This is a genomic window from Synechococcus sp. N32 (assembly GCF_900473895.1).
Taxonomy (GTDB): domain Bacteria; phylum Cyanobacteriota; class Cyanobacteriia; order PCC-6307; family Cyanobiaceae; genus Parasynechococcus.
Map to the genome: position 1 here is coordinate 1 of NZ_UCND01000007.1, position 56,453 is coordinate 56,453.

Here is a 56,453-nt window from a genome sequence, read left to right on the forward strand (position 1 = left end):
AGTGATCAGGCTGAGGCCCGTGGTGGCCGCCTCACTGAGGTTCGAAAGCAGCTCCGGAGCAAGGCCAAGCACCAGCACACCGAGGCTGAGGGCGATGGCCGGGGCCTGCTCCCGCAGCGCCACGCGATTGAGGATACGGGGATTCACCACCTCGCCGGGGGCGATCGCCAGGCGACCGAAGAAGGCGCGATTCACCAACAGCAGGAAATACACCGCTGTCAGTCCCGATCCCACCATGGAAAGCAGCGTGGCCAGGGGGAAGGGCTGCAGGCTGCCGCGGAAGATCAGGAATTCGGAAATGAAGCCGGCCATGCCGGGAATTCCGGCACTGGCCATCACCCCGATGATCATCAGAGATCCAGTGAGCGGCAGGCCGCGCTGGGGGTTGAGCAGGCCACGCAAGACGTTGAGGTCGCGGGTGCCGGTCTGGGCGTAAACGACACCCACCACCAGGAACAGCACGCCAGAGATCAGGCCGTGGCTCACCATCTGGAACAGGGCTCCCATCAACCCGAGCGGCGTTGCGGCGGCGGCGGCAAGCAGCACGTAGCCCATGTGGCCCACCGAGCTGTAGGCCACCATGCGCTTCATGTCGGTCTGGGCAATCGCCGCAAGGGATCCGTAAAGGACCGAGATCGCAGCCCAGCCAGCCAGCCATGGAGACGCCAGCTGCCAGGCATCGGGAAACAAGCCAAGGCAGAAACGCAGCAGGCCGTAGGTGCCCAGCTTGAGCAGCACACCTGCCAGAAGAACCGACACCGGTGTGGAGGCCTCGGTGTGGGCATCCGGCAGCCAGGTGTGGAAAGGGAAGAGGGGGATCTTGATGCCGAAGCCGATCAACAGAGCACCCATCAGCAGAAGCTGGGCGGTCATGCCCAGTTCACCGGCAAGGATCGGCCGCAGGCTGAAGTCCATGGTTCCGGTGACCAGGGCAATGCCAAGGAAGGCACCCAGGATCAGCACACCTGAGACGGCGGTGACGATCAGAAACTTCGTGGCGGCGTAGGCCCGGTTGGCACCACCCCACACAGCGATCAGCATCCAGAGCGGGATGAGTTCCAGTTCGTAGAACAGGAAGAAGAGCAGCAGGTTCTGGGCCAGGAAGGCACCATTCACCGCTCCGGAAATCACCAGCAACAGGGCGAAGTAGACCCGGGGGCGGTTTTCGATCGTGCGCGACGCGATGGCCGCCACCAGGCAGAGCACCCCATTCATCAACACCAGCGGCAACGACAAACCGTCCAGCGCCAAGGCGTAATCCAGGCCGATGGCATGCACCCAGCGGGCCTGCTCCACCAACTGCAAACCTGCGTCAGCAGCATCAAAAGGCAGCAACAGGGCGAAGCTCGCCAAGCACTGCACCACCAGCAGCACGATCGATACATCGCGCAGGCGTGCACTGGACGGGGATCCCGGCCAGAGGATCAGAGCCAGAGCCCCGAGGAAGGGAATCAGCAGCAGAAGGGAAAGAAGCATCTCGGGGCGATCAGGTGAGGAACCAGCTCACCGCAGTGAGGAAAAGAACGATGGCCAGAAGCACCGTCAGCACGTACGACTGGCTCTGGCCGCTGACGCTGAGCTTGAGGCTGTCGGCACTGGCCAGAGAGAAGCGAGCCACCCCATTGAGAAGACCATCCACCACATTTCGGTCGAACCAGGAGGCCAGGCGAGAGAAGCCAGCCACCACGTTGACGATGGTGAGGCGATAGAAGCGCTCGGTGTAGAAGTCGTAGGCCAGCAGGTCCTGCCACCAGCGCAACACAGGATTCAGCGAGCGGGACCAGGCCTTGCTCAGGGGGAGAACGGCGCCAGCGAGCAGGCCCAGCAGTCCGCTTCCCACCACCAAAGCTGCTGCCCAGAGGGGGAAGGCCAACAAACCATCGAGCGATTCAAGCCGCACCAGCAACAGCGGCGTGATCAGCACGATCACGGTGAGCGCCACCATTGGGAACGCCATCTGCCAGTTCACCTCGGCAGCCCGGCGAGACTTGATCAGGGAATCCCCCATGAACACATGGCGGAACACCCGCACCAGACCCATGGCGGTGAGTGCGTTGGTGAGCAGGAACACCGCCATGAACGGCACCGAGCGAACGCTCAGCAGTTCAATCGACTGGGCCAGGGCCAGGAAGCCACCCAGGGGCAGGAATCCCACGAGACCAGCACCACCCACCAGAAACGCCGTGGTGGTAGCCGGCATGCGGGTGCCCAATCCCCCCAGCTCGGTGATGTCCTGACAGTTGGTGGAGGCAATCACGCCGCCAATGCTCATCGACAGCAGCGCCTTGGACACGGCATGGGTGAACAGCAGCAACAAGGCCAGAACAGGGATCTGCAGCGCAATGGCGATGAAGACAAGGCCCATGTGGGCCGTTGTGGAATACGACTGCGTGCGTTTGATGTCCACCTGAGCCAAGGCCACCAAAGAGCCACCGATCGCACTGATGCTGCCGATCACGAGCATCACGCCGATGGCGATGGGCGAGAGCTGAAGGATCGGCATCACCTTCAGCAGCACGATGGCGCCGCAGGTCACCACCACCGAGTTCCGCAGAATCGAAGCGGGGTTCGGGCCCTCCATGGCTTCGTCCAGCCAGAGGTGCATGGGGAACTGGGCGCATTTGCCCGTAGGGCCAGCAACCAGGCCCAAACCCAAGAGCGTTGCCGCCAATGGAGAGAGGGTATCTTGAGCAGCCCAGGCGTAAAGGTCGTTGAACCCCATCACGCCGGAATAGCTGCAGAGCGCCACCACACCCATCAGCAGCAGCACATCACCAACGCGCTTGGTGAGGAAGGCATCTCGGGCTGCTGTGACCACCAGGGGTTGGGCGTACCAGAAACCCACCAATAAATAAGTGGAGAGCGTCAGCATCTCCAGCAGGAAATAGCTCTGGAACAGGGAGTCGCTGAGCACGACACCACTCATCGCACCCTCGAAAAAACCAAGCAGGGCAAAGAAGCGGGCCAACGCCCATTCCTTATCCATGTAGCCCAGGGAATACACCTGCGACAGCAAGCTGAGGCCCGTGATCAGTTCCAGGGCCACCAGGTTGGTGAGCGACAGGCTGAAGCTGATGTTCAGCTCCAGATCAGCCACGCTGAGCCAGGGGAAGGCCAGATCCACCGGCCCTGACTGGTACACCTCCTGCAGGATCAGGCTTCCGTGGGCGAAGGCCAGCAGGGTGAGAAGAATGTTGAGGTAGGCCGCCGGTCGATGGGCATCTCGGCGGAACCAGCCACAGGCCCAAGGGAGGGAAACCAGCATCCCGATGAACCCATAGAGCGGGATCAACCAGGCGGTCTGGATGGGAAGCGAAAGCTCCAGGGTCAAAACGGCGAGCGGGATGGTGATCGAGCTGGTCGCTGGTTGGCCGGCGAATCTAGGAGCCGGTCAGGAGCAAAAGGGCTCTTTGTGAACGGCTGTGAGGAGGCTTTTGTGCTTTCAGCTGCGGCGAGCTGCACCACTGCCGGCCAACACCGGCTCAACCTCTTTATGGGGACGGGCAATGATGTGAGCAGCAACGAGGCCGTCGCCCACGCGCTCGCAGGCATCGGCACCGGCACGAACAGCGGCATTCACTGCACCGGTTTCGCCACGCACCATCACCGTGACGTAGCCACCACCCACATACTCACGGCAGATCAGGCTCACCTCTGCAGCCTTGGTCATCGCATCGGCTGCCTCAATGGCAGGAACCATGCCGCGGGTTTCGATCATGCCCAGTGCCACACCGGGGACGATGGGGGAAGGGGTGGCAGCGGGCTTGGTCACGGCCGAGCCACCGCCGGATCCGGTGTTGGAAGCGCTGCTGCGACGGGTTGTGGTGGACGCACGACGGGTGGTTGAAGCAGGAGCTGCCTTGGCGGGAGTCGACGCGGGAGCAGGAGTGCTGGCCACAGGCTTCACGTCCACAGTCTTGTTCGCCGCGGCGGTGCTGCGGGTGGTGCGACGACGGGGGGTGGGGGAAGGAGTGGCCATGGATTGGTAGGTGTGGAAGCGGAACGGAAACGGCGGAGGGAAATGAAGGATCCCTATCCGTCCGGATTCCAGAAATCGATGATGCCACCAATGGTGAGATCGGTGAGAACGGTGTTGTCAGGGCAGGCATGCCGGGCAGCCGAACCGCTGGCGGTGAACACCCAGTTGCCCTCACGGGCACCCACGGGGTCAACCGCCACCAGCTTCTTGCCCTTGTTGTTCTTGAGAATGCGCAGGTGCATGTGATCCAGACCGGCAACCCGGTAGGAGCAGACCAGCGTTCCCATCACCTGCATGATCTCCATCAGCTGGCCTTGCCTCCCGCGGGTTTGCTGGGGCTGGGGGATGGAGAGGGAGCGGAGGTCTTCGGGGGGTCGGGTTCCCAGTGGTCAATGATCCCCACGATCGTGAGGTCACTGGGATACGACTTGCTGCCGGCGGCTTCACGGGCGGCCGAGCTGCTGACGCAGATCACCCAGTCCCCAGGTTTTGCACCCACCGCATCGACGGCCACCTTCTTGGTGCTGCCATCGAGCACTACCTGGAGGTGCTTGTGCTCGAAATCGGGAATCCGGTTGGTGGAAACGAGCGGCTTGACGACCTTGACGATGAGCATGATCAGTGAGCCTCCGGAAGTTGCGGGTCGAGCGTGGAACCGACGACCTCGGCCGGAGCCGTCTGGTTGCGGTCGCGAATGGTGAGACAAGTGTGGAGCAGACCCTCATCAACGAGAGCTGCGTAGCGATCGGCGATGGCCTGGTTCACCCGTTGGCAATCAGCGATGGCCCGTTCACGAGCACCGGGCACACGGCCGGAATAGTCGAAACGCACCACAACCGGAATCGGGAGATCCCGGGACACATTCAGACCCTTGAAGATTTTCACGCCCACATCGAGATCGGGGGCGCCCTCCTCGACGGTGTCGAGGTGGGCGAAATAGGTGAGATTGCGCAGATGCACCTCTTTAAAACCAATGCCAACGCCAATGAAACGCTCGGCGTGCCCGGCATCCGGGTAGGTGCCCCCGTGCAGATCCTGCACGTAGTCGATCTGGGAGAAGTTATTGGCGAGCAAACGGGTCAGGAACGACACCATCCCGGCATCCATGGGGCCAGGAGCAGAGCTCTCAACGGCTTCAGCAATCTGTGCCATGGCTTGATCGGCACTCATCGATGTCGTGGCGGCATGCAGTTCCCTGGCGCAGAGCCAACGGTCGAGCACCATCTCGCTGTCACGGCTTGGGGGATGCACTCGGATCGCATCGGTGTCGGTGTCGAGGCCGATCAGCAGAAGATCAACGGAGGCACCGCAACAGAAGCTGTTTTCCACCGACTCACGGAAGTCGAGCAACCGTTGGTGACCCGCCGCTGCCGCCAGTTCGTCATTGCTGCCATGGGCAGCGCAGCCCTGATGGGAGGGATCGAGGGAACTGAAGTGGTATGTCACCACCTTCAGGTAACGGGTGGGTTCCGTGGAGGGATTTGGTGAACCTTCGCGGTAGCGACGGTGCTCGGTTTTGACCCAGCGGTTCACCGTGTTCTCCACGTCGAACATGGCGCCGGCGTGGGAACGGCGACGCACAGCGCTGAAGGGAATGCGCAGGGCATAGGCCACGGTGTGAGCCAACCGACCATCGGCACAGGGCGTCAGGTCGAGCAGATGGATCCCACAGTCGAGCAGGAACTGTTCGAACTCCCGGGAGGCAGCACTGCCCGTACCGGCATCCAGGGGATCGTCCTGGAAGAAGCGGTCACTGAACAGCCGGTGGCTTTCGAACACACACCATGCGAACAGGGCGCGCATGTCGAGGGGGCGAACCCAGGCCCGCTGCAGGATGTGATCCGGAAGATCAAAGCCGAGTTCGGCCCGGCACAACCGCTGGGCCTGGGGAATGAAATCGGTTTCGTGCTGAAGCGCTGAAACCTGCTGAAGCAGGGGAACGATCCGATCAAAGCGGCCCTTGATCTCCTGCTCATAGGCCTGAAGACGGGCATTTGCCGCTGCATCCGTCAACGGATGGCGCCGGTGGGTGATCGGCAGAGAGCTGCGGCTCAGATTGAAAGGAACCGCCCGGGTGGCAGCCTTCTCACGGCGGACCCAGCCTGGCTGAGCGGGTGCGGGACGTTGAACGTCCTTGCTGGAGCGAATCCGACCACCACCGACCGGGGCGCCGCCCAGTTGAGCAGCCTTGCCCGCGGTGGTGAGGGCACGGCGCCGATCCAGAGCGGCCTTGCGGGTGGAGGACTCCACGTCAGACGTGGTCTGAACGGAATCAGAGGTTGTGGCCAGCTGTTGAAGCTGACGTCGGGTGGGTGCCGAGGGGGCCTGAGGTCGCCCGCCACGGAGAGGCTTGGAGCGAACCATCAATGAATCAGCCCCGTGCGCCGCCGGAGACGGTGATAAGGGAACCCTTTTCGGTGTTGCCGCTGGAACCGGTCACGCGGCTCACAGGCCATTCGTTCTCCTCGTTGCGCTTGCGCTCGAAGGGAGACATGGCACTCATCGGGCCGGGACGGCTTGGGTTACGACGGCGGGCCGAGGCACCCTCAGTACCGGTCACGTGCTCACCACGATCCCAGTCATCACCAGTGATCTTGGTGGAGGAACCCTCGCCGGTCACCCGGGATGCAGGCTTCTCGGAAGGCTCGCTGACCACAGCCACGGTGGGCTGGAACTGGCGCTGCTGACGGTTCTGGAACTCGCGGTTGTCGAAGCGGAACTGCTCGGTACCGGTCACCTTGCCGCCAGCCATGTCAAAAGGGCCGGTGATGCGATTCCCCTGCTCATAGGAGGTACCCGTCACACCAGACGCAGCCTCACGTTGCTGCTGGGCAGCACGGGCGGGAGACACCACGCTGAAGCGGGTCCAGGCAGCACCCTCAGGAGCTTGGCCATGGGTGTCAGTGCCAGCGGGAGCGTCAGCGCCGCAGGCAGCGGCCAGCTGATCAGCACCCACATAAGGAGTGCCGGTGACTGCTTCGCATGCACCACGCTTGTCGCCGGTCATCACACCACCCACACCGGGTTGGATGCCGGTCATGGCAGCGGAGGGGGTGCCAACACGCACAGGCGTGCGCTCACGGATGGCCTGAACTGCAGGGGTGCCGCAGTGCTGGCCGGCCTGCTCAAGACCTGCATAGGGGGTGCCGGTGACGGCCTGGCAGCTGCCGGGCTCATCGCCAGTCACGTTCTCCGAACGGCCCGTACGGGTGCCGCTCACCACCTGGTTGCGGTTGGTGATGCTGAAGCCAACCTTGGCGGCCTCGGGCTCGGGCTTGCCGCCACAGAACGCATTCACTTGCTCAGCACTCACGTACTGATCACCCGTCACGCGGTGGCAGGAGCCGAACTCATCGCCGGTCACCTGAGCGGAACGGCCGACCATGGTGCCGGTCACGCCAGTGCCGGAAAGGGTTCCGGAGAGACCCACCTTGGCGGCAGGGCGACCTTCGGGCAGAGGATCTGAACCGAGGTACTGATCGCCGGTGAGGCTGCGGTTGGCGCCTGCTTCATCACCGGTAACGCTGGCGGAGCGACCCACCATCACGCCACTCACAGGGCGCCCCTGTTCGGTGAGGCTGTGGCCCACCTTGCGCGGGGAGGTCACGCCACCACCGCAGTAGGCAGCGGACTGGTTCGCGGAGATGTACTCAGTGCCGGTCACGCTCTTGCAGGTTCCGGGCTCATCGCCGGTGACCTTTTCGGAACGGCCGACTTCATTGCCGGTGACGCGGTTGCCGTGGCTGGTGGCCGTGACGCGCACCTTGGCCGGGGTGGTGGCAGCGGGAGCGGTCTGACAGAAGGTCTGGAAGACTTCGGCGCCCAGGTATTCGGTACCGGTGATCGAACGGCAGGTGCTGGCCTCGTTACCGGTGGTTTTCACCGAGCGGTTGGCCTGGGTGCCGGTCACGGTTTGGCCACCGGTCGTGGTGCTTTCACCCACCTTCCAGTGGGCATCAGCGGCAGCGGCTTGCTTGGCGCCGTGGCGGTTGGGACCGGTGGGGCGAGTCACACCAGCGCTTTGCTTGTTGCGGGCACCGGCCTTGGTGCGCAGCTCACGCACCTGTTGTGCGAGCTCACGGCTGGTGAGGTCAGGGTTGGCCTGACGGGCAACGGCTGCTGCACTGGTGGGTTGCTTGCCAGCGGTTTTGCCGTGCTTCGACATGGCTTCACGACGGGCCAGCACCAGCGCGCGGCTGGGGTTCTCGATGGCACGACGCTTGGGAGTGGCCGAACGGCGCTCAGTGCGGGCAGACAACTTGGGAGCCGGTGCACTGAGGGAAGCCTTTTCAGCGGCACGCTTGCCACCGCAACCACAGCTCTTGGTGGTTTCAGCGGGTGCAGCAGCAGGAGCGGCTGCCTTGGTTTGACGGGCAACATCAGCGCGGTTGCGATCGCGGCTGGTGTCGGCGGTCTTACCGCGGCGGGACAAGGCATCACGACGGGCGAGCACCAGCTCGCGGCTGGGATCGCGATGGGGCTTGACCTGGGAGCTGCGGTTTGCGGAAGCAGCTGTGAAGGAGGTGGTCCGCTGCGGAGCTACAGCAGCGGGGGTGGCAGGTGCAGAGGCAGGCTCAGCAGCTGCGGCCGCGTTGGTGCGGGTGGGACGGGCATCAGCAACGGTGCGAACACGGTTGGCGCCATCACCAGCCGCTACCGAGGACTTCTTACCGGAAGTGGTCAGCGCCTTGCGGCGTTCAAGTGCGAGTTCGCGACTGGAGAGTCTTGCCATGTCCGCCCGAGGATGTCGTCGTGAAGTGGAAGGGCACTTGCCCCTCCGGAAAAAGCTGGAGCCCTGATCAGGTCAGGGCTCGGAACCAAGGGTTCGAAGGATCAGCGTCCTTCGAAGACCACAAAGCAGGCACCCTGGCTCTGGGTGTAGGCGTCGTAACCGACGATGCGCACGTGGTGGTCGGGGTATGCGCGGTGGCAAGCCTCGAGCTCACTGACAACGACGTTCAGATCCTTCTCACCGAAGAAGGGGAGCTTCCAATACGACCAGTAGGTGGCCATGGAGTTGCTGGGGTGGACGTGCTCGACGAGCGGGCTCCAACCCTGGGCAATGATGTAGGCGATCTGGTCGTAGATCTCGTCCTGGGTCATCGGCGGGAGGAAGCCGAAGGTCTCCAGGGTGGCGACTGTTTGATAGTCACCCACGGTGCTCTGGAAAGGCATGGGGATCCTGGGTGTAAGAAAAAGGGGTGGCCGGTTGCATCAACCGGCCGTTGAGACGATCAGTTCTGGACGTCGAGCTTGTCGACGGTGTCGAACTCGAACTTGATCTCCTTCCAGGTCTCGAGAGCGATGGCCAGCTCGGGGCTGTGCTTCGCGGCTTCCGTGAGGATGTCGCGGCTCTCTTTCTCGAGATGACGGCCGGCGTTGCGTGCCTTGACGCAGGCCTCGAGGGCCACACGGTTGGCAGCAGCACCTGCAGCGGAGCCCCAGGGGTGACCGTGGGTACCACCACCGAACTGAAGAACGGAGTCGTCGCCGAAAATGGTGACCAGGGCGGGCATGTGCCACACGTGGATACCGCCGGAAGCAACGGCGAACACGCCAGGCATGGAACCCCAGTCCTGATCGAAGAAGTTGCCGCGGCTGCGGTCTTCGGGCACGAAGGATTCGCGCAGCTGGTCGATGTAGCCGAGGGTGGTCTGACGATCACCTTCCAGCTTGCCGACCACGGTGCCGGTGTGGAGCTGGTCACCACCGGACAGACGCAGACACTTGGCGAGAACGCGGAAGTGGATGCCGTGCTTGGGGTGACGGTCGATCACCGCGTGCATGGCGCGGTGGATATGCAGCAACATGCCGTTCTTGCGGCACCACTTCGACAGACCGGTGTTGGCCGTGAAGCCACCGGTGATGAAGTCGTGCATGATGATCGGCATGCCGAGTTCCTTGGCGAACTCAGCGCGCTCGTACATCTCCTCGGGAGTGTTGGCGGTCACGTTGAGGTAGTGACCCTTGCGCTCACCGGTCTCCTGCTCGGACAGCTTGATGGCTTCCGCAACGAATTCGAAGCGGTTCTGCCAACGCTGGAAGGGCTGGGAGTTGATGTTCTCGTCGTCCTTGGTGAAGTCCAGACCGCCACGCAGGCACTCATAGACAACACGGCCGTAGTTCTTACCGCTCAGGCCGAGCTTCGGCTTGATGGTGCAACCCAGCAGAGGACGGCCGTACTTGTTCATCCGGTCGCGCTCGACCTGGATGCCGTTCGGCGGGCCGTAGCAGCTCTTGATGAACGCCATCGGGAAGCGGATGTCTTCCAGACGGAGGTGGCGCAGAGCCTTGAAACCGAACACGTTGCCGACCAGGGAGGTCAGAACGTTGGTGATGGAACCCTCTTCGAACAGGTCGAGGGGGTAGGCGATGAAGGCATAGAAAGACTCCTTGTCACCAGGGACGTCTTCGATGCGGTAGCAACGGCCCTTGTAGAAGTCGAGATCGGTGAGGAGCTCGGACCACACAGTGGACCAGGTGCCGGTGGAGGATTCAGCAGCCACAGCAGCGGCAACTTCTTCCTTGGGCACACCTTCTTGGCCGGTGCACTTGAAGCAGGCCAGCAGGTCGGTGTCGAGGGGGACGTAATCAGGAGTCCAGTAGGTATCCCTGTACTCCTTGACCCCAGCGTCGTACTTCTTGCTCATGGGAAAACTCCGTTAGGTCGGTGAAGAGGTTGAGACGTTCGCGTGCCTCGTCAGAGGCTCAGCGGAAGATCTCAGTCCTTCTGACCAAGGAAGTTGCCGTTACCCAGAGCAGGCTCCACTTCGCGGTGGGGGCGGGCAATGATGTGAGCGGCGACCAGGCCGTCACCGACGCGCTCGCAAGCGTCAGCGCCAGCGCGCACAGCAGCGTTGACAGCGCCAGTTTCGCCGCGAACCAGAACGGTGACGTAGCCGCCGCCGACGAACTCACGACCGATCAGGCGCACTTCGGCAGCCTTGGTCATGGCATCAGCTGCCTCGATGGCGGGGACCAGACCGCGGGTCTCGATCATGCCGAGGGCGATGCCCATGGTTTCGTTAGCCATTGCCTACCGGGAGAAGGGGTGGAATGTTCGCTGGGGACATTGCTTCGCCAGAACCCTTCCCGTCAAGCGATTTGGACGACTTTCTCGATCACTGTCCATAGTGAACCAAATAAGCCGGGCTTATCACCCTGTGCCTCACTGTTCCGGTCTGCTGTGGTGGTTCGTGTGATCACATCCCCACAAGTCGTTGTCGACGCTGGTGAAGCTGCATAGGTTCACGTTGCGACACCCTCCCAAAGCCTTGCTGCGGGGTGGAATGTTCAACCCAAATGGGTGGCGCTGGGTCGAATCCAGAGATTGTTAGTCCGTAGCCCCAACCAGCCCGCACAATGGAGGCCCTCTTATGTTGGCCCTCCTTGGCGCTTCAGCTCACCATCGCCACGAGCAACCCGATCAAGGTTGCCGAAATCGAGGCCATGCTGGGACCTCTACCTCTGGACGTGCAGCGTCAACCTGCCGATCTGGACGTTGAAGAGACGGGGAGCACCTATCGCGAAAACGCTGAGCTGAAAGCCAGCGCAGCCGCCCTGCGCACCGGCTGCTGGGCCTTGGCTGACGATTCAGGGCTTGAGGTGGATGCGCTTCAAGGGGCACCGGGTCTGTATTCCGCCCGCTACGCCGAGGGAAACGACGCCAAGGTGCAGCGGATCCTGAAGGAGCTGGTGGGATCGCCTTATCGGAGTGCCTGTTTTCGCAGCACGATGGTGTTGTGTGATCCCTCTGGCAGCTGTCGTGCCGCCGCGGAAGGCATTTGCTGGGGCGAACTCCTGAGTGCCCCGACCTACGCCGGCGGCGGATTCGAATCCCTGCTTTGGGTGCGGGAAGCCCGTTGCAGCTACGGCGAACTGAATGCGGCTCAGCTCAGCCGCCTGGGCAGCCGTGGGAAAGCGGCGCGAGCTCTGGCACCACAGCTGCGCGAGCTGCTGCACCTGAGCTGATCCGAGCTGGTCTGAGCGCTCAGCGCAGCCTTGCGTTGCTGTTGATGTGGTCGATGGCGCGCATCGCCGCCGCGGCCGCCTCCTCCACGTCACCTTCCCGTCCCGCCAGGGTGAGACGTCCGAAGGCACCCACCGCTTTCACGTCCACCAAGGTGATGTTGGAGGCTTTTTCCGCTTCGTTGGCAGCGATCAACACGTACCCGGCCGGCTCCGTCTCCAGGATGAACATGCTCATCCCGGCTTCGATCATTGAGCCGCGTCGGTTCTGCCGGTTGATCAGCACGGCATGGTCGGGGGTGATCGCCCGGATCACTTCCGTCCAGCTCACATCGGCTGGAGAACGCTGATCGATGGTGCTCCCGATCGCTTCCAGCACCACATCTCCGGAATGGAGCACCGTGCTCTGGTCGCGGTGATAGAGGGCCATCGAGCCGAACGCCCGCTCCACCACCATCTGGCCGAGACGGACGTTGCTGGCCTTCAGGGCGATGTCCGTCACCCGGTGCACCGCCATGCCCGGTGACACCTCCATCCAGAGGCAGGCATCTCCGGGGATGGGCAGAAATCCCTGGCTCACCGAACCCATATAGGCCGCCAGTTGCGGCTGGAGCGAGTCGATGAAGACGTGGGTGCGCAGTTCGATCGACTGCACATGGCTGTTCTGCCGCAACAGCCGAGGCGACTCCGAATCCGTTGTCACAACACAGCTCGCCCCCCCCTGCTGGGGGGTCACCTCAGTGCCGGTGACGAGAGCACTACCGCCGCGTCGCCGCTCCCGAGCATCGAAGCTGGCAAAACGTGTCATGGCGGGGAGTGTACCGGACGAATTCAGCTGAAACGGGCCAATAAAGAGTTAGAGCCTGCGGTCTTGCGCCTTGAAAAACAGCCGATACCGTCCGGAGAACCCCTCTAGAGATCTTGCAATGACTGAGCAGTCTTCTTTGAAGCCAGTGGATCTCAACGCTGATCAAGCCCTCGGGATGGTGAGCTTCGGCCTGATGCAACGGCTTGCGCAGGACGGCCAGGTGGATCTGCCCTGGCTGGAGGCATCAGGAAATGCAGACAGTGAGCGTCTGCGCCAGCTGCGTCAACGGCTGGAACTGACGTCATTGGCCATCGAAACTGGTGCTCCACTCACCACCGCGGAGGTGAGCATGCTGCTGGGGGCCCGCCCCGGAACGGAACGGGTGGAACGCGGTGGCCTCGTTGCCCGCCGAGTCAGCCGCAACGTCTGGCGCTTGAGCAAAGCAGAGGAGAGCGATCGCTCCGATCGTTACGACGGATTCCGTCGCCGCCTTTGAGCTGCGGCAGGACCTGCCTGGCTTGGGCGATCCCAAAGAGTTTGAGCGACCTTTCCACCCCTCAGCGGATTTATTCGCAACTTGGAGAGGTTGATCATCAAGGGAGCGGCCGATGGCCGGGCCAACGCTGCTGAAGGAGTCGGGGCCGCGCGAAGTGTTCTGCGGCCTCACCTCGATTGTGTGGCTGCATCGGCGCATGCCCGATGCCTTTTTTCTTGTGGTGGGATCACGCACCTGCGCCCATCTGATCCAGAGCGCCGCGGGGGTGATGATTTTTGCCGAACCCCGTTTCGGCACAGCCATTCTCAGCGAGCGGGATCTGGCTGGCCTCGCCGATGCCCACGACGAACTCGACCGGGTCTGCAGGGAACTGCTGCAACGCCGCCCCGAAATCCGCACGCTGTTTCTGGTGGGGTCCTGCCCCAGCGAAGTGATCAAGCTGGATTTGGCCCGGGCCGCCGAACGACTCAACGAAGAACTGACAGGCCGGGTGCGGGTGGTGAACTACTCCGGCAGCGGAATTGAAACCACGTTCACCCAGGGAGAAGACGGGGCACTGGCAGCCCTCGTTCCCCTGCTCCCCGCCAGCGATGAGCGTCAGTTGCTGATGGTGGGAACCCTCGCTGATGCCGTGGAAGACCGGCAGATGCACCTGTTCCAGCGGATGGGCATCGAGACGATTCGCAGCCTGCCGCCCCGGCAATCGACTGACCTGCCCGCCGTGGGAGCGGGAACCACGGTGCTGCTGACCCAACCCTTTCTCACGGAAACTGCGCGCCTGCTCAGCGACCGCGGCGCCACGGTGCTCACGGCCCCCTTCCCGTTTGGGGCCGAGGGGAGTCGCCGCTGGATGGAGGCTGCTGCTGCTGCCTTTCATCTGCCTGATGAACGGGTTGCTGCTGTGCTCGACCCGTTGATTGAGCGAGCCCAGAGCGCCTTGGCCCGCCATCGCGCAGTGCTGGAGGGCAAGCGGATCTTCCTGCTTCCAGAATCCCAGCTGGAACTGCCCCTGGCCCGGTTTCTGCAACGGGAATGCGGCATGGAACTGGTGGAGGTGGGCACGCCTTATCTGAACCGCGAACAGATGGCTGCCGAGCTGGCCTTGCTCCCCGATGACGTCCCGGTGATGGAAGGGCAACACGTGGAGCAGCAACTGGATCGGGTTCGCGCCAGTCAGCCCGATCTGGTGGTGTGCGGGATGGGCCTTGCCAATCCGCTGGAGGCCGAAGGCATCGCCACCAAATGGTCGATCGAACTGGTGTTCAGCCCGATCCACGGCATCGACCAGGCCGGCGACCTGGCGGAACTGTTTTCGCGGCCATTGCGTCGCCGGCAACTGATTCGCCCGGGCCTCCACCCCAACAGCCCCGACCCAACCGTGCACGCCTGATCCCATGCAACTCACGCTCTGGACCTACGAAGGACCACCCCATGTGGGAGCCATGCGCATTGCCGCCTCCATGCGCGGCGTTCATTACGTGCTCCATGCCCCCCAGGGGGACACCTATGCCGATCTGCTGTTCACGATGATTGAGCGGCGCGGACAGCGTCCGCCCGTCACCTACACCACCTTTCAGGCCCGGGATCTCGGCGGGGACACCGCCGAACTGGTGAAACGGCATGTGAGTGAAGCGGTGGATCGCTTCCAACCCGATGCCCTGCTGGTGGGGGAAAGCTGCACCGCGGAGTTGATTCAGGATCAGCCCGGTGCCCTGGCCCAGGGCATGGAGCTCACCATGCCGGTGGTGAGTCTGGAGCTGCCGGCCTACAGCAAAAAGGAGAACTGGGGAGCCGCAGAAACCTTCTACCAACTGGTGCGCAACCTGCTGAAGGAGCAGGCGCCAGCCAACAGCCAGCACGACCCCAGGGCATGGCAACACCAGGGCCGCCGGCCCCGGGTGAACCTGTTAGGCCCATCCCTGCTGGGCTTCCGCTGCCGCGACGACGTACTGGAGGTACAGAAACTGCTCACCCTGCACGGCATCGATGTAGGTGTGGTGGCGCCCCTCGGGGCAGGCGTGGAGGATCTGCAGCGGATCCCCGATGCCGATCTCAACGTCTGCCTTTATCCGGAGGTGGCGGAATCCAGCTGCAGCTGGCTGGAGCGCAATTTCGGCATGCCCTTCAGCCGAACGGTGCCGATTGGCGTGGGCGCCACCCACGATTTCCTCGTCGAAGTGCACGAAATGCTGGGGATGGAGCCCCCCGCTCCCGACGAGGGCTACCGGCGCTCACGCCTGCCCTGGTATTCAGAATCCGTTGACTCCACGTACCTCACGGGCAAGCGAGTGTTCATCTTTGGCGACGGCAGTCACGCCCTCGCCGCAGCCCGGATCTGCAGCGAGGAACTGGGTTTCACGGTGGTGGGGCTGGGCACCTACAGCCGGGAGATGGCCCGGCCCGTGCGGGCCGCCGCCAAAGCCCTGGGCCTGGAGGCCCTGATCAGTGACGACTACCTGGCGGTAGAAGCGGCCATGGCCGAAGCGGCACCGGAACTGGTGCTGGGAACCCAGATGGAGCGCCACAGCGCCAAGCGGCTGGGGATTCCCTGCGCGGTGATCAGCACACCCATGCATGTGCAGGACGTTCCTGCCCGAATGAGCCCCCAGATGGGCTGGGAAGGAGCAAACGTGATCTTCGACGACTGGGTGCACCCGCTGATGATGGGCCTGGAGGAACACCTGATCGGCATGTTCCGCCACGACTTCGAATTCGTGGATGGCCACCAGAGCCACCTGGGCCATGCCGGTGGTGCCGGCGCCGCCGACAGTTCCGGCTTGAGTGACATCCCAGGGGAGGGCGATGGCGCTCTGCAGTGGACGGCCGATGGGGAAGCCGAGCTGAAGAAGATCCCCTTCTTCGTACGGGGAAAGGTGCGACGCAACACGGAGGCTTACGCGCGCGATGTGGGCTGCAGAGAGATCAGCAGCGAAACGCTGTATGACGCAAAAGCCCACTTCAAGGCATGAGCATTTGCACTCATTTCTTTTTATTTAATCGAAAGAAATTCTGCTCTTGCAACTCAATCAAGAACCAGACCTTTCATTTCTTGGTGAAAACCAACCACTGCACATCTGCTGCTGTTGAATGAAATCGACTTCTCTTGCACAGGTCGCTGCATGACCACAACCCTGACGCGACCGGCAGACGGTGAAGGCAGCGTGCAGGTCCACCAGGACCCGGCACTGAACATCCAGGAAGAAACCCTGGTGATCGCGGTCTATGGCAAAGGCGGGATCGGCAAATCCACCACCTCCTCGAACCTGTCAGCCGCCTTCTCGAAGCTGGGCAAGCGGGTGCTTCAGATCGGCTGCGACCCCAAGCACGACAGCACCTTCACCCTCACCCACAAGATGGTGCCGACGGTGATCGACATCCTTGAAGAGGTGGACTTCCACAGCGAAGAGCTGCGGCCTGAGGATTTCGTCTTCACCGGCTTCAACGGGGTGCAGTGCGTCGAGAGCGGCGGCCCGCCGGCGGGCACGGGCTGCGGCGGATACGTGACCGGGCAGACCGTGAAGCTGCTCAAGGAGCACCATCTGTTGGAAGACACCGATGTGGTGATCTTCGATGTGCTCGGCGATGTGGTGTGTGGTGGTTTCGCCGCCCCGCTGCAGCACGCCAACTATTGCCTGATTGTGACCGCCAACGATTTCGATTCGATCTTCGCGATGAATCGCATCGTTCAGGCGATTCAAGCCAAAGCCAAGAACTACAAGGTGCGGCTTGGCGGCGTTGTCGCGAACCGCTCGGCAGACACCGATCAGATCGACAAGTTCAACGATCGCACCGGCCTGCGCACCATGGCCCATTTCAGGGATGTGGATGCCATCCGGCGATCCCGACTCAAGAAATGCACCATCTTTGAAATGGATGATGCCGATGAGGCTGTGCAAGCGGTGCAGAACGAATATCTGCGGCTGGCCCAGAACATGCTCGACAAGGTGGAGCCGCTCGAGGCCACATCCCTCAAAGACCGCGAAATCTTCGACCTGCTGGGATTCGATTGAAATAGCTAAGAAGCAAGCTAAAATCCCCATCAACAAACGGGGAGAATGGAGAAACTATTTTTAAGCATTGGAGCAATGAAAGCCGGCACCACCTGGCTCTATTCACTGCTGGAACGGCATCCACAGATCCATTTCACTCCTGAAAAAGAAGTCCATTTTCTAGCCCACCATTATCTCAACACAAAATATCTCACTGAAGACCATCGACGGCATCGAGCTCAGACACGACTTAGTAACATCGGCAACCTCAGACCTGAACGCCAGGAGCTCATTCGTTCCTGGTACAACGATCAATATCTGAATGGAACTCCGTCTCTAGACTGGTATCAGAATCTCTTCCGTAGCAGTCAAGGAAGACCTGGATGGAATGCAGATTTCAGCAATCTGTCAGCCCTTATTGATGCTGAGGGCTGGAAACAGCTTCGATCAGACGTTAGCAAAGAAATTAAAGTGATATACATCCTCCGGGAACCCTGTGAACGACTCTGGAGTCAATACAAATTTTCGGGCCAATCACACGAGAAAATCAATCCATCAGAATTTGAAAAAGAGATCGAGCAATTTTTGAAAGATCCTGACGTGAATGTACACAGTCAATACTGCAGAAACCTTGACGCTGTTTGTGAAGGACTGGGTCACCAGAATGTCAAAGCATTACTTTTTGACGACATCCAAGATCAGCCCGAAGCGTTGCTGGCCAGCGTCGAGCAGTTCCTCGAGATTCCCGCTCGAGACCACTCCAGTCACAACAACCTCAACCGTAGGATCAACACAACGGCGGCCCAATCTCCTCCTGCTGTGTTCCGACAGCACTGTGCTCAGATCGTCGCGCGTGAGCTGCATGGCTTACAGATTCGCGGGATTGCTGTTCCTCGCCGGTGGAAGGAGATGCCGCACTGAGCCGATTTATCCCAGGCCCACCAATGCCATGGAGAGCTCCCACACCCGGCGGGCTGTTTCTGGATCAGTGGCCTTGTCAGACAGTTCCTGGCTGAACTGCTGTCCATCCTTCTTCTGGCGGTTGCCCCAGCTCCAGTGCACCCCGGATTCGGCGAAGTCGGGATTGGCCACCACATCAGCCACCCGTTCTCCCGCCAGGGCCTGGGTGACATAGCCGCCGGTGATGTTTTTCTGAAACCAGGGGAAGATCGTCTGGAAGGCCTTGGGGGTGTTGCGGAACAACGGTGTGTCTGCCACACAGCCCGGGTAGAGCGACGTGAAGGTGACCCCCGTGTCCCCGTGCAGACGGCGATGCAGCTCTTGAGTGGTGATCATGTTGCAGAGCTTGCTGTCTTTGTAGGCCTTGCCGGGCTTGAACGGCTTGCCACTGGCCATGGCGACGGGGTCTTTGAACCCGGCCTCAAAGCCTGAGAGGTCCCCCAGATCTGCCGGCGCAGGGATCGGAATCTTGCCCCCAAGCTCCTTGGAGTTCGCCGTCACTGTGCCCAGGATCACCACCCGCTTGGAGGGATGAGTGGAGGCCTTCAGCCGACCCAAGAGCAGCTGCACCAGCAGGAAATGGCCGAAATGGTTGGTGGCCATCGAGATTTCATAGCCCTGGGGCGAACGCTCCGGCTGCTTCAGTTTCGGCTTGTACACGGCTGCATTGCAGACCACGGCATCCACGCGCTCGGGCAAGGCATCCACCGCCCGACGCACACTGTCGAGATCACCCAGATCCATCAACACGTGCTTGAGACGCTCCTTGGGGAGGTCCATATCGTCGGCAGCTGCCGCGGCACGCTGCGGGCTGCGGTTCGCCGTGATCACCGTCCAACCCCGCTTCACCAAGGCGCAGGTGGCATTCAGGCCCACACCGGAGGTGGTGCCGGTGATCAGAACGGTGCCGGGCGTGGACATCAAGACAGGACCAGGAAGGCTGCCAGTCTGCCGGTCAGCACTCAATCCCAATGCCGCTGGTCACGAATCTCAGCGCAGCCTCTCGAGTGCAGGAAATTCGGAAAGCGATCAGCTTTCCAAAAATATTGAAGAAACATACAAAACCAAATACGACAGGATGTGTATTTGGAGCGATAAAAGGCCTAAAGGGACCTAAAAACTGAAGCCTTAGGGGAAGACATTGACATTGAACGGATGGGATAGCCCGCAAACATCTCAACACCCCTAATTCTCAAACAAAATATATACACAACTGACCTCAATGACTAACAGACGAATCATTCTTGCAACCCGAGAATAAAAGCGACGACTATTCAAGCATTACGCTGTTATTAGACACATAAATGTCAAACGATTTATCGGAGCCACTTACAATATACTCGCGATATTTTTTTAGCGGAGCCAACGAATAAAACCTTCTGCAGTTGAATTTGTCATCGCCTTGCACAAGTCGACAATCACCCAACAACCAACTAGCAGACGGCTCTCTGTGGTGGACTGAATACTCATTCCTCTTCACTTGATCTTCTTCTTTTGCCTGATCGCCAACGAATAACACTTTTTTGTAATTCGCGAGAGCTTGACAGCCTGGAATATATTCAAATTCATCATTGCATCCCTCAATTTTCTCAAGAGACCACAATGAAATCAGCTTTGTCAAAGGATCTCCATCTGATGAGTAAGTAAATTCAGAAACCTCTTCATCGAGAACTATCGAATCAAGAACAGAACACTTCCCAGAATTGAGATGTTCTATGGGGACTAGCGCATTATCAATTGGATACACCAGAATTCCCTTTTTATCCGGAGAAGAATATCTAAATTGAGTTTTCGATGTTATGGCCTCACAATCATCTTGACTAATCTGATTACTTCTGCCGCCCCCTTTTTTAACCGCCTTAATAAATTCATCCTTAATCGAAGCAGCTTCCTGTTCTTTCGAATTTTGATTTGCGTCTTTATTTCTTAAAAGAACACTGTCAGGAGCCCGAGTTGTCGCCGTAGATTCGCCATCTAACTGCTTGGATAAATGGCAACCGGCCAATACAAAATTCACGGCAATGGCCACAACACAAAAAGCAGAACGAATCACAACCACTAAATACAACAATTTTGCTTACTTTAGCACAGCTACTCATCCAATAAACAAGGCACCTGAAGACCCAGATACCCGAAAAAAATCGTTTGACTATAGCGAAACTCCGAGGAAATACTATCCCAGGCATACTTTATATGCAAAATATGCATGAAACAAGGAATAGTTCTGACGGCATTCAAGGGCTTATACTATTAAAAGCTCTCTAAAAGCAAGCAATGCTAGCAACGCTTTCCCTATTACTCATAAGCAATACCTCAACATTTGTTCCAAATCCGATAGGCAATACCCAACTCGCTTTCATAGACGCCCTTGTCAATTCAATGACCAAGGGTGAAGGAGCTCTCAAGCACACTTGCTATCAAGTTCGACACACAAGCGAGCCAACAACATTTATCGAGCAAGAACAATGCCGCCAAGCTCAAAAAGAAGTAGAATTTTCAAAACGCCAATACCCTATAGCACTGTCATTTGTTAGCAGATATGAAAGTCAGGAACTGAATAGCACCGCTGATAAATTAAGCTATCTCTCGGACTCATCTAAATTTATTAAAGATTGCCAGACAGAGAAAAATACACGTGCCGCCAAAACAATGAGATACTGGGGGACTGAAGAAGTTGGCGACTGGCATTACACCAATCTCAAAAAGATGGGTGCAGATAATTACAAAGCAATTTTAACTGCTTGCGAGTCAGGTTCATGGGTTTATACAACCCGAGAAGATATTGAAGAAAAGATTTCTGACATTGCAGCAGAAATTGCCAGCAAAAACTTCGTGACCAATTGCAGCGCCGTTGCAAGTAGCAAGAATTGGACCAAAGCTCAACAGCTTGAAAATGTCAATACTAAGAATGATTTATTGACCAAAAAGAACACTATAGAGATTCTCAGCAATCAAGTGGATGGAGCCAACGATTCAATCTCGGGAATCGATTCAACACTTCTAAACTCAAGAAAGAAGCAGATAAAAAGGTCAACATCTTTCTGCCAAACAGCTATCGCCCTAGGGGAAAAAGCTATCGCAGACCAAGAACGTGAAAAAGCTAGGGCCTTAGCCGCCAAACGTGAAGCAGAACGACAATATCAACGAGCAAAAGAAGCCCAAAGAAAAGCTGCTGCTGCCGAGGCAGCACGTCAACAAAATATTCAAAATGCAAACGAGGGAGTTATCCTTGATTAATCTTAAGTAACTCCTTAAATTCTTCTAAAAACATTTTTTCTCCAATGAACATCCCACCAGTTACACGCAACATTCTAGGCTGGTCTGCAGTGGGCGTAGGCATCATTGCATCGTTAACTGTCATTCCCAACAGTGTTTTTAACTTCAAACCAATTCAAAGGTTCGAAGACAAAATGGGCGGCGATGTTTTAGCCGACAGCAAAACAGGAGATCTGTTCACTTGGCTGGACACGCCCGACGGGAAGGTCTTCGTTAAGCTTGACAAGAATTCTGAGTCTTCCGTTTCAGGCACAACCTATGAAGAGCCTGTGATTGAGCAGGCTCCCGTAAAAGTTGCTCCAAGCGATGTTCGCTCAGGAAGAATTTTCAAGGTTTCAGATACCTATAAGTCTGGAAATACAAGTTTAAAAGTTGATGCGCAAATAAAATACCGCTCTCGGGAGCAAGCCATGCTCTACAGAGTCTCGTTCGCCCCAGTCCTTACCGAAGGGCAATCGTGTCCATCAAAGGCTGAAGAGGCTCAATTGAAAAAGATCTACGATGCAGCCAATAAGAATGTTCTGAGATTTAGGTTTAATGACTCGGACAAGTTCTGGGTGCAAGATTTGACAACTCCTCTAGGATCTGATGTTGCAAACAACAAAACCACATCGGTCATTGATAGCAACAAAGATGATTGCAAGACATTAAAGGAAATCATCTTCCATGGAAGAGCCAAGAATTTTTATCTACCCAGCTTCAATTGGGTCGACAACGGCAAGCTGTTGTTCGGTGGGGTTAAACTGGCTAAATAATTAGCCGCACAGCATCCAAGAGACGACTTTAGTCACGCTGACAGTCCAGAAAATATCCTTCAAGTATAATAAGTTTATCCTCAAGTAAAACTTGAAATCTACTACCAGAGGCTGGATCCCAGCCTCTGATTTCTTTTGCAAGAATCTCAATACCTTTCATTTTAGTTGTTTCTATTAAACGAGGCTGCGCGTCCCTTTCTCTTACTCTTGAAACAGCACCAAGGGATTGGCTAATAATCCACGTTTCAGACTGCTGACTTCCTTGATAACCGACTCTTGTACAAGTCAATCGAACTGAATCAACCGAACCATAGGCAGGCAATTGCCATAGACAAGCCATAGCGAGAAAAAGTTGAGAGGTTAACTTTCTAAGCAAAAGACAAGTTTTTGGCATTGCATCCTTCAAGCCTATCATTCAGGCCAAAATAAAACTAATCACGCGATCAGTGTCCGCATTTGATGAGATTTTGAACTGCCTGAAAGATGACTCACCCACACGAATCAGACAGCACAGCCGAAATTCCCTTAGACAAAAACCTTTCCACCCGACATGCCGTTAGGAAAAGCCTCAGCGCCAGATCACGCGCAGACGGTTGGGGGCGATCCACTGATCCTGCTCGCTGATCAGACGCTTCTCTCCACCGATGCTGAACAGACGATCAAAACGATGTTGCAGCGTTTCCAGTTTCGCCGACTCAATCGACACGACCGCCGCGATTTCACTGTGGCGATCCATACGTTCCTGATAGGCCACGGACAGACGGATCAAGCTCACTGCGCCCAACAGAACAAGCCCAGCCTTGGCCGCCAAGGCGAGAAGGCTGCACTGCAGTTCCTGTTGGTCGGTCTGCCGCTGAATCGCCGCAGCCATGCTGGCTGCATCCGTGCGGGGAGCTGATCTTTGAACCTGACTGGCGGTCACCGCATCAGCACGAACATCCGCTTTTAACGCAATCCGTTCGCAGTGCCAAGACCAGCTCTACGCCCGTTGATCTGGGCTGCCTTTGAAATCAGGCCTCGTAAAGGCTGATGGAGAGACGCAGAGCCAGAACAGCGGCATGGGCAGCCACCACGAGGGCAATGAACACCTCAGGTGCAGACAGAACGGTTTCCATGGGAGCCATGCATCAAACGGTCCCATTCTTCTCTGAGGGAAGGGCTGCAGGCCATCATTCGCAAAGGCCTGTCACACCAGCCCATGGATCCGGTTCTGATCGATGCCCCTGCTATCCGCGCCTTGGATCTACGGCCGCTGGAGATCTGGAGCACTCAGCCGCTGGATGCACTGCTGAGCCAGGGACCAGTGCTCGAGCTTCGTTTCGATTGGCCCCGGGCGCAGGATGACCCACGCGAACTGCCGGAATGCCCCGAGCCTCGGCTCTGGGCCCTGCGGGCCGATGCGCGCTACCCCTGGCTGCCGCTCTTGCTTGAACGCGACCAGGGCAGCCTGATTCGCCATGTGGCCCTGGTGGTGCCCCACAGTTTCAGCCGCAGCGAAGGCCTGCGTTTTGACCCGGAAGCCTTGGAACTCTGGGTGACGCATCGATTGATGCAGTTGGACGACCTCTGCCAGCGAGAGCTCGGACGCCCGATGCGGGGCAACCTCTCCCAGATGGCCGCAGCCCTGGGCTACGAGCTGGATGCGGGATTTTGGAACCTGTTGGGCTGACCAGTCAGCTCAGCCAAAGCTGCAGGGCCCGCCTGGAGCTGTCGATCGCCAGGATGATGGCGAGTCCCCGCAGACAGCGCACCAGCAGGGCCGCATCAAACTGATCGAGCCGGCTGGCCGTCCACTGCGCAGCGATCGCCGCCACCGCCCCCAGCAGCAAGCCCATCAGAGGAACGCCGCGTCCTTCATGCAGGAACTGGAGGGATGCTGCGCTGGCCGAGCAGAGCACCGCCACCGTGCTCAGCCGCACGGCCTGATGAATCGGCACAGACATCGGACCGCTCATCAGGGGCACCATCACAAGCCCCCCGCCCAGGCCCAACATCCCAGCGGTCCACCCGGCGATGCAGCCCACACCCGCCAACTGCGGAGCGCTGCCGTCATCGACGTCATCATTGGCATCCGCCTCGGGCCGTTCGCGAACGCAGAAGGCCAGCACGATGTACATCAGCGTCTGCATCGCCAGCAGAATCCAGCCCGCTGCCAAACCGGCCAAACCACCGAACAGCAGTGCCGAGCCAAAGGCCGCCAAGCCGATGGCGAGTCCCGGCCGGGTCGGCAGCCGGCCCTGGCGCAGATGGGTGATGGTGCCCGCCAAAGCCGTGGGCACAATGGCGAAACTGCTGGTGGCCAGGGCCTGATGGGGCGGGAGATCAAGCCAGAGCAGGAGCGGGGCAAAGATCAAGCCACCGCCGATTCCCAACAACCCGGCCAAGCCCCCCGCCAGCAGGTCCAGGGCAATCAGGATCGGCACATCCCACCAGGGCACCATGGCGTGCGATCGATGCTTCCCTCCAGCATGCCCGCAACCGGGCGTTTGCTCCCCACCCAGCAAGCGGATGGACACACCCAGATGGCTTTGGATGCCTGGCTTCTGAAGCGCAGCAATGGTCCGGTTCTGCGTTTTTACCGCTGGGATAGGCCCTGGCTCTCGCTGGGACGCCATCAACGCCACTGGCCTGAACACTGGAATGAGCTGGCCCGCCGCGGACGCATCAGCCTGGTGCGACGCCCCAGCGGAGGTCGGGCCGTGCTTCATGCCCGCGGTCTCACCTATGCCTTGATCTGGCCGGATGCACCCCGGCGACGCCAGGAGGCTTACCGCCAGGCCTGCCAGTGGTTGATCGATGGCTTTCAGGATCTCGGGCTAGCGCTGCACTTCGGCTCGGACCCTGCTGGTGGCGAGGCCAACAACTGTTTCGCCTCGGCAACGGTGGCCGACCTGGTGGATCCGTCCGGCGTCAAACGGGTCGGTAGCGCTCAGCGCTGGCAGAACGGTCGCCTGCTTCAACACGGTGAAATCCTGCTGGATCCCCCTGCTGCGCTCTGGGAGGAGGTGTTTGAGGAAGCGGCTCCAGCGGCGGCTCCAGCCCGGATCAACCGGCAGGAGCTAGATCAGCGACTGCGCCAGAGCCTGGTTCAATCCTGGAGCCATTGCCCGTGGCAGATGCAGCCTCTGAAGGCTGAGGAAGTTCAGGAGTTCGAGGTCGAGCTGGCGTCCGGCTCTGCGCTCTGAGCCTGCATCGACTGCACCATCTGGGGAAGCATCGCCAAACCCAGGGGGTATCCATTACGCTTGCGCGCCTCGTCGAGGATCGCGGGGGGCAGGCTCACCCCGAGCCGCTTCAGCACCGCATCGCCCACATCCATGCGGTCGAGGGTGCCGGAGGGAAGGCCCGCAGCACTCATCACCAACAGGCGTCCCTGGGAGGCCGCCTCCAAGGCCGGCACCGCCTCCACCAGGGGAGCCGAACTGGCGATGGACGGCAGTTCAGTGAGGGGGCGCAGATGATCCTCGAGGCGCTGTTGGTCCCATTGCTGCACCGGCAGCAGTTTCAAGGGCTGATCGTCAATCCAACCCACCCAACGGCCGCTCTTGCAGACCAGCACCCAATCGGCAGGTCCCTCCGCCTCGCTGGCGGTCAGCCGCAGCTGACTGAGGCGCCGCAAGGTCTGATCCGCCTCCAGCACGCGGAAACGCTTGCCGGCCGCAGCCTCCACCTTCAACTCCCGCAGCACCGTCTGCAACTGCAGCATCTGGGTCTGACTGCGGTTGGCACTCAAGCCGAACCAACCGATCAACATCAGCAGGAGGCCGTTGAGCCCCCAGCCCTGCCAGAGCAGAACACCACCCAACAGGATCATCAGCATCGACAAAGCCCGTCCGGACGCCGATGCCACCTGAACGCCTTTCTGGTGACTACCGCTCAGCTTCCAAACCAAGGCCTTGAGGATCAGCCCGCCATCGAGGGGCAGCCCGGGCAAGAGATTGAACAAGCCGAGCATCAAGTTGAGCAAACCCACCTGGCTCAACAACTGTGTGGCCAAGGGCTGGGTGTCCGACAGCGCTGCAGCCCCCGCCAGCATCCCGAAGGCCAACACCAAACTCACGATCGGGCCAGCCGCCGCAATGCGCAGATTGCCCATGGCGGTGGGGCATTCCTTCTCCACCCGCGCGATGCCGCCCAGATGAAACAGAGTGATGCTCAACACCTTCACCCCTTCCCGCAGGGCCATCAAGGCATGACCCAATTCATGCAGCAGCACGGAGCTGAACAGCAACAAGGTGGTCAGCAATCCCAGCCCCCAACTCGCCGTTATCGAGGCCGTGGACGCATAGCGGGACTGAAACAACGTGGTGAAGATCGCCACGGCAAACAACCAGCTGGGCTGAAGCCGCAGGGGAATTCCGCCAATCTTGAGCACCTGCCAGCCCTCTCCCACCGCCAATCCCGTCGTGTGCCGCTGCTGCGGACTGTCATCCACGATCCTAGGGAGAGCAACCCATGCAGCCCTTGCGTGATCCCCGCCCCACTCCAAACCTCAAGATCTGTGGGATCACCGACCCCGAGCAGGCTCAAGCCATCGCACAGATGGGGGTGCAGGCGATTGGCGTGATCGGCGTTCCCGCCACCCCACGCTTCGTGGAACCAGCCCAGCGCAGGGGCTTGTTCCAGCTTCTGGAACAAGAGCACCCCCAGCTGCATCGCGTTTGGGTGGTGGCCGATCCCGACGATGCCGCTCTCGAGGAAGCGCTCAATGGTGCTGGGCAGCCCTCCGTGGTGCAGCTGCACGGCAGCGAGTCAGACCAACGCTGCCAACACCTGAAACAGCGCTACCCCCGGCAGCAGTGGTGGAAAGCGTTGCGGGTGCGTGAACCCGACGATCTCAAGCAGCTCGAGCAGTATGCGCCCCATGTGGATGCTCTGCTGCTCGATGCCTGGAGCGCCGATCAACTGGGCGGTACCGGGCACCGGATCCCCCTTGATTGGCTGGCCGAAACCGAGCTTTCGGTGCCGTGGTGGCTGGCAGGGGGAGTGAGTGCGGAGTGGGTTCCGGAACTACTCAGCCGCGTCACTCCCCAGGGACTCGATGCCTCAAGTCGGCTTGAGGAACGACCGGGATGGAAAAACCTCGACAAGGTTCAAGCCCTTGTCGAGGCTGTGAGGTCGAGGAGTTAAAAGAGCGTTGAATCGCGGCTGATCAGGTGCTGAGCAGCGCTTCCTGCTGACGCACCAGCTCAAAGAACTCCTGCTTGAGGCTTGGGTCGTGGCGGAAATCGCCGCGCACTACGGAGTTCACCATGCTGGTTTGGGGCTCTTTCACCCCACGCCACTTCATGCAGTAGTGCTGCGCCTTGATGATGATGCCGAGACCCTGGGGCTCACAGAGCTTCTCGATTTCATCGGCAAGGATCATCACAGCCTCTTCCTGGATGTGAGGGCGGGAGAAGACCCAGTCAGCCACGCGGGTGAATTTGGAGAGCCCGATCACCCGGGCACCAGGTTTGATCCCGATCCAGCAGTTGCCCATGATCGGCACCAGGTGGTGTGAACAGGCGGAACGAACCGTGATCGGGCCAACGGTGTAGATCTCATCCAACTGTTTCACATTGGGGAAGCTGGCCACCTTGGGCTGCTGGTGGTAGCGCCCCTTGAACACCTCCTGGAGGTACATCTTGGCGACGCGCTCCGCCGTCTCATGGGTGTTGTGGTCGTTATCGATATCGATCACCAGGCTGCGCAGCAGGTCGCGAACCTTGTCTGCAACTTCAACCTGAAGCTGATCCAGCTCACCCGGCTGGAGGTGATCAGCGATGTTGTCGTTCGCCAGGAAGGAAGCACCCGCTTCCCTCAGGCGCTCACGGATGCGCGCAGAAATCTGGGGATTCAAGCTGCCATTGCCGTTGCCGTTGGCGACGCCGTTGGAAACGAAAGGGACTGTGGAGGTCATGGTGTTCGTTCAGAAGGCGCCGGCGGCCGGCATAAGGGTGAGGTCTTCGATCAACTGGTTGCTGGGTTGCAACGCCAGATTCGCCAGTGTTTCTGCCGCCTGATCGACAGAGAGCATGGCACGACGATCGAAATCGCTTTGTACGGTTTCCGCGTCCCACAGTGGTGTGTTCACGGCCCCAAGAGTGAGGGTGCAGGCACGAATGCCATTGCTCCGTTCCTCTTCCGCCAGGCAGCGGGTGAAGCTGGCCAAGGCAGCTTTACTGACGCAATACGCCCCCCATTGAGGGAAGGCATTACGGGCGGCGTGGCTGCTGATGTTGATCACCAGTCCGCCGTTCTCACGCATAGCGGGAACAACAGCAGAACAAACCTGCATCACGCTGGTGACATTCAGCTGTAGCAGCCATTGCCAACGCTCGATCGGCATGGCCAATAGATCGCCGGTGTAGGCCGCACCCGCGTTGTTGATCAACACGGAAGGGGTCTCACCCTGCTGCAACAAGCCAGCCATCGCAGCTGCGATGCCATCGGGTTGCGTCAGGTCGATGGCGGCAGAGGCCACAGAAACACCTTGGGAGCTGAGCTGAGCACTCAGCTGCTCCAGTTGATCAGCGCTGCGGGCGGTGAGCAGCAAATCCCATCCTTGATGAGCCAGAAGCTCAGCAGTTCGGCGACCTATGCCTCGGCTCGCACCTGTGATTAGAGCCGTTGGCAAAAACCGTTAGCAAACCGCGACACTTTAGGCGGCTTTGTCGACATCCTGTGACGTTTTTTCGAGGAACCGTCCCATGGCTCTGAATTTGGAGTAACGGGCCTCGCGCAGTTGCTGTTCCGAAAGGCTCAGCAGTTGGTCGAGGTGACGCTCGATTGCCGCCCGCAGGTTTTCTCCGGCCTCCAATGGTGCCCAGTTGTTGCCGCCGGAGGGCTCCTCAAGCACCTCATCCACCACCCCAAGCTCCAGCAAGTCGCGGCCGGTGATCCTTAAGGCTGCCGCCGCATCAGGCGCTTTGGCCGCATCACGCCAGAGGATGGAGGCGCAGGCCTCAGGGCTGGCCACCGTGTAGACGCTGTGCTCGAACATCAGCAAGCGATCGGCCACCCCGATGCCCAAGGCACCGCCGGATCCACCTTCACCGATCACGGTGGCGATCACCGGAACACGCAAGCGGAACATCTCCCGCAGGTTGACGGCGATCGCTTCACCCTGGCCCTGCTCTTCAGCCTCAAGGCCGGCATAGGCCCCGGGGGTATCGATGAACGTGAGAATCGGCAAGCGGAAGCGATCGGCATGATCCATCAACCGCATGGCTTTGCGGTATCCACCCGGAGCGGCCATCCCGAAATTGCGAGCGACGTTCTCTTTGGTGTCGCGGCCTTTCTGATGGCCAATCAACATCACGGGTCGATCGCCCACCCGGCCGACACCGCCGATCAAGGCCTGATCGTCATTACCGCGACGATCGCCGTGCAGTTCAACCCAGTCGTCGCAGAACATCTGGATGAAATCCAGCGTGCTTGGACGCTGCGGATGACGGGCGACCTGAATTTTCTGAGCGGGAGTCAGCCCCTGAAAGATCTCCTGACGCCGACGGGCCGCGAGGCTTTCCAGTTGCTGCAGTTGCTGCGAGACGTCGACTTCCGAATCTCTGGCCAGCTGACGGATCTGCTCAATCTGCTGCTCCAGCTCGACGAGCGGTTTTTCGAACTCAAGCAGGGGGCGACGGGGCATGGCTCTGGCTCTTCGAAGGTCAGGCAGCAGTGGCCTGCAGGTTGGGTTGAAGGTTCAAGGTGCTGAACCCATGGCGCACCGATGCCGCACCGATGAAATCCATCTTCTCGAGGGTGATGTTGTTGCGCCCCCAGCTGAAGTTGGTGTGGCAGCGCTCAAACTCGAGCAGCATGGCTTCGGCAAAGCAGGCAAACATCTGGCGCTGCGGCCGCTCCATCTCGGCGATAGCCATCATTGACCAGCCGATGTCACGGCAGAACTCAACGATTCCACCCTTGAGAACGTGGATGCCACCACCGGCAACCTTCGTATCAAGGTTCTTGGGGTAGCCCCCATCAATCATCAGACAGGGCTTCTTGAGGCTGTCTTGATCGATCTCAAGGGTGCGGGGCATGCTTGCCACCCAGACGACCACATCGGCCTCAGGCAGGGCCTCATCGAGCGACAAAATCCGGCCACCGCCCAGTTCCTGCTGAAGATCAAGCAGCGGTTGCTGCTGACGCGCCACCAGCAGGAGCTCACCAACTCCGGTGCGTGCCTGCAGCCAACGGCAGACGGCGGAGCCGATATCACCAGTGGAACCAACGACGGCCACCTTGGCTTTGCTGAGATCGATCCCGAGACTTGGAGCGTTGTTCTCCACCTGACGGCAGATCACCCAGGCCGTGTGGGTATTTCCGGTGGTGAACCGCTGCCAATCCAGGGTGGTGCTCCGCACCGTCTGGTGCTGGAGCAGGTTGAAATTCTCGAAAATGATCGAGGTGAAGCCACCCAGGGCAGTGATATTGATGCCCTTCTTCTGGGCGAGTTCCATGGCGTTGAGCACCTTGCGCCGGGCCGTCTTGAAGCGGCTCAGCATCTCGGGAACGAAGCAGGAGTCGATGTAGGCACCCTCGATGGTCGTGCCCACAGGACTGGTGACTTCCACGTGCTCAACGAGCTGCGGAGGTGCACTGCACCAAACATCCATATCACCGTCGGCGATGTGATCGAACCCGAGTTCCATCGCCTTGCGGCGAGCAGCCTCAAAACTCGTTGAATGTCCGATCAGACCAAACATGTCTTACTACTGACGTCTCAAAGAACACCTCGAACAACCATGTTCCCATGGCAACCGGTATCGACGGCAACGTGCCTGTCGATAAACCGGCGTTGGATCAAGACCTGAAACGAGTCAAACAGCAAGCGCTGCTGCGGCCATGCGGGCGATGTCGCGGGAGGTGAAGCCGATTTCACCCAAAGCTTCCTGGTAAGCGATCAGGAAGTCCTCGATCAGGTCTTCCTTCTCCATGTGAAGGACGGCTGCATCAGCAGCCACGTCTTCCAGCATCGAGCGGATGAGGGGCAGGTTGGCTTTGTTGGCCTCGAACAGTTCGTCCTTGCTGGCCTCGAAGTTGGCCTTCAGCCATTCCTGGCCGTAGTTGAGGTGGGTGTATTCGTCCTTCACCACACCCTCAGTGATTTTGCGGGCGAAGGGATCGGCCACAGGGATGTAGATGTGATAGGCCGAAATGGCGAATGCTTCGATCAGCAGGGCCTGAATCAGCAGGCAGGTGACCACCTTGCCCTCCTTGAGAGCGGCCTGAAAATTGCCGTGAAGGGGTTCGAAAAACTTCTTGGCGAAGGGAAGATCGGCTTCAACCCCGAGGTTGCGACCGCAGGAGGTGAAGCCCTTCATGTGCTTCATTTCCATCCGCGCCAGACGCTTGAGTTCCTCGGCCTGTTCGGGGATCAGCGTGCCCAGGGAGATGTAGTTGTCGTGGGCTTCCTGTTCGCCCTCGATCACGATGGCGTTGATCCGGCTGTAGGCGTCTTTGTAGGCCTCGGTTGTGAAATCGGGAAGTGCGTCCTGGCCCTCCAGCACGGGTGCTTCAGGTGCATTGAGGGTCGTCATAGGACGCTGTCCACCACGTTCAGTGAGACCGACAATAACCAGTGCCCCAAGAGTTGGTGACACATGCGTCCAAGGTTCAGGACTTGGGCGTGATGTTGGACGGTTGGGAGAGAAGACTTTGCGTGGGTGGCCAGTCACTGGCCAGAAGGGCTTGAAAACGCTCCTGCCAGTGATTGATCAAGCGATCTTGCAGGCAACGTCCCAGATCAGCGGAGGCCTGGCGCGCATCACCGATCACTCCCGTCGCGCTGAGGTCGTCGGTGAGCCAAGCGCAGGGCGCCGCCCCCTCGAGACTCCAGCCCGCTGGAGGATCCTGCGCAGATCCTGGTGTTGGACGTCCATCCACCGGGCGGGCAGATCCAACCAGCTCTGGGGCCATCTGCAGCATCAAGCTGGTTTCGGCTTGGCCGGCATGAAGTCCATGGGCCAACTCCTGCTCAGGCAACAGATCCGCCAGCCCCTCCACACCACTCCAGAGGAAGCAAGGCAGAACAGCCAACGACGGACAGCGAGCGCGCAGCTGTCGGGCTGCCACCTGCAGCAAACCGATCTGGCCGCCATGGGCGTTGAACAGAACCAGGCGCTGCACCCCCATCGCCGCCAGCTGCATGCCCACCTGGTCGACCAGATCTAGAAGCAGAGGAGCTGAAAGGCTGAGGGTGCCGGGAAAGTTCTGGTGCTCAGGCGAAAAGCCGATGGCCTGACACGGCAGTCGCCAAATCGGCAGAGCTGGCTCAAGCCCGCGCAACACGGAATCGAGGATGCCCTCAGCAAAAACAGCGTCCGTCGAAAGCGGCAGTTGGGGGCCGTGTTGCTCACAGGCTCCGAAGGGCCAGATCACCGTGGCACCAGGTTGACTGGCAGCACAGCTGGCCTCGGGCCAGGTCAGCTGATCAAATCGCTTGCGGAGCTGGTCCATGGCGTTGCACAGGCACGGGGGTGCTGATCCCAACCCAGCCTGTCAAAATGAGCGATCGACAAGCCCAATGGTCCATGCCCGCAGCCGGCAGCCCGCAGCCCAACCGCCCCAAGGCACCCAAGCCGGCAGCGACGAAACCGCTGCAGGTGATGCAGATCAACCGCCGCGAAGAGCAGGAAAAGCTGGCTCGTGAAGCGGCTGAAGCACGGGCAGCAGCAGAGGCTGCGGCGGAAAAGGCACGCATCCTTGAGGAACGGGCGGGTCTCGCCACACCGCCGCGACCGATCCAGCAGGACTCCACATCGTCTCCAGGCACAGATGACGACGCTCTGTTCGACATGGGCGGCATGGAAGGCATGACCATGGCCGACCTGATGGGCGCGCCGGATCAACAACCCAAGAGGGAGCAGCGCAATCAGCCGCGCAGCGTGGACGACTTCGATTTCGATGAAGAAGCCTTCCTCGCCGCCCTGGACGAGAACGCTCCGGTGGGCACCACCGGTGAGGTGATCAAGGGCACGGTGATCGGCATCGAAAGCGATGGCGTGTACGTGGATATCGGCGGTAAAGCCCCCGGCTACATGCCCAAGAGCGAGGCCGGCCTGGGCGTGGTGACCAACTTCCGGGAGCGCTTCCCCAAGGGCCTGGAGGTTGAAGTTCTGGTGACCCGTGAGCAGAACGCTGATGGGATGGTCACGATCAGCTGTCGCGCCCTTGAGCTGCGCAAGAGCTGGGACCGGGTGAAGGAACTGGAGAAACAGGGGAAAGTGGTTCAAGTCATCGTCAATGGCTTCAACCGCGGCGGTGTCACCTGCGATCTCGAAGGGCTGCGCGGCTTCATTCCCCGCTCTCAACTCCAAAACGGTGAAAACCACCAGGAGCTCGTGGGCAAGACCCTGGGCGTGGCCTTCATCGAGGTGAATTCGGAGACGCGCAAGCTGGTGCTGTCCGAAAAACGAGCCGCCGTGGCCGAACGCTTCCAAGATCTGGAAGTGGGCCAATTGGTGGAAGGTCAGGTTGCTGCGGTGAAGCCCTACGGCCTGTTCATCGACCTTGGTGGCATTAGCGGACTGCTGCACCAATCAGCCATCACCAATGGCAGCCTGCGCTCGATCCGTGAGGTGTTCGACCAGGGCGACCGCGTTTCGGCCCTGATCACGGAACTGGATCCGGGCCGCGGACGGATCGGCCTCAACACAGCCCTGCTGGAGGGGCCTCCTGGAGAGCTGCTGATCGAAAAAGACAAAGTGATGGCTGAAGCCGCCGATCGAGCCAGCCGCGCCCAGAACACCCTGAAACAGCAGGAGCAATCGGCCGGATGAGCACTGCTGCCCTGACAGCCGCCGAAGACTGGGAACTCGACTTCTACTCCCGACCCATCCTTGAGGCCGATGGCCGCAAGCGTTGGGAACTGCTGATCACCTCCACCCCCGCTGCCACTGGGGATGCAGAGCCATTTCGCTTCGCCAAGGTGTGCCCCTCTGGTGAGGTGAACTCACTTTGGTTGAGCCAAGCCCTCGCTGAAGCCAAGCAGGCATCCGCAAGCGGGGGCTGGGGTTCGCCCGTCCGCCTGCGCTGCTGGCGCAGTTCGATGCGCACCATGGTTCAGCGCGCCGCAGCCGAACAAGACCTCGAGGTGATTCCCAGCCGCCGCACCTTCGCCCTGCTCGACTGGCTTCAGCAGCGCGAAAGGGAGGTGTATCCCGAGGAGGAGGGCTTCATGGCGGGCCCACTGGCACCACCGCCGGCGCCGGTTCCCACCCCTCCAGTGCCCCTGCCGGAGGAAGTTCAAGGAGACGCCTGGAGCTGGGCCGCCCTGCCGGCGAGCCTCCTGCTGGAGGCATCGGAATGGCCAATGAGTTTCAGCGGGCTGCTGCCGGTGCCCGATGGCATCGACCCCGAGGCCTCTGTGCCGGGTCTGCGCCTATTCAGCCAGAGCCGCTCCCTCGCCATGGCGGGCTGGTTGGGGGGTCTGGAACCCGTGCGGATGATCGTTGAAGACCGCCAGCTGGTGCTGGAGGCTGGTCAGGATGACCGCTGGCTGGTGAGCGACCTGGAGCCGGGAGTCGCCGCTGAAATCTCCGAGGCCCTGGCCACTTCGCAGCAGCAGGTGCGCGGCCTTCAGTTCATCGCCATCCAGTCCAGCCCCGAAGAACAGACCTTCGGCGGCTTCTGGATGCTGCGGGACATCCCCATGGCCTGATTGCAGGGCTGATGAAAGACGGGCCGTTTGATCGACCAGACAGCCGCTTTAACACGTTGAAGGGCTGGACCTGGATCGGTTGTTACGGGGGCTATTACCTCCAGAGCGATCTGCTGCATGAGCAGGGGTTCGAGCACGGCTTCTTCACCCGGCTCTGGCACGGCCGTGGTCCTGATGAACTGGCGGGGTACGTCAGCGCCGGCATCAGCGTCCACAGGCCCCAGCAGATCCACAGTGGGATCGTGCTGAACGCCAGCGACGCCCGTCAGGATCCCTGGCCTGAGGCCGATGGCCTGGTGAGTGATCGCGGGGGCCAGAGCCTCTGGGTGTGCGGTGCCGACTGCACACCGGCTCTGATCGCGGATCCCGGCACCGGGCATGCCGCGGCCTGTCATGCCGGTTGGCGGGGGGTGGCGGCTGGAATCCTGATCACGGCCCTGGATCGGTTGGTGGAGCGGGGGGCCCGGCGGGAGGATCTGGTGGTTGCCCTGGGCCCGGCCGTCAGCGGCCCCTGCTACCAGGTGGGCGATGAGGTGGTGAAGGCCGTCAGCGCCGCGGTCCCCAACAAGGCTTCCCTGTCCGATGCAGGGGCCCTGCTGCCGGATGAGCAACCGGGGCGGCATCGCCTGGACATTCGAACCGCCGCCAGAGTGCAACTCCAGGGCGCAGGAATCCCCAGCGAACGGATCGCCCACTGCCCGCTGTGCACCGTCAGTGAGCCCGAGCTGTTCCATTCCTGGCGACGGGATCAGGTGAAAGCCGTTCAGTGGAGCGGAATCGTGGCGCAAGCCCCCGTCTGAAGCTGAAACTTAAACAGGCTTGCTCTCCAGGATCTGAATGGCCAAGGCTTCAGCAGCTCGAATGCCATCGATTCCGGCCGAGAGGATGCCGCCGGCATAGCCCGCCCCTTCACCCGCGGGCACCAGCCCCTTCACATTGAGCGATTCCAACGCTTCATCCCTGGGGATCCGCACGGGCGATGACGTGCGGGTTTCCACGCCGGTGAGCACCGCATCGGGGTGGTCATACCCCTTCAGCTTGCGGGCAAAGGCCGGCAACGCCTCCCGCAAGGCCTCAACGATGGCAGCAGGGAGCAGGTCATCCAGATCGGCGGGATGCACACCCGGCTGATACGACGCGGCGATGCCACCCAGACGGGTGGAGGGACGGGCCGCCAGGAAATCCTCCAACCGCTGCGCCGGTGCGGCGTAACTGCTCCCTCCAAGCCTGAAGGCGCGCTCCTCCAGCTCCCGCTGCAGAGCAATCCCCGCCAGCGGATCCCCGGGGAAGCGTTCAAACGGTGCCAGGTCATCGGCGTCCAGAGCCACAACCAAACCGCTGTTGGCGTTGCGCTCGTTGCGGGAGTGCTGGCTCATGCCATTGGTCACCACCCGGCCTTCCTCCGAGGTGGCACCCACCACAAATCCTCCGGGACACATGCAGAAGCTGTAGACGCAGCGGCCGTTTTCAGCATGGTGAACCAGCTTGTACTCGGCGGCCCCGAGACGCGGATGGCCCGCCGCCTCTCCCCAGCGGGCTGAGTCAATCAGATGCTGCGGATGCTCAATCCTCACGCCCACGGAAAACGGTTTGCGCTGCAGCTGCACACCGATCTGCTCCAGCATTTCAAAGCAGTCGCGCGCGGAATGACCGGGAGCCAGCACCAGATGGCGGCAAGGAATCTCCGTTCCATCGGCCAGCACCACCCCATCGAGTTGATGGGGCTTCCCAGCGCTGCTGTCGCTGAGCTGAAGGCGTGTCACGCGGCTGTTGAAACGCACCTCACCGCCTAGGGCTTCAATCCGTGCCCGCAGGCCACGCACCACGGTGGCGAGCTTGAAGGTGCCGATGTGGGGGCGGTGCAGCGTGAGGATCTCCTCGCTGGCACCACAGGCCACCAGCTCCTCCAGCACCTTGCGGCCGTAGTGCTCGGGATCGCTCACCTGGCTGTAGAGCTTGCCATCGGAGAAGGTGCCGGCTCCGCCCTCACCGAATTGGGCATTGGATTCCGGGTTGAAGGGGCTGGTGCCCCGCCAGAAGCCAAAGGTGTCAGCGGTGCGTTGCTTCACGGCCTGACCCCGTTCCAGCAACAGCGGTCGGAACCCCATCTGTGCCAACAGCAGAGCAGCGAAATAACCGCAGGGGCCTGCCCCCACCACCACAGGCCGATCGGCCGCATCCAAGGGGAAGCCATCGGGGGCATGACCCACAGACCGGTAGCGGGTGTCTGGAGCCAGACGCACCCGGCCTTTGTTGCCGATGCGCCGTAACAGAGCGGCTTCACCCTTCACCTGCACATCCACGCTGTAAATCAGCTGAATCCGGTCGCGACGTCGCGCATCAACACTGCGCTTCACCAGGGTCTGACCCAGAAGACGATCCGGCGGAATCCTCAAACGCTTGAGCACCGCCTCCTGCAGCGCTTCCTCCCCATGGTCGAGGGGCAGCTTCAGTTCACTCAGGCGCAGCATCTCGAGGTCGTGTCCCCAGACCTCATTCGATCAGACCGGCCATGGCCTGGCCCGATGGTGCAAGGCCAGCACGAAAGCGGGAATCACTGGCCACCGCCTTCAGACGCAGACGCTCCCCGCGGCGACGCTGATCAAAGGCCTGGCAAATCGGAACGACCTCCTTCTGATCAGGGTCCAACCAACCCATCGCATCGATACCCCCGTCAGCGGACAACGGCAAGGGTGCTGCATCGGCCAAGGCCAAGAGCCGAGCTGCATCAACGCCCGCCCCCGCGAGCAAGGATGGAGCCTTGCCGGTGGACTGCTGGAAGTCCTGTTGAAATTCAGCCCAGGCCGCCCCACGGGCTGGGTGCTGCAACCCAAGCTGTTGCCAGGGCACCGCGGGCGCGTCCTGCAGGTCTTCCGCCTCGGTGAGCCAAATCCAGTTCGGCGCCTGCGGTGCACCACCGCCGAAGCGCCCCTGCTGCTGCTCAGCCCGCAGCTCTCGGGAGAGGGGACCATTCGGAGCATCAGCCACCACAACGGTGAGCACCCAAGACCAGGCCATGTCGTCCTTGAACCGTTGCAGACGCCCGTTGTTGCTGGGATCCACCCGCTGGACGAGCTGTGCTTCGTAGCTCTCAACAATGCCGCCAGCGGCCTTGAACAGCCTCACAAAGGCCTTGGAGCTGGTGGACTCAAGGGCAGAAGGGTCTTCGACCACCATCGCCCGTCCCCAGCCGGCCTCCATCGCCGCCGCCACCATCGCCTTGAGATCCTCCTGGCGGGAAGGAACCAGCGGCCAGAGCCGTTCAGGGCCTTCAAGCCCGCGCAGGGTGTCCAACGACTGTCCACGCTGATAGGGAAGCAGAACAGTGAGATCCCGCTCGTCAGCGAAGGCGGCAAAGGCCCGCAGATCCGCAGACGGGGGAGCCACCAGCAGCTTGAGCTCCGTCGAGGGCATCAGCTGCGGATCGGGAGCATCGCCGGAGTTGGTCCCATGCCAGGCAACCTGCGGGAAGGGCTCTCCACAGGCCTCCACCGAAGCCTGGCCCAGACGAAAGCCCTGGAGGAAGTTGTGCCGCAATTCAGCATCGCGGTGCCCCATCGGCAGCAGCACCTCCAGCCTTGGGCGGCTGACGCCACTGGCCACGATCGACTGGCAGCCGATGAGCGTGGCTGCAACAACACACCACGACAGCCAAGGCCAACGTCGCCACTCAGGCTTCGACATGGGATCGGAGGGAAGCAACCCAATCCCCGCAAACTAGGGAGAGGGGTCGGAATCGTCTGGTTTTGTCGCAGAGGATTCAGGCCCACCGTCTGAGCCGCCACCCAACTGGGACAACCAACCTGCCAAAAGCAAGCCAGCACCGATGCCGATGGCCAGGGTGCGGTTTTCAGCTGCGGCGCCCTGCCCCCAGGCCGCTGTGGCCAGAAAGGCGCCCCCCAGCAGCAGACAGGGCACCAAGACAATGCCCCGGGCAATGCGGTTATCAGCCATCGCCCCCACAGCTGTTGCTGGCCAAACCCGCTGCAATCAAGCCGGTGCTGAGGTCACGCTCAGCACCGATCGGGGTCACCCTGGCCATCAGCTGCCCCTCGCTGGAGCCGACCGGCCGCAGATTGACCTTGCGACGGCGCGGCAGTTCCTGACGCAGCCATGCGGTGGCCTCGGCCTCTTGGCTTGCATCAACGGCGGAACAGGCCAGGGCAACGGTGTAGGTGCGGTTGTGGTCTCCCACCTGCAGCAGAGAACTGCTGCGCACCTGAAGCACCTCTGCAGCCTGCACCGGTACGGCCCAAAGCAGCAGCAGAACGCCGATTAAGACAAGACGAATCAAGAGGTCGGGGCGTTGAGAACCGGCATGGGAGCCGGAAGGCCCACCATTTCAGCATTGCTTTTGCCCGGGGGAACCATCGGATAGCAGTTCTCACCACGACGCACGTGGATGTCGATCAACATCGGCCCGGGGGCCTTGAGCGCCGCCTCGAGATCACGCTTCAACGAATCCCGCTCGCGGATGTGCACGCCGTCCACACCGAAGGAGCGGGCGAGAGCCACGAAGTCCGGCATGCCATTGAGCATGTCGGAGGCGGAATAACGCTCCTCGTAGAAGCTCTCCTGCCACTGACGCACCATGCCCTGCCAGTGGTTGTTGACGATCACCACCTTCACCGGAAGGCCATAGGCCGCCAGGGTTCCCAACTCCTGAATGTTCATCAGGATACTGGCGTCACCCGCGATGCACACCACCTGACGATCGGGGCACGCCACTTGGGCGCCCATGGCGGCCGGCATGCCGAAGCCCATGGTTCCAAGACCGGCACTGCTGATCCAGCCCCGGGGCCTATTGCGCAGGTACTGGGCCGCCCACATCTGGTGCTGACCCACGTCAGTGGTGACGATGGCATTCGGTGCCAGCTCGCGAACGGCCAGCAGCACCTCCTGGGGGAAGAGGGGGCCTTCAGTGGGAGGCACGGTGAGGGGATAGGTCTGTTTCCACTCGGCGATGCGCGCCAACCAAGGGGCCGTGCGGGGTTGCACCTGCTGCTGCAGGCTCAGCTCCACCAAGCGCGCCACGCTCAGGCCCAGATCACCCAGCACCGCCACATCGGGGCGACGGGTCTTGCCGATTTCGGCCGGGTCAATCTCAAAGTGGATCACCCGGGCCCGGGGGGCGAATGTGTCGAGCTTTCCGGTCACCCGATCGTCAAAACGGGCGCCAACAGCAATCAGCAGATCGCATTCGGTGACGGCGAAGTTGGCATAGGCCGTGCCGTGCATGCCGAGCATGCCCACCGAGAGAGGGTCGTTTTCATCGAAGGCACCCTTCCCCATCAAGGTGGTGGTGACAGGGATCTGATAGCGCTCAGCGATCACCCGCAGGCTGTCGTGAGCACCAGCTGAGATCGCACCACCGCCCACATAGAGCAGCGGACGCTCCGCCTCGGCGATCAGCTCAAGCGCCGACAGGATCGGTTCATCCCGGGGGGGCTGCGGCTTGCGGAAGCCTTTGGGAACAATCGATCCGGGCTCAACCGGCACGTAATCGAACATCTCCTGGCCAACATCCTTCGGGATGTCGATCAGCACGGGGCCCGGACGACCACTGGCTGCAATCAGGAAGGCCTGGGCAACGATGGAGGCGAGATCGGCCGGATCGCGCACCACCCAGGAATGTTTCACGATCGGCAGGGTGATGCCGAAGATGTCGGTCTCCTGGAATGCATCGGTGCCAATCGCCGGACGCGGCACCTGACCGGTGATCACCACCATGGGCACCGAGTCCATCTGGGCGGTGGCGATGCCGGTCACCAGGTTGGTGGCACCCGGCCCAGACGTGCCGAAGCAAACGCCCACCTTTCCGGTGGCACGTGCATAGGCGTCGGCCGCGTGGGTGCCGGCCTGCTCATGCCGCACCAGGATGTGCTTCACCCAACCCTCGCTCTCGGCGATGTGGAGTGCGTCGTAGATCGGGAGAATCGCGCCGCCGGGGTAGCCGAAAATCGTGTCGACGCCATGGCGCCGCAAGGCATCCATCAGGGCTGTCGCCCCAGACATTCTCTGGCCACCGTGACCGGCCTGCTGCCCAGTGAGGGCCGAAGACGCTGAGGTGAGAGTCACAGAGGCGACGGGTCAATGACCCCCAAGGTTAAGGGCCCGCAGCTCCCCTGGCTTGGTCAGAGCAGGCCGAGGGCATGCAGCGGCCCTTGACCACTGATCAGCTCGAGCAAAAAGGCTGAAAAACCAACCATGGCCAGACGGCCGTTCCAGACCTCGGAACTGTTGTTCCAACCCCATTCCCACTTCTCCTGGGGATAGAGCTTCACCTTGTTGGGCAGCTCCGCCGCCGCATCGAGACTCACCTCAGGGCCCTGCAGGCTGGTGGCCACGAGATCCGCCAATCCCTCGATGAAGGGGGCATAGGTGTCGAGAGCACGCACCCGACGGAAATTCACCACACCGGCTTCGGTGGCCAACTCCCGGTATTCGATGTCGATTTCCTCAAGCGTCTCGATGTGTTCACTGACGAAGCTGATCGGCACCACCACCAGATCGTTGGTCTTGGCTTGCCCCAATTCCTCAAGGGCCTCCTCGGTGTAGGGCTTGAGCCACTCCACCGGACCCACACGGCTTTGGTAGGCCAGGGTGAAGGGGTTCTCATGGCCCATCTGAACGGCCAACTCCTTCATGATCAAACCGGTGCAGGTTTCGATCTCCTTTTGATAGGGGTCGCCCGCCTCTTCGACGTAGCTCTTCGGCACACCGTGGGCACTGAAGAAGACGTGGGCCTTCGTGGGGTCGTCGCTGTTGCGGACCTCTGCCGCGATCAGCTCGGCCATGGCCTTCACATAGCCCGGGTGGTCAAACCAGCTGCGGATGCAGCGAATCGGCAACTTCTCAAACGCCGGATCCGACTGACGCAGGCGCTGCAGCTCACGGAAACTGGATCCACTGGTGCTAATCGAGAAATGGGGGTAGAGGGGGAGCACCACCACCTCATCCATGCCATCGGCCTTGATGTCCGCCACAGCGGATTCGGTGAACGGATGCCAGTAGCGCATGGCCACATAGCTGGTGGCATCGATGCCGCGCTGACGCAGCAAGCTCTGAAGTTCACGGGCCTGCTGCTCGGTGATGCGCCGCAGCGGTGATCCGCCACCGATGGAGCGATAGGCCTCCTGCGACTTGCCACTGCGCAGGGTGCTGATCAACCAAGCCAGCGGCTTCTGCAGCGCCGGACTGGGAAGCCGAATGATCTCCGGATCGGCGAACAGGTTGTAAAGAAACGGGCCAACGTCCTGGATCCGCTCCGGGCCACCCAGGTTCAGCAGGACGACACCGACGCGAGACATACCGATCAGAACGGTTTTCGGGGGTTGAGCGTAGCCGCCACGGACGCGATCCTTGGTTCCAACGACACATTTATGGAGTTCAAAAGTGCGCTGGAGACCGCCAATGCGCAGCTGGCGGCACAGGGATCGCGCCTGCGCATCGAACAGCGGGGTCGGCGGCTGAACCTGCGCGGGTCTCTGCCGTTGCGCGGGGATCCGAGCCGGAACGACCTGCAACGGATCAGCCTGGGGCTGATGGCCGATGCAGCCGGACTGAATCAGGCCCTCAGTACCGCTGCCCTGGTGCAGTTGCAACTGGAGCAGCGCAGTTTTGATTGGACGCTCTGGTCGGCCTCCTCCTCTGCGGCCACGGCCAGAGGGCGTTCGATCGGAATCCAGGCCGCCATTGAGGGCTTCGAAGCAGCCTTTTTTGCCGACCCGCGCCGACGCCGTTCACCGGCGAGCAGTCGCACCACCTGGACCAGTGCCTACTTGCCCTACCTCCGGCGACTGGCGCGTCAGTGCGGTGATCAGCCGCTGGAGCCAGCGCTGCTGATGCAGACGATGACCAGTTACGACGACGGCAGTCGCAGCCGGCAGCAATGCGCCACAGCCCTGGCCGCCCTGGCCCGGCACCTGGAGCTGCCCTTGCCGGAGGACTGGCGCCAGGAGGCCGGCGGCTATGGCCTGCACCGGGCCCGCTTCCGCCAGCTGCCCACCGATCCGCAGATCCTCGAGGCCGCAGGCCGCATCCCCAATCCAAAGTGGCGCCTAGCCTTTGCCCTGATGGCCACCTACGGCCTGCGCAACCACGAGGTGTTCTTCTGCGATTGCTCCTCCCTGGCAACGGGCGGAGATCAGGTGCTGCGGGTGCTGCCCACCACCAAAACCGGTGAGCACCAAAGCTGGCCATTCCACCCCGACTGGGTCGAGCACTTCGGGTTGCAGGAGCTGGCGGAGAATCCGGCCGCTCTGCCAGCCATCCAGACCGATCTGCGGCGCACCACCCTGCAGCAGGTGGGACGACGGGTGAGTGAGCAGTTCCGCCGCTACGACCTGCCGATCACCCCCTACGACCTTCGCCATGCCTGGGCGGTGCGCACCATCCATGTCGGCCTGCCGGACACCGTCGCCGCCAGGATGATGGGCCACTCGGTGACGATCCACACCCGCACCTATCACCACTGGATCACCCGGCGTGATCAGCAGCAGGCGGTGGATGCAGCCCTGGCCCGGCAACCGGCCTGACAACACCCTGTCTGCTTTTTTTCACTTCAACGATGACCTCATTTCTGAGGCCGCTGGCCTACCGCTACCGCTGGATTTACGACACGGTCACGGCGGTGTCGTCGCTGAGTGTTGGCGGGGTGGAGCGCCTGCGGGGCCTCGGGCTCGAGGCGGTGCAGCCCCATCTCAAGCCCGGCGCGGCGGTGCTGGATCTCTGCTGCGGCAGTGGCGAAGCAGCGGCCCCCTGGCTGGCGGCGGGATACGCCGTGACGGGGCTCGATGTCTCCCCCCGAGCCCTGGATTTGGCCGCCCAACGCCACCCCAGCCTGGAGCGGGTGGAAGGGCTGGCCGAAGATCCGCCCCTGGCCGATGCCAGCTTCAGTGCCATCCAGCTGAGCGTGGCCCTGCACGAATTCCCCCGCAGCGATCGGGAACGGGTGCTGCGCAGTGCCCTGCGGCTGCTGGAACCGGGCGGCTGGTTGGTGCTTGTGGATCTGCATCCGGCCGGACCTTGGCTGAAGCTTCCCCAGCAACTGTTTTGTGCCCTGTTTGAAACCGACACCGCCACAGCCATGCTGGAGGACGACCTCCCCACCGAGCTGGAGCAACTCGGGTTCAGCAGCGTGAGCCAGGAACTGCTGGCGGGTCGGGCCCTGCAACGCATCACGGCCACTCGGCCTCGATAGAACCAACAGCCTCTCAAGAGCCAACAGCCTCTCCTTCCATGAGCACGAACGACCTCGATCAATCCGCCGCGGAACTGGGCATGGGAGGGAAGCTCGCTCCAGAAACCGACAATGCCGGTTACCGCAAACGAATGGAGCGGCGCCAGCAGGTGCAGAAGCAACGGGTGGAGGAACGCAACAAGGAGAAGGGCCTGGTGCTGGTGTTCACCGGCCAGGGCAAGGGCAAAACCACCGCCGGGCTTGGGCTGGTGTTGCGCACCCTTGGCCATGGCGAGCGAGTGGCGATTGTTCAGTTCATCAAGGGGGGCTGGGAGCCCGGCGAAGCACGGGCACTGCAGGCCTTCGGTGATCAGGTGAGCTGGCATGCCCTGGGGGAAGGCTTCACCTGGGAAACCCAGAACCGAGAGCGGGATCAGCAACTGGTGGAGGCGGCCTGGCAGACGGCCCTGGGCTACCTGCGCGATGCCAGCGTGAAATTGGTGCTGCTGGACGAACTGAACGTGGCCTTGAAACTGGGCTACATCGAGGCCCATACGGTGATCGCCGGATTGAACGAGCGACCGGAGCTCACCCACGTGGCGGTGACCGGCAGGGGGGCACCAACGGAGCTTGTGGAGCGGGCCGATCTGGTGACGGAGATGACCCTGGTGCACCACCCCTTCCGCGAACAGGGGGTGAAGGCCCAGGCGGGCATCGAGTTTTAAGGGTTGAACCAGCCGGTCTCAGGCCGCTTCAGCCGCCTCGAGATCATCCTGAAGATGACGGGTAGCCGCGGTGAGCACCGAAAGCCCACTCACCAACAGAGCGCGATGCACCACCGGTTCACGCCAGCAGTCGGGATCCTGACTGGCCCGTTCCAGGGCTGAAAGCGTGAGACGGGCCATTACACCGCTTTGGGTGGCATCGGTCTCTGGCATCAAACAGCCGCGGTTTCCCCATCCAAGCGGCGATCAGAGGCTTGTGCCAGTGCTTGCTACTGTCGAAAGGATCTGGACCGTAGATGACCTACACACGCGTCCTGCTGAAACTCAGCGGCGAAGCTCTGATGGGATCTCAGGGCTATGGCATCGATCCCGCCATTGTTCAGTCGATTGCTTCCGATGTGGCCAAGGTGGTATCCGATGGCACCCAGCTGGCGATCGTCGTGGGCGGCGGCAACATCTTCCGCGGGCTGAAGGGGTCTGCAGCGGGCATGGAGAGAGCCACAGCTGACTACGTCGGCATGTTGGCCACGGTGATGAACGCCATCACCCTCCAGGACGGGCTCGAAAGGGCTGGTGTTCCCACCCGAGTGCAGACCGCAATCGCCATGCAGGAAGTGGCGGAGCCTTACATCCGTCGCAAAGCGATCCGGCATCTGGAGAAAAACCGGGTGGTGGTGTTCGGCGCCGGTTGCGGCAACCCGTTCTTCACCACCGACACCACCGCTGCCCTGCGGGCCGCCGAAATCAATGCCGATGTGGTGTTCAAAGCCACCAAGGTGGATGGGGTCTACGACAAAGACCCGGCCAAGCATGCCGACGCGGTGAAGCACACGCAGCTCAGTTATCAAGACGTGCTCAGCGGCGAGCTGGGCGTGATGGACAGCACCGCCATCGCCCTTTGCAAAGACAACAACATCCCGATTGTTGTCTTCAACCTGTTTGAACCTGGCAACATCGGCAGAGCCGTGGCCGGGGAACCGATCGGGTCCCGCATCGGCGACCCCTCCTAAACAACGCCAACCCAGTTCGCACGCCTCCTCCCTCAGCAACCATGTCGACCCAGGACCTCGAAGCCAGCATGCGCAAGTCGGTGGAGGCCACCCAGCGCAACTTCAACACGATCCGTACCGGCCGGGCCAATTCCTCCCTGCTGGATCGCATCAGCGTGGAGTACTACGGCGCTGACACACCGCTGAAGTCGCTGGCCACCCTGTCGACCCCGGACTCCCAGACCATCCAGATCCAACCGTTCGACATCAGCGCCCTGGCCTCGATCGAGAAGGCCATCGCCATGAGTGAGCTCGGATTCACCCCCAACAACGACGGCAAGATCATCCGCATCAACGTGCCGCCCCTCACCGAGGAGCGCCGCAAGGAGTTCTGCAAGCTGGCCTCCAAGTACGCCGAGGAAGGCAAGGTGGCACTGCGCAACCTGCGCCGCGATGCGATCGACAAGATCAAGAAGCAGGAAAAGGAAGGCGAGTTCTCCGAAGACCAAAGCCACGACGAGCAAGACGGCGTTCAGAAAACGCTCGACAAATTCATCGCCGAGCTGGAACAGCACCTGGCCACCAAGGAAGCCGACATCCTCAAGGTGTGAGCAATGAATCAGATCGGACCCACGACGTCCTGATCGTCGGGTCCGGGGCCGCTGGTGGTGCGGCGGCCGTGCATCTCGCATTAGCGGGCCATGACGTTCTGATGCTTGAGCGCGATGCCGAGCCGCGGATCAAACCCTGCGGTGGTGGCATGGCGGCCTCCGTACAGCAGTGGTTTCCGTTTTCATTGGAACCGGCGGTGGAACAGGTGATCCGCCGCGTGGATTTCAGTTGGTGCCTGGAGGATCCGGTGGTGGCCGAATTGCCAGGGGATGCACCGTTCTGGATCGTGCGCCGCGAAAGGCTCGATCAACTGCTCTCAGATCAGGCCATTCAGGCGGGGGCGGAACGCCTTTCAGGCGTTGAGGTCAATGACATCCGGCGTCATGGAGACGTATGGCACGTCACGGCAACCGATGGACGCCATTGGCAGGGGCGGGCCGTGGTGATCGCCGACGGTTCGGGGTCCCCTTGGCCCCAACTGCTCGGCCTGGGAGCCAAACAACCCCAGATGGCCACCACCATGTCGGTGCGGCTCGAGGGTCAAGGCAACCTCAGCGATGGCACCACCCGTTTTGAATTCGGCCTGGTGAAACAGGGCTTCGCCTGGGCCTTTCCCCTCGCAGGTGGTGTGAATATCGGTGTAGGCAGCTTCATCGGCAAGCAGGATGCCGACCCAGAGCAGGTGCTGGCTCAGCTATTGCCGGATCTGGGCTTCGCCGCCGATGCAGGCATCCGTCAGCGTGGGCAACTGCGGGTGTGGAACGGCCATCACCGTCTTGATGGCAACGGCATTGTTGTGGTGGGAGATGCGGCATCACTTTGCGACCCATTTCTGGCAGAAGGACTACGCCCTGCCCTGATCAGTGGCTGCGAAGCTGCTCGACATCTAAGCCCATGGCTCAGGGGCGACAGCAAGGATCTGCGGGGCTACAGCCGCAGCATGCGGGAGCGCTGGGGTGAGTCGATGGCATGGGGCCGGCGCATTGCCCAGGTGTTCTACCGCTTCCCCGGTGTGGGGTATCAGCTGGGGATCAAGCGGCCCACCGCACCACAGCGGATTGCTCAGATTCTCTCCGGGGAGATGGGCTATGGCGACATCGCCCAACGGGTGATTCGAAGACTACTTATGAGATAACCAATTTCAAGATATTGACGGCTGAAGAGATCAACTTAAACAGGTTTCTCACCATGTATACGCGATGCATAACAGATGGAATAAGAATCTGGCCTTCCTTTAACAAACACATTCTCGGCAGGTCGAGCAAGCAATTGAGCGGATCACCCCCCCCGAGCAGAATGATAAAGGCGAGGCCCTAACAGCAGAGGAAAGACCCCAAAAAAGTCAATACCTTCACCTCAACAAAGGCCAACACTCCAAAGAAACAATTGCCAAAAAAAGCATTCAACACTCGGATAGAGGACCTTCCAAATCAGGACAAGCCACGAGTAATCAATGTTGCCAGGAAATCAAAAGAGACTTAACAGCCATTACAGAAGGCAAGTAAGATCTAAACAAAAAAAGAGGGCCTGAACCGGCCCTCTAACGTTGAAGCAAAGCTCTCTTTAAACAATCAGTTTATTTGCAATAGCCCAACTCATAGAGGCTTTTGCCTTTAACTTTAACTGCACAAATACTATTGAGCAAGGAACCAATATTTCCCTCACCGACCATTTTGCTATCAGCATTTGTATAAGAAGATTTAGGATATTCTTTGTTTTTACCCAAACGAGAAGACCAATTATCCTTCGGTCGATTGGGATCTGATGCGCCCCAAGAGGTGACCCCCACAACTGACATTGAGCTTTGAGATCCCTTTGAAGCACCACCCGAAAAAGAAGGAACACCTACACTAGCGGTATCAAAATTGACAAGCCAGGCGCCACCACTCGACCCACCAGTAAAGTTAGATCCTTGATAAATTTGCTCGCCTTTTCCTTTGCATTTAGCAAGATATGCGGGGCCATCCTGGCGCTGCATAATCAGACCATTATCCAGGAGGCCCGGGTAACCCACTGTTGTTACAGCAGCGGTCGTACGCTTTGTTTTTGAATTCTTTCGGAAAGAATACCCCCCCCAAGAGTAACCATACCAACCGGTAGTTTTACCGAGAAATTTGCCGCTTTCAGGCTGCAAAGCGATAATTGCTACGTCGTTGTTTCTACAAGCTCCACTTCCAGAATCTGTGCCGTTATACCAAGCTCTTGGAAGAACCTCTACAAGGGACTTCCATGTGCCATAAGGAGTACTAGTCTCGGAACTATCGGCATATAAAGCCGGATAATAAGTAAAATCAGTATAAAACTTTTTACCGCCGAAAGGTCCCACACAGTGAGCAGCTGTAATCAGAATTGAAGGGCCAATCAACTGGGCTGAACAAGAAAATGTCTTACCATCATTTTTAAAAGTTAATTTCCCGGCAGCACGATAAGGATAAGTGGCAGTTAAATAACCCTTTTTGGATGAAGTAATTCCTTTTGAGTAACCTGCCCTTACCCGAGTAGAGGTATAGGGGATACCGAAGCTGCCCCAAGCTCGCGAATCACGACCTTTGGACTTGATTACGCTTCGACCATCGAAGCTTCTAGAAGAGACGCCTGCGGCACCTGCAGCCGAAGAATCAAACTGAGGTTTTTGATTACCTTTTGGTCGAGGCATCGGCTTTGCCGTCTTTAAAGATCGCAGATCAGAGGATGTGCTTGAGGATGCCTCAGCAGTGACAATAGGGCTAATAACATCACCCGTCTCTGCAAACACGGGAAGGTAAAATGCGCCAGAAGCTAGAAGAGCGCTTGACAAAAGCGCGAACCGATTGATCTTCATAGACAAACACGAAAAACCTCTCCAAGGCTAGGCAATTTTTTTCTCCCCAGAAATGAAATTAACATTCACTTAAAATTCAAGTTGAGCTGCTATCACTAGCAAGGCTCTACCAACCAAGTCATTTTCAACACAATCTCTACTGATTTTAGACCATTTATGTGGACAAAATGGCTCATCATGACATCACCAATGCTCCCGCTGAACCACAGCTATCGGCATGAGAATCAAAACCCACCAAGATAGGTTGAAATTAATCAACGCCGTGCTCGTCAGTTGACCCAGCCGAGTCCATTCAGGCAGACATCCACAAAAGGGACTCTGGGGCGACCTTGACTCCAGTCTATTAAGCACCGGGCATAAGCGATTTGAAATCGCTGAATTCAATCACCGGATGATCCCAAATGTTCTTCATAAAAGAACGGCACCAGTGCATCCGAGATTGAAAGCTGTTGACACTATGGCCTGCTATTCATTCGCATGGTCTACCGCAGGACTAAAGACCATGTCCAAACGCAAACATATTCTTTCGAAAGCAGAAACTACACTACAATTGTTAAATTAGAAATTCGTTACCCTTGCAGCGTCGTCTTGCCACTCATATTGCAGCCGTAATTGTTGCTTTTATTTTTATTGGGGGCGCAATCAAACCCGGTCGAACTCAGACAAAGATCCTTGAACAACAAGATCTCGAAGCCATAAGCAGCCAAGAAAACATCGCCGAAACTGATTTCGAGAATAATGATGACAACGATGAATTAGAAGATTTCAGCTCCTTATTGCTACCTAAAAACAGTGCCATTGTTTGCCGTGTCTTGATGGATGTCGTCATGGATCCCGAGAGACGTTATTCACTCCCCATCACATTGCTTACAACACTAGATGTCCATGATGAGAATGGAGAAGTTGCTATTCCATCCAATTCAATCGTCTCAGCCAATATCCAAAAACAAGAGCAGGGTGATCTGATTAATATTGAACGCATTGTGTATCGGGGTTTAGCCGTTCCCATCCAGGTGGATGGTCGACTCATACCAGCTCAAATCCGCCCCGAACGCTACGGCGAATACATAGAACCGCCCCAATCGAAGACTGCATCGATGTTTGAAAGCATTAATGACTCAAACCTAATCCCCACTCTTTTGGGCTTTGCCTTAGCAGATAGCTATAATGAGAACAACAATTCATCATCGATTCCTCCCATCTTAATAGGAGTTCTGGGAGCTGAAATTGGCATCAACTTATTAACATCAATCTTCAACGAAGGGCCTCAAAAAGTACCACCACTAGTTGAGATTCAGAAAGATACCTTGATTGTGTTTACCCTCACAGAACCCCTCAAACTCCCCGAATCACTAGCACCAGCATCGACCTTAGTTGACACTCAACTCTAATCACTAAGTATTGATAAACACTACCTCTCCGCAACTATGCACATAAAAAATACGCTGTTTTTTACGTTAAACACGCAGATAAAAAAAGGCCCACCCCTTCAAATGGGAATGAGCCTCTGATCAAGCAAAATAGACTTGGTTTATCTGCAGTATCCTTTGGCTTGCCAACCCCCATAGCCAACACCACAAGTCGAAGGCATTAAAGCACCGATATTTCCTGCCCCCCAGTTCGTTGTTCCATCGGAATAACTCGAAGAAGGGAACTCAACATTTTGCCCAAACATTGAGGCACCAATCAGGTTGATATAGGGATTGACATAGCCCCAACTCGTTACACCTAACACAACATTACGTCCAGAATCATAACCAGCCCATGATCCGGAATTATGTTTTGCATCCGTGCCGAAATTCACAAGCTCTGGCCCACCAGACCTTCCTCCCGATTGAGAGCTTCCCCAGAGAATATTTTTTACATAGGTGTAAGGCACGTAATACATCCCAACGGAATCTGTTCTAATCATCACGCTGCCACCAGAGCGGCCACTCTTGGAGGAGCGATTTGAGCCCTTTTCTCGGCTCAGAGCAACTGGATAACCAAGCTGCGTGATTTGCCCCATGGAACGAGACGAAGAAAATGTCGAACCTGTCGTGAAGCCATAACCATTCCAGCCATAATTATAATAGTTTGCACCCTTACGGAAGGGAAGTTTGTTCGGCTTCGAATTAAGGATAAGAACAGCCACATCATTGCTATTAATCACGCTTGTTCCCCGACAATTTCCGTTGTAATAACATGTGGGAATCCAGAAGGTTTTTACCTTCCAACAGCCAATCGGTCCTGCTTTTTTGACATTACTGGAGCTTGTAGCAGCTGGAACAAAGTAAATGTCAGTGGCCCATCCCGATAAACCCTTCCCATATTCATGGACACAATGGGCTGCAGTAACTGCTAACCCTTTACCGATCAATGAAGCACTACACACATAAGCTGAATTGCCAAAGCGCATATGCAACTTTCCTGCCGCCAAAAATGGCTGCGTGGACGTAATCACATTTTTTATGTCTTTCTTTTATGGACCCTTCATCGGGTTTCACCAAAGCAGTCGTATAGGGCCATTTATACGTTCCATAGGCTTTGGAACCTCGTGACTTTTGACCGTAAAATCCAGGCACATGCTTAACGTTATTGTGCTTTGCCACGTTGCGAAGCCTCGGCGGTTCACTTTTCAGCATTGGAAGCCGACTTTTACCCCCCGACCAGGAACTCATCTTTGTGGAATAATCTGAATCCTTGACGTCGTAGCTGGTTACACCATCATTGGTATCAGGAGCAGCCATCACTGTCGAAGAAGACAACAGAGAAAGCGCGAGGCAAGGCACGAGAAATGATTTCATCGCAAGCCATAAGATTTAAGAACAACAAAGCGTCTTAGCTGAACGACCTGCGGTTATTTTTTCTATCGTCGTTGAAAATTAAAGCCACTTCTGCACACAATCTAACCTCTCACGCTCATGCATTAAAAAAGGCGGAGAAAAATTCTCCGCCTTAAAACACTTAGCAATTCAAATTAACGACACCAACCTTTAGCCTGAAGACCAAGATAGCTGCTCCCCTTGCCGCATGTGTAGCGCATCAAAGCACCGATATTTCCTGCCCCCCAATTAAAGCCTGCTCCATCCGTGTAGCTTGGTTGATCGAACTCATCATTCTGACCGAACCATGAAGCACCTTGAAGGTTGACAGTCGTAGAAACGTAGCCCCAGCTGGTAACTCCAATAACAAGACTGGAATTTGCCTTTGAACCAGCGCTAGAACCTGGACCGTAATTAGGCTTAGTACCAAAATTGACAAGTTCTGGACCACCTGAGCTACCGCCAGTCTGAGAACTACCCCACACCAGATTCTTCACACCAGCTGCCTCCAAAGAATACATTGCAGGTGAATCAGTTCGGATCATCGCACCACCACGATTGGATGAGGTATCACCGATAGCTGCTGGGTATCCAAGCTGGGTAATCTGTGCCATAGACTTCGAGCTAGCCAAAGAAGATCCAGTTGTGAAACCATAGCCATTCCATCCATAATCATAGTATCCAACGCCTTTTTTCCAAGGCAATTTGTTTTTCTTACCGCCAAGAACGACGATCGCGATATCATTGCTACTTACAACACCGCCGGATTTATTTTTACAAGTGCCGTTTATGTAACATGTGGGGTATACAATATCTTTCGCTTTCCAGCGCCCAACCGGGCCTGAACTGGTTGAGTTAGCGCGCTTCGTTGCTCCGGGAATAAAGTAAACCTCATCAGCTATTCCTGATTTACCTTGACCCCAATTAGCAATGCAGTGCGCTGCAGTGACGACAATGCCTTTGCCGATCATTGATCCACTGCAAACATAATTACTATTCCCAAACCTCATAAATAGTTTGCCGGCATTCAGAAAAGGAACTGCTGATACTGCAGCATTTTGATCCTTTTCCTTCGGCTTCTTACCAAGCTTCACCAAGGATGTGGTGTAGGCCCACTTTGCCGTTCCGTAGGCATCATTTTTTCTTCCCTTATCGACGCTGGATCCAGGTACACCGTCACGACGGGAGGGGGAACGCAACTGATTGGCTCTAGGGGGATTCTTCCGCATGGGCAGCCTGCTTTTGGGATTGCCACGAAACGAAGATTGTTTCCCATCGTCGCTGAGCTCATGCACCGCAATTCCTCCATCAGCAGAGGCAGCCATCAGCGCGGGTGCACCAGCGCCAAACAGAGCAAAACTGGCGGCAGCAGCGGAAAGCAATTGAATTTTCATCGAGAAAAGAAAATCATTTTCACCCTACCCTGCGCAACCATTCAAAACATTAGAAAACCATGAAATCTATAAGCATGCTTTATGGATCTAGCAAGCCTCTTTGAAAGCCAAAACAGAGGGTCTCGCGTGCAATCTTCCAGACTGCGAAACACATGGGAGATTTGTCATCCCCTAGGGGAAGCTTCTGTTGCAGCGCAACTAAAGACCGAGGCTGAGCTGCTGGCTACCGTTGTCGGGTTGCTGAGGTTGGCGCCGGCGGCGGCGAGCCGTTGTTGGCTTCAACCCCGCCTTACGGGAGCCGTGCTTGCGCTGAATCGCATCGGCATGGCGATCAAAACCGGCTGATCGGCGAATTGCCCAGATGCGATCTTTGGCCTCCTGCATCGATGTGGTGACGTCAACGATCGGTGCTGGCATGCCACCCCCCAGCATCCAGGGCTCATGAATGTGAATCGTGGGCACATCCTTGAGTTCAGGGCACCACTGACGGATGAACAGCCCCTGGGGGTCGTGGTCCATGCCCTGCTTGATCGGGTTGTAGATCCGAATCGTGTTGATCGAGGTGCTGCCCGACTGCATCTGGCACTGGCTCCAGTGAATCCCCGGTTCGTAATCCACAAACTGGCGCGCCAAGTGCAAGCCACTATCTCTCCAGGGAAGCCAGAGGTTGTAGCTGGCGAAGGACATCAACATCGCCCGCATGCGGAAGTTGATCCAGCCATGGGCCCGCAAGGCGCGCATGCAGGCATCCACAAAGGGGACGCCGGTGCGACCTTCGCTCCAGGCCGTCAAGCGCTCAGCGTCAGCTGCACGAATGCCCCGCATGAACGGATGGAAATCGCTGAATTCAATTGCAGGCTGATCCTCCAACTTCTGAATGAAATGGCAGTGCCAGTGCAGCCGTGATTCAAAGCTGCTGACGCCGCGGCCGCTATAGCTGCGGCTGGTCTGCAGCACTTCCCGCATCGAAAGGCAACCCCAGGTGAGATAAGCCGACAGGCGCGAACACCCGGTGAACGCCATGTTGGGGCTCGACATCGCCCGTTGATAGCGCTGAGCGCGGTGCTGCAGAAAGTCGTTCAGCTCCTCAAGGCCGATCGAACGCCCTCCGATCTGACGCTGCGGACACACATCCGACAGCAGATCTGAACAGGGATGCTCCGGGATCACACCGGGATCAATGCCCTCCAGCGATTGCAATGCGGCCGGCACGGGGGTGATGGGCTCCGTCATCTGAACCTCCCAGCGTTTGGCCCAGCCATTGCGGCTGCGCATCCGGCGCGTCACCCCGAACTGCGGAAGTTCCGTCCAGACGATGCCGTGCTGACGGGCCCAGGCGCCAATGCGTCTGTCGCGGTCATACGTCCAGCCATTGCCGGTTTCCTCATGGCTCCACAGCCCATCGATGCCGAACTGACGCCGGGCCCGTTCGAGCACCTGCACCACATCTCCAGTGCGCACCACCAAGGGTTGGCCCCGATCCGCTAAGGCCTGGCGCAACTCCAGCAGAGACTCCCGGCAAAACATCCACTGCCGCCCGGAGGCATCGGGCTGCCGCCACAACTCCGGCTCCACCACATACAACGGCAGCACCACACCACGCTCCACAGCAGCCGCCAGGGGCCGGTGATCAACGATCCGCAGATCACGCTTGAACCAGACGATCTGCAGCGCGGCCATTCACTGCAATGAAAGGAACCCGGTTCTAGTGGATCCGGAGCTCCAGCCAAGCTTCAATCCACTGCCATTTCAATGACATCGGCAAAGCGGGTTTTCACCGTGTTGCGGAAAGCCACCACATCCAAGCTGCGCGTCATCAATGCGGCACCCAGGAAACAAACCATCTGCAGGCCGAACACGCCGCCATAGGCAGCAAACAAATCACCACCGTTCCAGGCTTTGAGCAAGGTGAGCAGACCGCCTCCACTGATGGTGGCCAGGCCGCAGGAATAGGCATAGCCCGCCCCCCAAACACCAAGCAGAAAGCCGCTGCGGCCGGGCTGCACAAAGCTGAACATCAAGGTGAGGCAGGCATTCATGCAAACCCCCAGTGACAGGCCAAACAAACCAACGGCAGTTCGCAACAGGGGGATGGACTGCCCAGAGCCGGCCCAAAGCATCACCAACAACGCCAAAGCAGCCAACACTGCACCCACCCGGGCCGTTCTGATGTTGCCGACACGGTCAATCAAGCAGAAGCCACTCAGACCCAAGCCAGCAAAGAAGCCCAGGGCAAGCAACACATTCAGCGATGTGGTGGCACAGACACTCATGCAAAAGACGGCGGCACCGTAGGGCTCAAGCACCGCATCATTGAGGAACATGCTGAAGGTGAACAGGCACAGCACCCCGAGGAAGCGGCCGGCCTGGGGGATGCTGCGGAGTTGCAACAACAACTGGGGCAAAGCCAACCGCTGGGGGACATCGGGGGGGACCGACCCCGCTGGCAGCATCAAGCTTGTGGTGCGGCGCTCCACGCCAAAGACCGACACCACCCCAAGCCCCAGCAACAGCAGCGGCGTCACCAGCGACAGACGCTCCAAACCAGCCAGCACCGCAGCGCGGCTGGCATCAGCCGCACAGGCACTGCCGAACACCTGATTCACCAGAACACTTCCCAGCAACACCCCCAGGAGACGCATCCCTCACACCACTGACAGCACCCGCGGCCGTTCGGCTTCCGTGGTGCGATCCGCAATCAAGGCTGAAAACGCCGTGCCACCAGCGGCAATCGCGGTGCCGATCCCAACAAAAACCAGGATCAACAAACCCATCAGCAGCGCATTCAGCTCACCGCCGGAGGCCTCCATGCTGGTGGCCAAGCGCAGCACCAGTTGGCAGGCAACACCGAACAACAGGGCAATCGCGACAGTGCTGCTGATGATGAAAGGCGTGCGCCGCAGCCGGCTGATGGGGATGCGATCGGAACGATGGCCGAACCAGGCGCGGGTGAAACCCATCAACTGCTGACCACCAACGGCAACCGCCGCCAGCACCGCCGGGACCTGAATGTCTTGAATCAAGAGACGATTCAGCAGTCCCAGGAT

General features: G+C 59.4%; 56 protein-coding genes and 1 pseudogene (1 of these 57 running past the window's edge). 21 read left to right on the forward strand and 36 right to left on the reverse strand.

All coding sequences use genetic code 11. The features are described from left to right. From DXY35_RS01840 to DXY35_RS01885, 10 genes are all read right to left on the reverse strand, one after another. Positions 1 to 1,476, reverse strand: a 1,476-nt coding sequence (locus tag DXY35_RS01840; protein ID WP_115080676.1) for an NADH-quinone oxidoreductase subunit M, incomplete at its 3' end; no start/stop codon positions are given. A gap of 10 nt (positions 1,477 to 1,486) precedes the next feature. Continuing rightward, complete coding sequence (locus DXY35_RS01845; protein ID WP_115080678.1) at positions 1,487 to 3,331, reverse strand: NAD(P)H-quinone oxidoreductase subunit F; 1,845 nt, start codon at positions 3,329 to 3,331, stop codon at positions 1,487 to 1,489. A gap of 111 nt (positions 3,332 to 3,442) precedes the next feature. Next, positions 3,443 to 3,979 (reverse strand): BMC domain-containing protein, encoded by a 537-nt coding sequence (locus tag DXY35_RS13250; RefSeq protein ID WP_114988511.1) that lies wholly within the window; start codon positions 3,977 to 3,979, stop codon positions 3,443 to 3,445. A gap of 53 nt (positions 3,980 to 4,032) precedes the next feature. Further along, complete coding sequence (locus DXY35_RS01855) at positions 4,033 to 4,284, reverse strand: carboxysome peptide B (RefSeq protein WP_011363752.1); 252 nt, start codon at positions 4,282 to 4,284, stop codon at positions 4,033 to 4,035. Next, positions 4,284 to 4,595 (reverse strand): carboxysome peptide A, encoded by a 312-nt coding sequence (locus DXY35_RS01860; RefSeq protein ID WP_006850911.1) that lies wholly within the window; start codon positions 4,593 to 4,595, stop codon positions 4,284 to 4,286. Before DXY35_RS01860 ends, DXY35_RS01855 begins: the two co-directional genes overlap by 1 nt. A gap of 2 nt (positions 4,596 to 4,597) precedes the next feature. After that, entirely contained in the window at positions 4,598 to 6,343 is a 1,746-nt protein-coding gene (locus tag DXY35_RS01865; RefSeq protein ID WP_115080680.1) for a carboxysome shell carbonic anhydrase, read from the reverse strand. Positions 6,344 to 6,350: 7 nt separating this feature from the next. Further along, complete coding sequence (locus DXY35_RS01870) at positions 6,351 to 8,711, reverse strand: CsoS2 family carboxysome shell protein (RefSeq protein ID WP_115080682.1); 2,361 nt, start codon at positions 8,709 to 8,711, stop codon at positions 6,351 to 6,353. A 101-nt stretch (positions 8,712 to 8,812) separates the two neighbouring features. Next, positions 8,813 to 9,154, reverse strand: a complete 342-nt coding sequence (locus DXY35_RS01875) for a ribulose bisphosphate carboxylase small subunit (protein WP_006043651.1) — start codon at positions 9,152 to 9,154, stop codon at positions 8,813 to 8,815. Positions 9,155 to 9,213: 59 nt separating this feature from the next. After that, positions 9,214 to 10,629 (reverse strand): form I ribulose bisphosphate carboxylase large subunit, encoded by a 1,416-nt coding sequence (locus tag DXY35_RS01880; RefSeq protein WP_011363747.1) that lies wholly within the window; start codon positions 10,627 to 10,629, stop codon positions 9,214 to 9,216. A 71-nt stretch (positions 10,630 to 10,700) separates the two neighbouring features. Then, the gene (locus DXY35_RS01885; RefSeq protein WP_006169870.1) at positions 10,701 to 11,012 is read right to left on the reverse strand and encodes a BMC domain-containing protein; all 312 of its coding nucleotides are present in this window, start codon (positions 11,010 to 11,012) and stop codon (positions 10,701 to 10,703) included. A 329-nt stretch (positions 11,013 to 11,341) separates the two neighbouring features. On the opposite strand from DXY35_RS01885, the gene DXY35_RS01890 reads away from it, so the two are divergent. Then, positions 11,342 to 11,950 carry a non-canonical purine NTP pyrophosphatase gene (locus DXY35_RS01890; protein WP_170950483.1) on the forward strand — a complete coding sequence of 203 codons (609 nt, stop codon included), beginning with the start codon at positions 11,342 to 11,344 and terminating at the stop codon, positions 11,948 to 11,950. Between the two features lie 19 nt (positions 11,951 to 11,969). Here the strand turns inward: DXY35_RS01890 and DXY35_RS01895 are convergent, their stop codons facing one another. Further along, a complete protein-coding gene (locus DXY35_RS01895) occupies positions 11,970 to 12,755 on the reverse strand; it encodes a BMC domain-containing protein (protein ID WP_115008700.1) in 786 nt (261 codons plus the stop codon). A gap of 118 nt (positions 12,756 to 12,873) precedes the next feature. On the opposite strand from DXY35_RS01895, the gene DXY35_RS01900 reads away from it, so the two are divergent. The 5 genes from DXY35_RS01900 to DXY35_RS01920 all read left to right on the forward strand — a co-directional run bounded on the left by DXY35_RS01900 (position 12,874) and on the right by DXY35_RS01920 (position 18,161). After that, the gene (locus DXY35_RS01900) at positions 12,874 to 13,251 is read left to right on the forward strand and encodes a hypothetical protein (RefSeq protein WP_038556224.1); all 378 of its coding nucleotides are present in this window, start codon (positions 12,874 to 12,876) and stop codon (positions 13,249 to 13,251) included. A 112-nt stretch (positions 13,252 to 13,363) separates the two neighbouring features. Continuing rightward, positions 13,364 to 14,641, forward strand: coding sequence for a ferredoxin:protochlorophyllide reductase (ATP-dependent) subunit N (locus DXY35_RS01905; protein ID WP_115080684.1), 1,278 nt, complete (start codon positions 13,364 to 13,366; stop codon positions 14,639 to 14,641). Positions 14,642 to 14,645: 4 nt separating this feature from the next. After that, the gene (locus DXY35_RS01910; RefSeq protein WP_115080686.1) at positions 14,646 to 16,220 is read left to right on the forward strand and encodes a ferredoxin:protochlorophyllide reductase (ATP-dependent) subunit B; all 1,575 of its coding nucleotides are present in this window, start codon (positions 14,646 to 14,648) and stop codon (positions 16,218 to 16,220) included. 150 nt (positions 16,221 to 16,370) lie between these two features. Next, positions 16,371 to 17,261 carry a ferredoxin:protochlorophyllide reductase (ATP-dependent) iron-sulfur ATP-binding protein gene (gene bchL, locus DXY35_RS01915; RefSeq protein WP_114988518.1) on the forward strand — a complete coding sequence of 297 codons (891 nt, stop codon included), beginning with the start codon at positions 16,371 to 16,373 and terminating at the stop codon, positions 17,259 to 17,261. Positions 17,262 to 17,336: 75 nt separating this feature from the next. After that, the gene (locus tag DXY35_RS01920) at positions 17,337 to 18,161 is read left to right on the forward strand and encodes a sulfotransferase domain-containing protein (RefSeq protein WP_170950484.1); all 825 of its coding nucleotides are present in this window, start codon (positions 17,337 to 17,339) and stop codon (positions 18,159 to 18,161) included. Positions 18,162 to 18,167: 6 nt separating this feature from the next. Here the strand turns inward: DXY35_RS01920 and DXY35_RS01925 are convergent, their stop codons facing one another. Both DXY35_RS01925 and DXY35_RS12315 read right to left on the reverse strand, forming a co-directional pair. Further along, on the reverse strand, positions 18,168 to 19,121 hold the full coding sequence (locus DXY35_RS01925) for a protochlorophyllide reductase (protein ID WP_115080690.1): 954 nt from the start codon (positions 19,119 to 19,121) through the stop codon (positions 18,168 to 18,170). 349 nt (positions 19,122 to 19,470) lie between these two features. After that, positions 19,471 to 20,229 (reverse strand): hypothetical protein, encoded by a 759-nt coding sequence (locus DXY35_RS12315; RefSeq protein ID WP_137006688.1) that lies wholly within the window; start codon positions 20,227 to 20,229, stop codon positions 19,471 to 19,473. A 245-nt stretch (positions 20,230 to 20,474) separates the two neighbouring features. Between DXY35_RS12315 and DXY35_RS12320 the strand changes: the two genes are divergently transcribed. After that, complete coding sequence (locus DXY35_RS12320; RefSeq protein WP_137006689.1) at positions 20,475 to 21,437, forward strand: hypothetical protein; 963 nt, start codon at positions 20,475 to 20,477, stop codon at positions 21,435 to 21,437. 89 nt (positions 21,438 to 21,526) lie between these two features. Further along, the gene (locus DXY35_RS01930; RefSeq protein ID WP_115080692.1) at positions 21,527 to 22,231 is read left to right on the forward strand and encodes a hypothetical protein; all 705 of its coding nucleotides are present in this window, start codon (positions 21,527 to 21,529) and stop codon (positions 22,229 to 22,231) included. A gap of 28 nt (positions 22,232 to 22,259) precedes the next feature. Here the strand turns inward: DXY35_RS01930 and DXY35_RS12325 are convergent, their stop codons facing one another. The 3 genes from DXY35_RS12325 to psaM all read right to left on the reverse strand — a co-directional run bounded on the left by DXY35_RS12325 (position 22,260) and on the right by psaM (position 23,346). Continuing rightward, a complete protein-coding gene (locus DXY35_RS12325; RefSeq protein WP_137006691.1) occupies positions 22,260 to 22,637 on the reverse strand; it encodes a hypothetical protein in 378 nt (125 codons plus the stop codon). A gap of 162 nt (positions 22,638 to 22,799) precedes the next feature. Continuing rightward, a complete protein-coding gene (locus DXY35_RS01935; RefSeq protein ID WP_114988519.1) occupies positions 22,800 to 23,102 on the reverse strand; it encodes a hypothetical protein in 303 nt (100 codons plus the stop codon). A 139-nt stretch (positions 23,103 to 23,241) separates the two neighbouring features. Beyond that, complete coding sequence (gene psaM, locus DXY35_RS01940; RefSeq protein WP_025362433.1) at positions 23,242 to 23,346, reverse strand: photosystem I reaction center subunit XII; 105 nt, start codon at positions 23,344 to 23,346, stop codon at positions 23,242 to 23,244. Between the two features lie 83 nt (positions 23,347 to 23,429). Here psaM and DXY35_RS01945 point away from each other — a divergent pair, with 83 nt between their 5' ends. Then, positions 23,430 to 23,900, forward strand: a complete 471-nt coding sequence (locus DXY35_RS01945; protein WP_115080694.1) for a CRR6 family NdhI maturation factor — start codon at positions 23,430 to 23,432, stop codon at positions 23,898 to 23,900. 4 nt (positions 23,901 to 23,904) lie between these two features. Here the strand turns inward: DXY35_RS01945 and DXY35_RS01950 are convergent, their stop codons facing one another. Beyond that, on the reverse strand, positions 23,905 to 24,672 hold the full coding sequence (locus tag DXY35_RS01950; protein ID WP_115080696.1) for a sulfite exporter TauE/SafE family protein: 768 nt from the start codon (positions 24,670 to 24,672) through the stop codon (positions 23,905 to 23,907). A gap of 27 nt (positions 24,673 to 24,699) precedes the next feature. Between DXY35_RS01950 and DXY35_RS01955 the strand changes: the two genes are divergently transcribed. Next, complete coding sequence (locus DXY35_RS01955; RefSeq protein ID WP_115080792.1) at positions 24,700 to 25,416, forward strand: lipoate--protein ligase family protein; 717 nt, start codon at positions 24,700 to 24,702, stop codon at positions 25,414 to 25,416. On the opposite strand, the gene DXY35_RS01960 is transcribed toward DXY35_RS01955, so the two are convergent. Then, positions 25,374 to 26,624: a site-2 protease family protein gene (locus tag DXY35_RS01960; RefSeq protein ID WP_115080791.1), complete on the reverse strand. Its 1,251-nt coding sequence runs from the start codon at positions 26,622 to 26,624 to the stop codon at positions 25,374 to 25,376. The genes DXY35_RS01955 and DXY35_RS01960 overlap by 43 nt on opposite strands. 62 nt (positions 26,625 to 26,686) lie before the next feature. Here DXY35_RS01960 and DXY35_RS01965 point away from each other — a divergent pair, with 62 nt between their 5' ends. Next, positions 26,687 to 27,361: a phosphoribosylanthranilate isomerase gene (locus tag DXY35_RS01965; RefSeq protein ID WP_115080698.1), complete on the forward strand. Its 675-nt coding sequence runs from the start codon at positions 26,687 to 26,689 to the stop codon at positions 27,359 to 27,361. Between the two features lie 22 nt (positions 27,362 to 27,383). Here the strand turns inward: DXY35_RS01965 and folE are convergent, their stop codons facing one another. From folE to DXY35_RS01995, 6 genes are all read right to left on the reverse strand, one after another. Then, positions 27,384 to 28,133 (reverse strand): GTP cyclohydrolase I, encoded by a 750-nt coding sequence (gene folE / locus DXY35_RS01970; protein ID WP_011363732.1) that lies wholly within the window; start codon positions 28,131 to 28,133, stop codon positions 27,384 to 27,386. 9 nt (positions 28,134 to 28,142) lie between these two features. Next, positions 28,143 to 28,850, reverse strand: coding sequence for an SDR family oxidoreductase (locus DXY35_RS01975; protein WP_115080700.1), 708 nt, complete (start codon positions 28,848 to 28,850; stop codon positions 28,143 to 28,145). Between the two features lie 24 nt (positions 28,851 to 28,874). Continuing rightward, positions 28,875 to 29,864 (reverse strand): acetyl-CoA carboxylase carboxyltransferase subunit alpha, encoded by a 990-nt coding sequence (locus DXY35_RS01980; protein ID WP_114988525.1) that lies wholly within the window; start codon positions 29,862 to 29,864, stop codon positions 28,875 to 28,877. Between the two features lie 19 nt (positions 29,865 to 29,883). Continuing rightward, a complete protein-coding gene (locus DXY35_RS01985; protein ID WP_115080702.1) occupies positions 29,884 to 30,924 on the reverse strand; it encodes a long-chain acyl-[acyl-carrier-protein] reductase in 1,041 nt (346 codons plus the stop codon). Between the two features lie 114 nt (positions 30,925 to 31,038). Beyond that, the gene (locus DXY35_RS01990) at positions 31,039 to 31,758 is read right to left on the reverse strand and encodes an aldehyde oxygenase (deformylating) (protein WP_114988527.1); all 720 of its coding nucleotides are present in this window, start codon (positions 31,756 to 31,758) and stop codon (positions 31,039 to 31,041) included. Positions 31,759 to 31,834: 76 nt separating this feature from the next. After that, positions 31,835 to 32,677, reverse strand: a complete 843-nt coding sequence (locus tag DXY35_RS01995) for a creatininase family protein (protein ID WP_115080704.1) — start codon at positions 32,675 to 32,677, stop codon at positions 31,835 to 31,837. A gap of 74 nt (positions 32,678 to 32,751) precedes the next feature. Here DXY35_RS01995 and DXY35_RS02000 point away from each other — a divergent pair, with 74 nt between their 5' ends. The 3 genes from DXY35_RS02000 to pgeF are packed head-to-tail and all read left to right on the forward strand — an operon-like array spanning position 32,752 to position 35,680. After that, positions 32,752 to 33,999: a S1 RNA-binding domain-containing protein gene (locus DXY35_RS02000; protein ID WP_115080794.1), complete on the forward strand. Its 1,248-nt coding sequence runs from the start codon at positions 32,752 to 32,754 to the stop codon at positions 33,997 to 33,999. Continuing rightward, entirely contained in the window at positions 33,996 to 34,880 is an 885-nt protein-coding gene (locus tag DXY35_RS02005) for a Tab2/Atab2 family RNA-binding protein (protein ID WP_115080706.1), read from the forward strand. Before DXY35_RS02000 ends, DXY35_RS02005 begins: the two co-directional genes overlap by 4 nt. An 11-nt stretch (positions 34,881 to 34,891) precedes the next feature. Further along, positions 34,892 to 35,680, forward strand: a complete 789-nt coding sequence (pgeF, locus tag DXY35_RS02010; RefSeq protein ID WP_115080709.1) for a peptidoglycan editing factor PgeF — start codon at positions 34,892 to 34,894, stop codon at positions 35,678 to 35,680. Positions 35,681 to 35,689: 9 nt separating this feature from the next. Here the strand turns inward: pgeF and DXY35_RS02015 are convergent, their stop codons facing one another. The 6 genes from DXY35_RS02015 to hemH are packed head-to-tail and all read right to left on the reverse strand — an operon-like array spanning position 35,690 to position 42,190. Then, positions 35,690 to 37,351, reverse strand: coding sequence for an NAD(P)/FAD-dependent oxidoreductase (locus tag DXY35_RS02015; protein WP_115080710.1), 1,662 nt, complete (start codon positions 37,349 to 37,351; stop codon positions 35,690 to 35,692). A 22-nt stretch (positions 37,352 to 37,373) separates the two neighbouring features. Next, entirely contained in the window at positions 37,374 to 38,564 is a 1,191-nt protein-coding gene (locus tag DXY35_RS02020; RefSeq protein WP_244272858.1) for an amino acid ABC transporter substrate-binding protein, read from the reverse strand. A gap of 33 nt (positions 38,565 to 38,597) precedes the next feature. After that, positions 38,598 to 38,834, reverse strand: a complete 237-nt coding sequence (locus DXY35_RS02025; protein ID WP_115080713.1) for a GIVxVP protein — start codon at positions 38,832 to 38,834, stop codon at positions 38,598 to 38,600. After that, complete coding sequence (locus tag DXY35_RS02030; RefSeq protein ID WP_115008683.1) at positions 38,827 to 39,174, reverse strand: nuclease; 348 nt, start codon at positions 39,172 to 39,174, stop codon at positions 38,827 to 38,829. Before DXY35_RS02030 ends, DXY35_RS02025 begins: the two co-directional genes overlap by 8 nt. Next, positions 39,171 to 40,958, reverse strand: coding sequence for a biosynthetic-type acetolactate synthase large subunit (ilvB, locus tag DXY35_RS02035; protein WP_115080715.1), 1,788 nt, complete (start codon positions 40,956 to 40,958; stop codon positions 39,171 to 39,173). The genes DXY35_RS02030 and ilvB overlap by 4 nt, the downstream gene beginning before the upstream one ends. A 56-nt stretch (positions 40,959 to 41,014) precedes the next feature. Next, the gene (gene hemH / locus DXY35_RS02040; protein WP_115080717.1) at positions 41,015 to 42,190 is read right to left on the reverse strand and encodes a ferrochelatase; all 1,176 of its coding nucleotides are present in this window, start codon (positions 42,188 to 42,190) and stop codon (positions 41,015 to 41,017) included. Between the two features lie 72 nt (positions 42,191 to 42,262). On the opposite strand from hemH, the gene DXY35_RS02045 reads away from it, so the two are divergent. The 3 genes from DXY35_RS02045 to cobO are packed head-to-tail and all read left to right on the forward strand — an operon-like array spanning position 42,263 to position 44,786. Continuing rightward, a complete protein-coding gene (locus tag DXY35_RS02045) occupies positions 42,263 to 43,417 on the forward strand; it encodes a site-specific integrase (protein WP_115080719.1) in 1,155 nt (384 codons plus the stop codon). 32 nt (positions 43,418 to 43,449) lie between these two features. Next, positions 43,450 to 44,082: a class I SAM-dependent methyltransferase gene (locus DXY35_RS02050; protein WP_115080721.1), complete on the forward strand. Its 633-nt coding sequence runs from the start codon at positions 43,450 to 43,452 to the stop codon at positions 44,080 to 44,082. Between the two features lie 38 nt (positions 44,083 to 44,120). Next, a complete protein-coding gene (gene cobO, locus DXY35_RS02055) occupies positions 44,121 to 44,786 on the forward strand; it encodes a cob(I)yrinic acid a,c-diamide adenosyltransferase (RefSeq protein ID WP_115080723.1) in 666 nt (221 codons plus the stop codon). Positions 44,787 to 44,804: 18 nt separating this feature from the next. On the opposite strand, the gene DXY35_RS02060 is transcribed toward cobO, so the two are convergent. After that, positions 44,805 to 44,999, reverse strand: a complete 195-nt coding sequence (locus DXY35_RS02060) for a hypothetical protein (protein WP_114988539.1) — start codon at positions 44,997 to 44,999, stop codon at positions 44,805 to 44,807. 83 nt (positions 45,000 to 45,082) lie between these two features. On the opposite strand from DXY35_RS02060, the gene pyrH reads away from it, so the two are divergent. The 3 genes from pyrH to DXY35_RS02075 are packed head-to-tail and all read left to right on the forward strand — an operon-like array spanning position 45,083 to position 47,522. Next, positions 45,083 to 45,796, forward strand: coding sequence for a UMP kinase (pyrH, locus tag DXY35_RS02065; protein ID WP_115080725.1), 714 nt, complete (start codon positions 45,083 to 45,085; stop codon positions 45,794 to 45,796). Positions 45,797 to 45,837: 41 nt separating this feature from the next. After that, entirely contained in the window at positions 45,838 to 46,386 is a 549-nt protein-coding gene (gene frr / locus DXY35_RS02070; protein WP_115080727.1) for a ribosome recycling factor, read from the forward strand. Continuing rightward, positions 46,383 to 47,522: an NAD(P)/FAD-dependent oxidoreductase gene (locus DXY35_RS02075; protein ID WP_115080729.1), complete on the forward strand. Its 1,140-nt coding sequence runs from the start codon at positions 46,383 to 46,385 to the stop codon at positions 47,520 to 47,522. Before frr ends, DXY35_RS02075 begins: the two co-directional genes overlap by 4 nt. Before the next feature lie 441 nt (positions 47,523 to 47,963). Here the strand turns inward: DXY35_RS02075 and DXY35_RS02080 are convergent, their stop codons facing one another. Then, the gene (locus DXY35_RS02080; RefSeq protein WP_115080731.1) at positions 47,964 to 49,208 is read right to left on the reverse strand and encodes a serine protease; all 1,245 of its coding nucleotides are present in this window, start codon (positions 49,206 to 49,208) and stop codon (positions 47,964 to 47,966) included. Positions 49,209 to 49,783: 575 nt separating this feature from the next. Here DXY35_RS02080 and DXY35_RS02085 point away from each other — a divergent pair. Then, on the forward strand, positions 49,784 to 50,599 hold the full coding sequence (locus DXY35_RS02085; protein ID WP_115080733.1) for a hypothetical protein: 816 nt from the start codon (positions 49,784 to 49,786) through the stop codon (positions 50,597 to 50,599). A gap of 140 nt (positions 50,600 to 50,739) precedes the next feature. On the opposite strand, the gene DXY35_RS02090 is transcribed toward DXY35_RS02085, so the two are convergent. The 4 genes and pseudogenes from DXY35_RS02090 to DXY35_RS02105 form a co-directional block, all read right to left on the reverse strand. Then, positions 50,740 to 51,651 (reverse strand): serine protease, encoded by a 912-nt coding sequence (locus DXY35_RS02090; protein ID WP_115080734.1) that lies wholly within the window; start codon positions 51,649 to 51,651, stop codon positions 50,740 to 50,742. 516 nt (positions 51,652 to 52,167) lie between these two features. After that, positions 52,168 to 53,406, reverse strand: coding sequence for a serine protease (locus DXY35_RS02095; protein ID WP_115080736.1), 1,239 nt, complete (start codon positions 53,404 to 53,406; stop codon positions 52,168 to 52,170). A 198-nt stretch (positions 53,407 to 53,604) separates the two neighbouring features. After that, a complete protein-coding gene (locus DXY35_RS02100) occupies positions 53,605 to 55,086 on the reverse strand; it encodes a deoxyribodipyrimidine photo-lyase (protein ID WP_115080738.1) in 1,482 nt (493 codons plus the stop codon). Positions 55,087 to 55,139: 53 nt separating this feature from the next. After that, a pseudogene (locus DXY35_RS02105) lies at positions 55,140 to 56,453 on the reverse strand (MFS transporter) (it continues 177 nt past the right edge of the window).

Excerpts from the sequence above, each read along its gene's own strand:
- DXY35_RS01900 (WP_038556224.1), top strand. The coding sequence starts at position 12,874 with ATGACTGAGCAGTCTTCTTTGAAGCCAGTGGATCTCAACGCTGATCAA.
- DXY35_RS01910 (WP_115080686.1), top strand. The coding sequence starts at position 14,646 with ATGCAACTCACGCTCTGGACCTACGAAGGACCACCCCATGTGGGAGCC.
- DXY35_RS02000 (WP_115080794.1), top strand. The coding sequence starts at position 32,752 with ATGCCCGCAGCCGGCAGCCCGCAGCCCAACCGCCCCAAGGCACCCAAG.
- DXY35_RS01995 (WP_115080704.1), bottom strand. The coding sequence starts at position 32,677 with ATGGACCAGCTCCGCAAGCGATTTGATCAGCTGACCTGGCCCGAGGCC.
- psaM (WP_025362433.1), bottom strand. The coding sequence starts at position 23,346 with ATGGAAACCGTTCTGTCTGCACCTGAGGTGTTCATTGCCCTCGTGGTG.
- DXY35_RS02100 (WP_115080738.1), bottom strand. The coding sequence starts at position 55,086 with ATGGCCGCGCTGCAGATCGTCTGGTTCAAGCGTGATCTGCGGATCGTT.
- DXY35_RS02050 (WP_115080721.1), top strand. The coding sequence starts at position 43,450 with ATGACCTCATTTCTGAGGCCGCTGGCCTACCGCTACCGCTGGATTTAC.
- DXY35_RS01855 (WP_011363752.1), bottom strand. The coding sequence starts at position 4,284 with ATGGAGATCATGCAGGTGATGGGAACGCTGGTCTGCTCCTACCGGGTT.
- DXY35_RS01950 (WP_115080696.1), bottom strand. The coding sequence starts at position 24,672 with ATGGTGCCCTGGTGGGATGTGCCGATCCTGATTGCCCTGGACCTGCTG.
- DXY35_RS01860 (WP_006850911.1), bottom strand. The coding sequence starts at position 4,595 with ATGCTCATCGTCAAGGTCGTCAAGCCGCTCGTTTCCACCAACCGGATT.
- DXY35_RS01990 (WP_114988527.1), bottom strand. The coding sequence starts at position 31,758 with ATGACGACCCTCAATGCACCTGAAGCACCCGTGCTGGAGGGCCAGGAC.
- DXY35_RS02015 (WP_115080710.1), bottom strand. The coding sequence starts at position 37,351 with ATGCTGCGCCTGAGTGAACTGAAGCTGCCCCTCGACCATGGGGAGGAA.
- frr (WP_115080727.1), top strand. The coding sequence starts at position 45,838 with ATGTCGACCCAGGACCTCGAAGCCAGCATGCGCAAGTCGGTGGAGGCC.
- pyrH (WP_115080725.1), top strand. The coding sequence starts at position 45,083 with ATGACCTACACACGCGTCCTGCTGAAACTCAGCGGCGAAGCTCTGATG.
- DXY35_RS12320 (WP_137006689.1), top strand. The coding sequence starts at position 20,475 with ATGCTAGCAACGCTTTCCCTATTACTCATAAGCAATACCTCAACATTT.
- hemH (WP_115080717.1), bottom strand. The coding sequence starts at position 42,190 with ATGTCTCGCGTCGGTGTCGTCCTGCTGAACCTGGGTGGCCCGGAGCGG.
- DXY35_RS01935 (WP_114988519.1), bottom strand. The coding sequence starts at position 23,102 with ATGGCTGCGGCGATTCAGCGGCAGACCGACCAACAGGAACTGCAGTGC.
- DXY35_RS01905 (WP_115080684.1), top strand. The coding sequence starts at position 13,364 with ATGGCCGGGCCAACGCTGCTGAAGGAGTCGGGGCCGCGCGAAGTGTTC.
- DXY35_RS02020 (WP_244272858.1), bottom strand. The coding sequence starts at position 38,564 with ATGTCGAAGCCTGAGTGGCGACGTTGGCCTTGGCTGTCGTGGTGTGTT.
- DXY35_RS01965 (WP_115080698.1), top strand. The coding sequence starts at position 26,687 with ATGCAGCCCTTGCGTGATCCCCGCCCCACTCCAAACCTCAAGATCTGT.
- DXY35_RS01925 (WP_115080690.1), bottom strand. The coding sequence starts at position 19,121 with ATGTCCACGCCCGGCACCGTTCTGATCACCGGCACCACCTCCGGTGTG.
- DXY35_RS01985 (WP_115080702.1), bottom strand. The coding sequence starts at position 30,924 with ATGTTTGGTCTGATCGGACATTCAACGAGTTTTGAGGCTGCTCGCCGC.
- DXY35_RS01895 (WP_115008700.1), bottom strand. The coding sequence starts at position 12,755 with ATGACACGTTTTGCCAGCTTCGATGCTCGGGAGCGGCGACGCGGCGGT.
- DXY35_RS01980 (WP_114988525.1), bottom strand. The coding sequence starts at position 29,864 with ATGCCCCGTCGCCCCCTGCTTGAGTTCGAAAAACCGCTCGTCGAGCTG.
- DXY35_RS02045 (WP_115080719.1), top strand. The coding sequence starts at position 42,263 with ATGGAGTTCAAAAGTGCGCTGGAGACCGCCAATGCGCAGCTGGCGGCA.
- DXY35_RS02095 (WP_115080736.1), bottom strand. The coding sequence starts at position 53,406 with ATGAAAATTCAATTGCTTTCCGCTGCTGCCGCCAGTTTTGCTCTGTTT.
- DXY35_RS01920 (WP_170950484.1), top strand. The coding sequence starts at position 17,337 with ATGAAAGCCGGCACCACCTGGCTCTATTCACTGCTGGAACGGCATCCA.
- DXY35_RS01885 (WP_006169870.1), bottom strand. The coding sequence starts at position 11,012 with ATGGCTAACGAAACCATGGGCATCGCCCTCGGCATGATCGAGACCCGC.
- DXY35_RS01880 (WP_011363747.1), bottom strand. The coding sequence starts at position 10,629 with ATGAGCAAGAAGTACGACGCTGGGGTCAAGGAGTACAGGGATACCTAC.
- bchL (WP_114988518.1), top strand. The coding sequence starts at position 16,371 with ATGACCACAACCCTGACGCGACCGGCAGACGGTGAAGGCAGCGTGCAG.
- DXY35_RS01955 (WP_115080792.1), top strand. The coding sequence starts at position 24,700 with ATGCCCGCAACCGGGCGTTTGCTCCCCACCCAGCAAGCGGATGGACAC.
- DXY35_RS02080 (WP_115080731.1), bottom strand. The coding sequence starts at position 49,208 with ATGAAGATCAATCGGTTCGCGCTTTTGTCAAGCGCTCTTCTAGCTTCT.
- DXY35_RS01875 (WP_006043651.1), bottom strand. The coding sequence starts at position 9,154 with ATGCCTTTCCAGAGCACCGTGGGTGACTATCAAACAGTCGCCACCCTG.
- DXY35_RS02060 (WP_114988539.1), bottom strand. The coding sequence starts at position 44,999 with ATGCCAGAGACCGATGCCACCCAAAGCGGTGTAATGGCCCGTCTCACG.
- DXY35_RS01945 (WP_115080694.1), top strand. The coding sequence starts at position 23,430 with ATGGATCCGGTTCTGATCGATGCCCCTGCTATCCGCGCCTTGGATCTA.
- DXY35_RS02005 (WP_115080706.1), top strand. The coding sequence starts at position 33,996 with ATGAGCACTGCTGCCCTGACAGCCGCCGAAGACTGGGAACTCGACTTC.
- DXY35_RS01870 (WP_115080682.1), bottom strand. The coding sequence starts at position 8,711 with ATGGCAAGACTCTCCAGTCGCGAACTCGCACTTGAACGCCGCAAGGCG.
- DXY35_RS13250 (WP_114988511.1), bottom strand. The coding sequence starts at position 3,979 with ATGGCCACTCCTTCCCCCACCCCCCGTCGTCGCACCACCCGCAGCACC.
- DXY35_RS02025 (WP_115080713.1), bottom strand. The coding sequence starts at position 38,834 with ATGGCTGATAACCGCATTGCCCGGGGCATTGTCTTGGTGCCCTGTCTG.
- cobO (WP_115080723.1), top strand. The coding sequence starts at position 44,121 with ATGAGCACGAACGACCTCGATCAATCCGCCGCGGAACTGGGCATGGGA.
- folE (WP_011363732.1), bottom strand. The coding sequence starts at position 28,133 with ATGACCTCCACAGTCCCTTTCGTTTCCAACGGCGTCGCCAACGGCAAC.
- pgeF (WP_115080709.1), top strand. The coding sequence starts at position 34,892 with ATGAAAGACGGGCCGTTTGATCGACCAGACAGCCGCTTTAACACGTTG.
- DXY35_RS01890 (WP_170950483.1), top strand. The coding sequence starts at position 11,342 with ATGGAGGCCCTCTTATGTTGGCCCTCCTTGGCGCTTCAGCTCACCATC.
- DXY35_RS01865 (WP_115080680.1), bottom strand. The coding sequence starts at position 6,343 with ATGGTTCGCTCCAAGCCTCTCCGTGGCGGGCGACCTCAGGCCCCCTCG.